Source organism: Bradyrhizobium sp. Rc2d, from assembly GCF_900099855.1.
Classification (GTDB): Bacteria; Pseudomonadota; Alphaproteobacteria; order Rhizobiales; family Xanthobacteraceae; genus Bradyrhizobium.
The window spans coordinates 118891-174580 of record NZ_FNCU01000002.1; the positions used below are offsets into that span (position 1 = coordinate 118891).

Annotated in this window: 57 protein-coding genes and 2 pseudogenes (1 of these 59 cut by a window edge); 32 read left to right on the top strand and 27 right to left on the bottom strand. The window is 58.2% G+C overall.

The annotated features are described in order from the left end of the window. The 8 genes and pseudogenes from tnpC (BLV07_RS05045) to BLV07_RS05075 form a co-directional block, all read right to left on the bottom strand. A pseudogene (gene tnpC, locus BLV07_RS05045) lies at window positions 1-158 on the bottom strand (IS66 family transposase) (it extends 1433 nt beyond the left edge of the window). Window positions 159-227: 69 nt separating this feature from the next. Then, on the bottom strand, window positions 228-581 hold the full coding sequence (tnpB, locus tag BLV07_RS05050; RefSeq protein WP_091880683.1) for an IS66 family insertion sequence element accessory protein TnpB: 354 nt from the start codon (window positions 579-581) through the stop codon (window positions 228-230). Then, complete coding sequence (gene tnpA, locus BLV07_RS05055; RefSeq protein WP_091880686.1) at window positions 578-1000, bottom strand: IS66-like element accessory protein TnpA; 423 nt, start codon at window positions 998-1000, stop codon at window positions 578-580. The genes tnpB (BLV07_RS05050) and tnpA (BLV07_RS05055) overlap by 4 nt, the downstream gene beginning before the upstream one ends. Window positions 1001-1199: 199 nt before the next feature. Continuing rightward, window positions 1200-1625, bottom strand: a complete 426-nt coding sequence (locus BLV07_RS05060; protein ID WP_143035350.1) for a hypothetical protein — start codon at window positions 1623-1625, stop codon at window positions 1200-1202. Window positions 1626-1720: 95 nt separating this feature from the next. Next, a complete protein-coding gene (locus BLV07_RS05065; RefSeq protein WP_091880690.1) occupies window positions 1721-2137 on the bottom strand; it encodes a hypothetical protein in 417 nt (138 codons plus the stop codon). Between the two features lie 76 nt (window positions 2138-2213). Next, complete coding sequence (locus BLV07_RS05070; RefSeq protein WP_091880693.1) at window positions 2214-3209, bottom strand: hypothetical protein; 996 nt, start codon at window positions 3207-3209, stop codon at window positions 2214-2216. Beyond that, entirely contained in the window at window positions 3199-3498 is a 300-nt protein-coding gene (locus BLV07_RS50055) for a hypothetical protein (protein ID WP_349524292.1), read from the bottom strand. Before BLV07_RS50055 ends, BLV07_RS05070 begins: the two co-directional genes overlap by 11 nt. Next, window positions 3498-4451, bottom strand: a complete 954-nt coding sequence (locus BLV07_RS05075; RefSeq protein ID WP_349524294.1) for an MBL fold metallo-hydrolase — start codon at window positions 4449-4451, stop codon at window positions 3498-3500. The genes BLV07_RS50055 and BLV07_RS05075 overlap by 1 nt, the downstream gene beginning before the upstream one ends. A gap of 161 nt (window positions 4452-4612) precedes the next feature. On the opposite strand from BLV07_RS05075, the gene BLV07_RS05080 reads away from it, so the two are divergent. The 7 genes and pseudogenes from BLV07_RS05080 to BLV07_RS05110 all read left to right on the top strand — a co-directional run. Further along, window positions 4613-5332 (top strand): metallophosphoesterase family protein, encoded by a 720-nt coding sequence (locus tag BLV07_RS05080; RefSeq protein WP_244550980.1) that lies wholly within the window; start codon window positions 4613-4615, stop codon window positions 5330-5332. Window positions 5333-5732: 400 nt separating this feature from the next. Continuing rightward, a complete protein-coding gene (locus tag BLV07_RS05085) occupies window positions 5733-7121 on the top strand; it encodes a hypothetical protein (protein ID WP_091880699.1) in 1389 nt (462 codons plus the stop codon). 517 nt (window positions 7122-7638) lie between these two features. After that, a complete protein-coding gene (gene tnpA, locus BLV07_RS05090; RefSeq protein WP_091880702.1) occupies window positions 7639-8061 on the top strand; it encodes an IS66-like element accessory protein TnpA in 423 nt (140 codons plus the stop codon). Then, window positions 8055-8408 carry an IS66 family insertion sequence element accessory protein TnpB gene (gene tnpB, locus BLV07_RS05095; protein ID WP_091880705.1) on the top strand — a complete coding sequence of 118 codons (354 nt, stop codon included), beginning with the start codon at window positions 8055-8057 and terminating at the stop codon, window positions 8406-8408. The genes tnpA (BLV07_RS05090) and tnpB (BLV07_RS05095) overlap by 7 nt, the downstream gene beginning before the upstream one ends. A 50-nt stretch (window positions 8409-8458) precedes the next feature. After that, the gene (tnpC, locus tag BLV07_RS05100) at window positions 8459-10024 is read left to right on the top strand and encodes an IS66 family transposase (protein ID WP_091880708.1); all 1566 of its coding nucleotides are present in this window, start codon (window positions 8459-8461) and stop codon (window positions 10022-10024) included. Beyond that, on the top strand, window positions 10021-10623 hold the full coding sequence (locus BLV07_RS05105) for a plasmid pRiA4b ORF-3 family protein (RefSeq protein WP_091880711.1): 603 nt from the start codon (window positions 10021-10023) through the stop codon (window positions 10621-10623). The genes tnpC (BLV07_RS05100) and BLV07_RS05105 overlap by 4 nt, the downstream gene beginning before the upstream one ends. A gap of 1736 nt (window positions 10624-12359) precedes the next feature. Next, window positions 12360-12557: pseudogene (locus BLV07_RS05110) on the top strand (transposase); the annotation flags it as partial. Between the two features lie 496 nt (window positions 12558-13053). On the opposite strand, the gene BLV07_RS05115 reads toward BLV07_RS05110, so the two are convergent. Both BLV07_RS05115 and BLV07_RS45920 read right to left on the bottom strand, forming a co-directional pair. After that, on the bottom strand, window positions 13054-13983 hold the full coding sequence (locus tag BLV07_RS05115; protein ID WP_091880714.1) for a hypothetical protein: 930 nt from the start codon (window positions 13981-13983) through the stop codon (window positions 13054-13056). A 151-nt stretch (window positions 13984-14134) separates the two neighbouring features. Further along, window positions 14135-14383 carry a hypothetical protein gene (locus BLV07_RS45920; RefSeq protein WP_143035352.1) on the bottom strand — a complete coding sequence of 83 codons (249 nt, stop codon included), beginning with the start codon at window positions 14381-14383 and terminating at the stop codon, window positions 14135-14137. A gap of 514 nt (window positions 14384-14897) precedes the next feature. Here BLV07_RS45920 and BLV07_RS05120 point away from each other — a divergent pair. Then, window positions 14898-15389 (top strand): dienelactone hydrolase family protein, encoded by a 492-nt coding sequence (locus BLV07_RS05120; protein ID WP_091880717.1) that lies wholly within the window; start codon window positions 14898-14900, stop codon window positions 15387-15389. Window positions 15390-15515: 126 nt separating this feature from the next. On the opposite strand, the gene BLV07_RS05125 is transcribed toward BLV07_RS05120, so the two are convergent. From BLV07_RS05125 to BLV07_RS45925, 3 genes are all read right to left on the bottom strand, one after another. After that, window positions 15516-15992: a hypothetical protein gene (locus tag BLV07_RS05125; RefSeq protein WP_091880720.1), complete on the bottom strand. Its 477-nt coding sequence runs from the start codon at window positions 15990-15992 to the stop codon at window positions 15516-15518. 97 nt (window positions 15993-16089) lie between these two features. Beyond that, the gene (locus BLV07_RS05130; RefSeq protein ID WP_143035353.1) at window positions 16090-17094 is read right to left on the bottom strand and encodes a hypothetical protein; all 1005 of its coding nucleotides are present in this window, start codon (window positions 17092-17094) and stop codon (window positions 16090-16092) included. 113 nt (window positions 17095-17207) lie between these two features. Continuing rightward, window positions 17208-19289 carry a lysozyme inhibitor LprI family protein gene (locus BLV07_RS45925; RefSeq protein WP_143035354.1) on the bottom strand — a complete coding sequence of 694 codons (2082 nt, stop codon included), beginning with the start codon at window positions 19287-19289 and terminating at the stop codon, window positions 17208-17210. A 563-nt stretch (window positions 19290-19852) separates the two neighbouring features. Here BLV07_RS45925 and BLV07_RS47350 point away from each other — a divergent pair. Beyond that, window positions 19853-20017, top strand: coding sequence for a hypothetical protein (locus tag BLV07_RS47350; protein WP_176945349.1), 165 nt, complete (start codon window positions 19853-19855; stop codon window positions 20015-20017). A gap of 656 nt (window positions 20018-20673) precedes the next feature. Beyond that, the gene (locus BLV07_RS05135) at window positions 20674-20991 is read left to right on the top strand and encodes a hypothetical protein (RefSeq protein WP_244550969.1); all 318 of its coding nucleotides are present in this window, start codon (window positions 20674-20676) and stop codon (window positions 20989-20991) included. Here the strand turns inward: BLV07_RS05135 and BLV07_RS05140 are convergent. Both BLV07_RS05140 and BLV07_RS47355 read right to left on the bottom strand, forming a co-directional pair. Continuing rightward, the gene (locus BLV07_RS05140) at window positions 20988-22319 is read right to left on the bottom strand and encodes a tyrosine-type recombinase/integrase (RefSeq protein WP_091880727.1); all 1332 of its coding nucleotides are present in this window, start codon (window positions 22317-22319) and stop codon (window positions 20988-20990) included. The two genes, BLV07_RS05135 and BLV07_RS05140, sit on opposite strands and share 4 nt — an antisense overlap. 617 nt (window positions 22320-22936) lie before the next feature. Beyond that, the gene (locus BLV07_RS47355) at window positions 22937-23080 is read right to left on the bottom strand and encodes a hypothetical protein (protein ID WP_176945350.1); all 144 of its coding nucleotides are present in this window, start codon (window positions 23078-23080) and stop codon (window positions 22937-22939) included. A 259-nt stretch (window positions 23081-23339) separates the two neighbouring features. On the opposite strand from BLV07_RS47355, the gene BLV07_RS05145 reads away from it, so the two are divergent. From BLV07_RS05145 to BLV07_RS05160, 4 genes are read left to right on the top strand one after another with little or no spacing between them, the layout of a single operon-like run. Continuing rightward, window positions 23340-23684, top strand: coding sequence for an ArsR/SmtB family transcription factor (locus BLV07_RS05145; RefSeq protein ID WP_091880730.1), 345 nt, complete (start codon window positions 23340-23342; stop codon window positions 23682-23684). An 11-nt stretch (window positions 23685-23695) separates the two neighbouring features. Further along, window positions 23696-24166, top strand: a complete 471-nt coding sequence (locus tag BLV07_RS05150; protein WP_091880733.1) for an ArsI/CadI family heavy metal resistance metalloenzyme — start codon at window positions 23696-23698, stop codon at window positions 24164-24166. Between the two features lie 47 nt (window positions 24167-24213). After that, window positions 24214-24741, top strand: a complete 528-nt coding sequence (locus tag BLV07_RS05155) for an arsenate reductase ArsC (protein ID WP_091880735.1) — start codon at window positions 24214-24216, stop codon at window positions 24739-24741. Further along, window positions 24741-25442, top strand: a complete 702-nt coding sequence (locus BLV07_RS05160) for an aquaporin (protein WP_091880737.1) — start codon at window positions 24741-24743, stop codon at window positions 25440-25442. Before BLV07_RS05155 ends, BLV07_RS05160 begins: the two co-directional genes overlap by 1 nt. Before the next feature lie 308 nt (window positions 25443-25750). Here the strand turns inward: BLV07_RS05160 and BLV07_RS05165 are convergent, their stop codons facing one another. From BLV07_RS05165 to madL, 6 genes are all read right to left on the bottom strand, one after another. Next, window positions 25751-26125 carry a TIR domain-containing protein gene (locus BLV07_RS05165; protein WP_091880739.1) on the bottom strand — a complete coding sequence of 125 codons (375 nt, stop codon included), beginning with the start codon at window positions 26123-26125 and terminating at the stop codon, window positions 25751-25753. A gap of 15 nt (window positions 26126-26140) precedes the next feature. Continuing rightward, window positions 26141-26638 carry a TIR domain-containing protein gene (locus tag BLV07_RS05170; RefSeq protein ID WP_091880743.1) on the bottom strand — a complete coding sequence of 166 codons (498 nt, stop codon included), beginning with the start codon at window positions 26636-26638 and terminating at the stop codon, window positions 26141-26143. A gap of 3 nt (window positions 26639-26641) precedes the next feature. Next, window positions 26642-28084, bottom strand: a complete 1443-nt coding sequence (locus BLV07_RS05175; RefSeq protein WP_091880745.1) for an SIR2 family protein — start codon at window positions 28082-28084, stop codon at window positions 26642-26644. A gap of 312 nt (window positions 28085-28396) precedes the next feature. Next, window positions 28397-29113 carry a GntR family transcriptional regulator gene (locus BLV07_RS05180; RefSeq protein WP_091880747.1) on the bottom strand — a complete coding sequence of 239 codons (717 nt, stop codon included), beginning with the start codon at window positions 29111-29113 and terminating at the stop codon, window positions 28397-28399. Continuing rightward, entirely contained in the window at window positions 29114-29878 is a 765-nt protein-coding gene (madM, locus tag BLV07_RS05185) for a malonate transporter subunit MadM (RefSeq protein WP_091880750.1), read from the bottom strand. It abuts the gene before it with no gap. After that, complete coding sequence (gene madL / locus BLV07_RS05190; protein ID WP_091880754.1) at window positions 29875-30309, bottom strand: malonate transporter subunit MadL; 435 nt, start codon at window positions 30307-30309, stop codon at window positions 29875-29877. Before madL ends, madM begins: the two co-directional genes overlap by 4 nt. A gap of 194 nt (window positions 30310-30503) precedes the next feature. On the opposite strand from madL, the gene mdcA reads away from it, so the two are divergent. Genes mdcA through BLV07_RS05225 form a run of 7 tightly spaced genes read left to right on the top strand, consistent with a single transcriptional unit; the run spans window position 30504 to window position 36515 of the window. Further along, entirely contained in the window at window positions 30504-32150 is a 1647-nt protein-coding gene (gene mdcA, locus BLV07_RS05195) for a malonate decarboxylase subunit alpha (RefSeq protein ID WP_091880756.1), read from the top strand. Between the two features lie 10 nt (window positions 32151-32160). After that, entirely contained in the window at window positions 32161-32478 is a 318-nt protein-coding gene (gene mdcC / locus BLV07_RS05200) for a malonate decarboxylase acyl carrier protein (RefSeq protein WP_091880759.1), read from the top strand. Further along, window positions 32475-33389: a biotin-independent malonate decarboxylase subunit beta gene (locus tag BLV07_RS05205; protein ID WP_091880762.1), complete on the top strand. Its 915-nt coding sequence runs from the start codon at window positions 32475-32477 to the stop codon at window positions 33387-33389. Before mdcC ends, BLV07_RS05205 begins: the two co-directional genes overlap by 4 nt. After that, a complete protein-coding gene (mdcE, locus tag BLV07_RS05210; protein ID WP_091880765.1) occupies window positions 33376-34104 on the top strand; it encodes a biotin-independent malonate decarboxylase subunit gamma in 729 nt (242 codons plus the stop codon). Before BLV07_RS05205 ends, mdcE begins: the two co-directional genes overlap by 14 nt. 1 nt (window position 34105) lies before the next feature. Beyond that, window positions 34106-34753 carry a malonate decarboxylase holo-[acyl-carrier-protein] synthase gene (gene mdcG / locus BLV07_RS05215; RefSeq protein ID WP_091880768.1) on the top strand — a complete coding sequence of 216 codons (648 nt, stop codon included), beginning with the start codon at window positions 34106-34108 and terminating at the stop codon, window positions 34751-34753. After that, window positions 34750-35598 (top strand): triphosphoribosyl-dephospho-CoA synthase MdcB, encoded by an 849-nt coding sequence (gene mdcB / locus BLV07_RS05220; protein WP_091880771.1) that lies wholly within the window; start codon window positions 34750-34752, stop codon window positions 35596-35598. The genes mdcG and mdcB overlap by 4 nt, the downstream gene beginning before the upstream one ends. Then, the gene (locus BLV07_RS05225) at window positions 35598-36515 is read left to right on the top strand and encodes an acyltransferase domain-containing protein (protein WP_091880774.1); all 918 of its coding nucleotides are present in this window, start codon (window positions 35598-35600) and stop codon (window positions 36513-36515) included. Before mdcB ends, BLV07_RS05225 begins: the two co-directional genes overlap by 1 nt. Before the next feature lie 459 nt (window positions 36516-36974). Here BLV07_RS05225 and BLV07_RS05230 read toward each other — a convergent pair whose 3' ends face one another. Beyond that, a complete protein-coding gene (locus BLV07_RS05230; RefSeq protein WP_176945351.1) occupies window positions 36975-37607 on the bottom strand; it encodes a helix-turn-helix domain-containing protein in 633 nt (210 codons plus the stop codon). Window positions 37608-37932: 325 nt separating this feature from the next. On the opposite strand from BLV07_RS05230, the gene BLV07_RS05235 reads away from it, so the two are divergent. The 6 genes from BLV07_RS05235 (at window position 37933) to BLV07_RS05260 (ending at window position 43230) form a co-directional block, all read left to right on the top strand. Further along, on the top strand, window positions 37933-38700 hold the full coding sequence (locus BLV07_RS05235; protein WP_091880780.1) for a transporter substrate-binding domain-containing protein: 768 nt from the start codon (window positions 37933-37935) through the stop codon (window positions 38698-38700). Window positions 38701-38764: 64 nt separating this feature from the next. Then, on the top strand, window positions 38765-39394 hold the full coding sequence (locus BLV07_RS05240; RefSeq protein ID WP_091880783.1) for a type 2 periplasmic-binding domain-containing protein: 630 nt from the start codon (window positions 38765-38767) through the stop codon (window positions 39392-39394). After that, window positions 39391-40065, top strand: coding sequence for an ABC transporter permease (locus BLV07_RS05245; protein WP_091880792.1), 675 nt, complete (start codon window positions 39391-39393; stop codon window positions 40063-40065). Before BLV07_RS05240 ends, BLV07_RS05245 begins: the two co-directional genes overlap by 4 nt. Before the next feature lie 7 nt (window positions 40066-40072). Further along, on the top strand, window positions 40073-40813 hold the full coding sequence (locus BLV07_RS05250) for an ABC transporter permease (protein WP_091880795.1): 741 nt from the start codon (window positions 40073-40075) through the stop codon (window positions 40811-40813). 77 nt (window positions 40814-40890) lie between these two features. Beyond that, complete coding sequence (locus BLV07_RS05255; RefSeq protein ID WP_244550981.1) at window positions 40891-41643, top strand: amino acid ABC transporter ATP-binding protein; 753 nt, start codon at window positions 40891-40893, stop codon at window positions 41641-41643. A gap of 339 nt (window positions 41644-41982) precedes the next feature. Next, window positions 41983-43230: a serine hydrolase domain-containing protein gene (locus BLV07_RS05260; RefSeq protein ID WP_091880800.1), complete on the top strand. Its 1248-nt coding sequence runs from the start codon at window positions 41983-41985 to the stop codon at window positions 43228-43230. A 937-nt stretch (window positions 43231-44167) separates the two neighbouring features. Here BLV07_RS05260 and pepD read toward each other — a convergent pair. From pepD to BLV07_RS05285, 5 genes are all read right to left on the bottom strand, one after another. Continuing rightward, the gene (gene pepD / locus BLV07_RS05265) at window positions 44168-45631 is read right to left on the bottom strand and encodes a beta-Ala-His dipeptidase (protein WP_091880803.1); all 1464 of its coding nucleotides are present in this window, start codon (window positions 45629-45631) and stop codon (window positions 44168-44170) included. A gap of 22 nt (window positions 45632-45653) precedes the next feature. Next, window positions 45654-46628, bottom strand: coding sequence for an ABC transporter permease (locus tag BLV07_RS05270; RefSeq protein ID WP_176945352.1), 975 nt, complete (start codon window positions 46626-46628; stop codon window positions 45654-45656). A 17-nt stretch (window positions 46629-46645) separates the two neighbouring features. Continuing rightward, the gene (locus BLV07_RS05275) at window positions 46646-48184 is read right to left on the bottom strand and encodes a sugar ABC transporter ATP-binding protein (RefSeq protein WP_091880809.1); all 1539 of its coding nucleotides are present in this window, start codon (window positions 48182-48184) and stop codon (window positions 46646-46648) included. An 11-nt stretch (window positions 48185-48195) separates the two neighbouring features. Further along, a complete protein-coding gene (locus tag BLV07_RS05280; protein WP_210187787.1) occupies window positions 48196-49146 on the bottom strand; it encodes an ABC transporter permease in 951 nt (316 codons plus the stop codon). Window positions 49147-49250: 104 nt separating this feature from the next. Next, window positions 49251-50363, bottom strand: coding sequence for a sugar ABC transporter substrate-binding protein (locus tag BLV07_RS05285; protein WP_091880816.1), 1113 nt, complete (start codon window positions 50361-50363; stop codon window positions 49251-49253). Window positions 50364-50544: 181 nt separating this feature from the next. On the opposite strand from BLV07_RS05285, the gene BLV07_RS05290 reads away from it, so the two are divergent. The 5 genes from BLV07_RS05290 (at window position 50545) to BLV07_RS05310 (ending at window position 55671) form a co-directional block, all read left to right on the top strand. Further along, complete coding sequence (locus BLV07_RS05290) at window positions 50545-51354, top strand: transketolase (protein WP_091880819.1); 810 nt, start codon at window positions 50545-50547, stop codon at window positions 51352-51354. Then, entirely contained in the window at window positions 51354-52322 is a 969-nt protein-coding gene (locus tag BLV07_RS05295; protein WP_091880822.1) for a transketolase family protein, read from the top strand. Before BLV07_RS05290 ends, BLV07_RS05295 begins: the two co-directional genes overlap by 1 nt. 80 nt (window positions 52323-52402) lie before the next feature. Further along, window positions 52403-53872, top strand: a complete 1470-nt coding sequence (locus BLV07_RS05300) for an FGGY family carbohydrate kinase (RefSeq protein ID WP_091880825.1) — start codon at window positions 52403-52405, stop codon at window positions 53870-53872. Between the two features lie 22 nt (window positions 53873-53894). Continuing rightward, on the top strand, window positions 53895-54845 hold the full coding sequence (locus BLV07_RS05305) for a sugar-binding transcriptional regulator (RefSeq protein WP_091880828.1): 951 nt from the start codon (window positions 53895-53897) through the stop codon (window positions 54843-54845). Window positions 54846-54885: 40 nt separating this feature from the next. Beyond that, complete coding sequence (locus BLV07_RS05310; protein ID WP_091881187.1) at window positions 54886-55671, top strand: SDR family oxidoreductase; 786 nt, start codon at window positions 54886-54888, stop codon at window positions 55669-55671. Window positions 55672-55690: the final 19 nt, after the last annotated feature.

Consider the following 55690-nt stretch of genomic DNA (forward strand, 5'->3'; position numbering starts at 1 on the left):
AACTTCTCGCGTCGCAATTCGCCGAGAATGATCTCCAGCCGACGCCGCGCTTCCTCCGACGCCGCCAGCGCCCCCTGATGCTCGCTCAAGGCCGCCTGCGTTTGCGCCAAAAGCGCCTTGAGGCGTTCGTTTTCGTCGCGCAGCGCCGCGATGCTCATGCGCTATTTCGAGCACATCGCCGCCGCGCGTGCCACGTTCAAAATAGCTGCCGAGTCATTCTGCCGCAGTTATCCCGCCGCCTGCGGGCGCCGTGCTTCTTCCGGGCGGACCAACCTCCAATCCAGCCCCTCGAACAAGGCCGCGAACATCGCCGGCGACATCCGCATCACGCCGTCCGCAATCTTTGGCCACACGAACTTGCAACCCTCGAGGCGTTTATGCACCAGCACCAGGCCCGTTCGATCCCACACCAGAATCTTGATCCGGTCCGCCCGTTTCGACCGGAACACGAAGGCTGCACCGCTGAACGGATCGAGACCAAGCATCTCCTGCACCTTCGCCGCAAGCCCATCGTGGCCACAGCGGAAGTCGATCGGCCGCGTTGCAACGTAAATCTTCAGATCAGCACCGGCCGCGATCATCGTGACGCTCGCACCGCACGGATCACCCGGGACAGCTGCTCGCCATCTATGGCCGTATCCGTCCGCAGCACGACATCACCGATCACGATCTCAAGCTTGATCGCCGGAACGTGACGCTCCTCCAACGCACCTTCTACGACCAGCGGCGCGAATCTGGGATGCGGCGCCTCGCACGGCGGCAACACGCCTCGTTGTCGAAGCCGCCGTCGCCAATCGTAGATCTGCCAGCGCGTTGCTCCGTGCTTGCGCGCTACCTCGGCCACCTGGGCACCGGGCAACAGACTCTCGGCGACGATCCGAGCTCTCTCAGCTTCCGAACGCACGCGGCGCCCCGACGGTCCTTCAAGAACTTCCAACCGGCTCACCGACCCCGCCGACGGGCCGTCTAAATGGATGTCCTTTTTGCTGTCCAATCCCATCTCAAACCTCCGTCCAACCCGGAGGCTTCTTCGCACAGCTATCCCGATCCCGAAGCAAGGGCTCCGGCTAAGCGCTTACTTTCAACAGGCTAACTCGATCACTTTTCAACGCGCGAGGTTTCCCTTGCGCGGCAGGGCCGTGGCCACCTCGTCAGCCGCCCACAAAGTGGCAAGGCAGGAAGCTCCACTCGCACACACGCTATTCCCCCAAGTCTAGGGTCCAGAAAGGGGTACCTATCGCCTCCTTGAGCAATGTATGGGTACCGGGCTTGGACTTGGCCTTTCCGTTTACGATGTCAACCGGACCGAAGGCGGTAAACCAGCGAGCGAGTTTGCGGTTGTCCACGAAGGCAGGGGTAGCGGCCATTAATTTATCGACCAGCCGAACATCGCCATGCTTCTCGATATGAGCCAGCACTGAGCAGGCGGCCTGATGCAACTCGCGACTGAGCTCCTCAGTTCGTGCACCGAACGATTCGAAATCCGGTTTTTGCCGTAACTCGGCTGGCGCTATCTGGTCCCCCGAGAGCTGCTGGGATGCCTTCGGTAGAAGAGCCTCCATTCGGCTGCGTTTAAGGTCGTCGATTAGACGCAGGATCGGTCGTGTATGGTCGATCTTACTCACTTGCGCCTCATTCCCTTCCACCAAAGATACAATGAGCAACCCTGGAACGACGCTTCAATTCGCGTAGGCCGCAGGCTTGTAAGCTGCAATGCGGCTCACTTGGTACGATAGTGCTGGTCTGACCGAATCACGTAAGGCTGATCGGTAAGTCCAAAAGCTTCGACAATCTTAGTTACGATATTGGGCTTCTGCAGTTTACGGTCGGCATAGATGACAAAGACTGCCCTATCCACGTCATAGACGATCCGACCTCGCGGCAAGTCTTCATACTCGCTCTCAACGACGAACTTGCGCAGGCCACGTCGAGCAGCGACCGAATTTCTTTGTGAGCGCCAAGATTCCCAGACCTCGTAGTGTCCGCCTGGGTGAGTTAGGAAGCCCCCGTATCGCTCAGCCTCATCAAGCGGTGTGAAGTCTTCCAGAATTGCTACGCTGCCGCGCTCACCGGGTATGCCCCAAAAAATACCTACGCGCGGCGGACCGTCGGCAGCGTGCTGATGCGAATAATCCATTCCTCCGCCTCAACCTCTCGTCACGAATGCATCTCCGGCCAAGCACTGCGGCGGCGGCGCATCACCGTCCATTCCTTCATTTCGTCCGCAATATGTCATCCGCCAATTGGAAGTCACCGGGTTTTCCCTTGGCAATGGTCCTTATTCCTGCCTTGTTCAGCTCCTGCCGCTTTTTCTTGATCCGGCCGTCCTTCTCGTCCTGGCCGAAATCGTAGATTAGGAGATAAACGTGCGGGTGGATCGATAGCGAGAGTTTCTCCTCTGCAACCTGCCGGACTAGGTCATCGACCTGCCTGGCCGAGCTTTGAGTGCTGAGCTCGACCAGATTCTTGCAGACGCTGACGTAGCCATCAATCAGGCTTTGCTGATTCTCGTTGGCCTGAATGAACTGCTCGTACTTCCTGATTTGAGCGATCACGGCCGTGGAACGCACGAGAGGACGAAGGTTCTTTTCTCCCTTGGGCAGCTTTTCCAAGCTCCACAACTCGGGATTGTCCGCGCATTTTGCTTCGCAGAAGACCAGCTCCGCTCCACCCGATTTTCCCGGCACCAATACGGCGATATCCATCCGCGGAGCGGACAGATCACCGTTCTCCCCAGCCTTCGTGAAGGCAATTTCGAGATCAACGACCTTCGGCTCCTTCCTGGCGATCTTGTGCACGCCGATTTTCTCGGCCACGGCAAATCGCTCAGCAGTCCTGATCAGTTGCGGCAAGGTAAGCTTTGACTTGTACTCCGTGTTCACGATGGCGTCCGGCTTGAGATCGAACGTCTTTCCATCGAACAACACATACGGATCCTTTTTCTCAAGGTCCGGCTTCACCAGATACTTGTAATGGATGGCAATGCGGGGCTGGCTGCCGCCGCTGCTGCCTTTCCCGAAAGCAATCTTGAAAACGCTCTGGCCCTTGACATAAGCGTTCAAATATCCGTTTCGGACTGCAAGCAGCAGCTTCTTGCTCTCCAGAACCTCCTTCCACCAATTATCATCCGGGCTGTCCGCGAGCCCTTTCAAACCTGCGATTTGCGAGCCGGACAGACCGCGCTTCAGGAAGTCCAGTTCAGACGCCAATCCATTCACCATCGTTTGCCAATTCCACGTTGCTAAAAAGTTCCGGAAAGCGAAGCCGTTCAAATATATGAATGGGGATCAGGCGCTTCGCTGCCACGGCAGCGGCAAGGCGCTTGAGGTCGGACGGACCGGCATGTCCCGAGGTATGTACCGTTTCGAACGGAATGCCGCGGCGATCACAATCGGCCCTCAAGGCCGCTCCGGCCTGGCCATCGGCCAAATAGCCATCCCATTGCGACCAGAACACCCGCGCACCCGCAAGCGCGTTGGCCTGCTCGAGATCGGACATCATCCACCCCCGAAACAGCATGACCGAGCGGGGGCGCTCCCGGCGAGCTGCCCGGGCCAGATTCGAAAGCTGCGATAGCCATCGACCAGGGCGGCAATCCCCTTGGACTTCAATTGAACGCGCTGTCTTTGCGGGATGTAGACTGCGAGATTTGACCATCCCGGCGCGGGCTGGGGAATGCTCTCGCGCTCCGCGGCCTTCAGCACCTCAGCAGCATAGGCATCGATGATGAGGCTGCGGCCCGTTCGCTTCGCCGCGCGATAGATCGTGACCACCCGGTCAATGTTTTGGGCTGAGCAAGCGACCAGGGCGATGCCTTCGGTCTGCTCGAAGCGCGTGACGAACGTCCCCTCAAGGTCTTCCTCTGACGGAAATGTCTCGTCGTCAGACAAACGGCCAAGGCTCGACCCTTCCATCAACATGAGATCGATGTTGCGAGGCGGATCGCTGATCAGCGCGTCGAACAACTTGTGTTTCCGGCCGTGAGCGCGAAGATCACCGGAATAGAATATGCGCTTACCGCCGGACGTTATTTCCATGGCGTAGGCATCAAAGCCCGAATGATCCACGAGGCGCGGAGTGACAGTGAAAGGGCCGATCTGAATTGGCTTGCGATGCTCAAGGTAGTGACTTGCATTCAAAGCGACAGTGTCGGGGACGAAATCGGCGGCCGCCCGGATAATGCTCTCGGTCGCTTTCCCCATGATAAGCGGAATCGTGGGGCTGACCTTCGGAACCAGGCCGCAATGGTCCCGATGACCATGAGATAGAACGATACCGAGAAGGCTGCCGCTGACCGTGGAAAGCCCATCCACGTTGGGCAGCGGTGTGGAAGCAAGATCGCTGGCGTTCAACGGAAGACCGAGATCGAGTAGAATTCGGGCCCCCTCGCTCTCCAGCTCGATACAGGTGCCACCAATCTCCCGCGTCCCCCGATGAATTCGCAATCTCACTACGCGACCTCGTCCCCAGTCATTCCAATCCACCTATATTCAATCAAGGCCCCGAGAAATTTACACATTATGGAACATTTGCAAAAAATATTTGCCTGGCGAAGCAGCGCTCCTGATGTCAACTAGATTGGTTGCAATGGGCGGTCAATATGAACGAACGCATGACCTTCGCGGTTGGAGACATCCACGGATGCTTCGAGGAGCTCAGGTCTCTGCTCGACGCCTGCCGAAAGAGCGCGGGCGACATCGAGCACGATTTCCTCTTTTTGGGCGACTATGTCGATAGAGGGCCCGCCTCCGACGAAGTGATTACCTGCTTGATGCGAGAACAGGCCAGCTCTTCGTCGCGATTCCGGTGCCTCCTGGGGAATCACGACCATATGCTCTGCCTCGCCGCAGATCGGAACCGCTCCGATTCCGACCTCATTCAGTGGTGGGCGAACGGCGGCGAGGAGACGCTGGATGCTTACGGCATAGATGACCCCTCCGATCTCCCGGCGGAGCACCTCGCGTGGATGAGAGCGCTGCCTCTTCAAGTTCGCGACGAGCACAGGTTGTTCGTTCATGCCGGAGTAAGACCCGGCATTCCCTTGGAGGCTCAGTCCAAGGACGACATGTTGTGGATACGGGAGCCGTTCCTGTCCTCAAGGCTGTGGCACGGGGCTCTCGTGGTACACGGCCACACGCCAACGGCAACGCGTGCTCCCGACGTTCAAGCTAATCGCGTCAACCTAGATACGGGAGCCTGCTTCGGGGGACCCCTTACGGCAGCGGCGTTTGGTTCGGTCCAGTCAGGCCCCCTGTTCTTTGTCAACAGCGACGGCCTGAAGTTTGAACTGCGGTCTGGGTCCGCAACAATGCGAACTCCCAGGAGCGCCTAGCACTGCAGACAACAAGCCGACCGGCATGTCAGCGAGCTTTCAGTTTTCTTGTTTAGCAAGCCTTGCGCTGAACCAGACGCGATACCTTCTCGCCAAGCCTTGTGCACGTGCGCAACTCGCTACAAATACACTATTGTGTTCACAGTGAGCCTGCCGCCGAAAAGGCCAGTTCCGCACAAGTCGAAATCAGACTATCGCGTTCTCATAAAAGAAGGGCTCCATTCCCTCTGCTTGTCCTTTCCAGGCGCTAAAGCGTGAAGGTGAGACAAGGCACCTTCAATCGACCTAAAAGCGGGGAGGTGGCGTGAATCGCAAAGATTTCTTTACAACTGGGCACACAATAGAAACAATATAACCACTCAACTGGCCGCTGTACCGATCCAAAGCCGGAGGGAAGGCGATGGCCAAGTCGCACATCGTTGTCCTAATTCATGGAATCCGCACTCAAGCTGAGTGGGCCGAAATGGTCGCGCAAACCCTGAGCGAGATCGGCGCGATTTGTCAGCCAATCAGATATGGTTTCTTCGACCTGTTTAGCTTCATTTTTCCCTTTTGGACACGACGCGGCCCGATAAAGAGAGTTCTTCGTGAACTTTATGACATTCAAGCTAATAATAGAGACGCGGATATATCAATCGTAGCGCATAGTTTTGGGACTTATGCGCTTATGAAATGTTTGGAGCAGCCGGGGCTCTCGCTACATCGGATCATTTTGTGCGGAAGTATCGTCTCGAACGACTTTCGCCGAGCACTTCTCCGCGCGAAGCTCTCTGACGACCCGATCTTGAATGATTGCGGCACAGCGGATGTTTATCCAATTCTTGCCAGCGCTGTGACTTGGGGTTACGGCCCTACTGGAACATTCGGGTTTGGTACAACCGGGGTCAAAGACCGCTTCAATAGATTCGGTCATTCCGAATTTTTTAGTGAACATTATGTCCGGGAGTTTTGGTTACCGTTCCTCGACAACGGCACAATTTTACCGAGCAAGATTCAAAGAACTCGATCAACGACGCCGTACTGGCAATCTGTTCTGTCTAAATTACCACTGCGGTGGGTGTTGGCCGCGCTGATGTTATTCGCGGCCCTCTCTCCCACTTATTACTTATACAGTCTGTGGCCTAGTACGGGCCTTTCATTCGCTGGGAACACCGCGATTATTTCTCATGTGGCTGGCTCACCGAATGTCATTCTCCCGTTCAAATTCTCACACTTTAAACTTGTCGCTCAAACTCTATCCGTCAACAAACTGGCGCTATTCGAACCAAACGGAAAAGAACATTATTTGGATGTCGAGGGAGCCTTTTTCAATAATCCGGCCGAGTTCTGCACAAAAGCTGGAGTTATTAGCACCGCCACTGCGGTGACGTCGGTTATGCCGGGTGAACAGTATTTTACTCTATCGTTCTTGGCGCTTAGCTCGGGACTTCGTGAGGTGATGACCCAAACGCAGGAAGAGCTTTTGAAAAAAGGAAAACAGCAACCATGCCGACCAACATTGGATGACAAGGATTGGTTGTCCGCGGAAACTCTCCGCATGTTCACGGCAAGGTCAACGCAAACGTGGATTTGGTACCCAGGAGACTGGCGCTTTGTACTTGACTATACAGTCAATGGGCAGCCTCAAACATTAAAGGGGCAGTTTCGGCTAACCACGGGCGACATCGATTGCATGAAGAGCGTCATTGAGCACTACTCTTCAGGTATAGGACTTTTCACGAACTGGCGTTTTGATGTGCCGCAAAACGTTTGTGGATTCGTTCTAAAGGTTTTTGAAGTTCAAAATTAGCCACTCGAAGCTCGGCGATTGCCCGATTGCCATTGGCGATAGACTGTACGCTCGATCTGCCATGCGCACTTGCTGGCAGCGGCCTGCCAACATAAGCACGAAAGAGCCACCTGGCTTTCTGTACATGCGGTCTTATAGATCGAACGATTCCAAGGTGACTGGATGCCAATCGTCTTAACGTTGTGTAGCGGTCAAATGCATTGCACCGATGGTCTGGTCAGGTTGATTGCTCATGATGGGTGGCCTTCCGTTGGGGTGCCCCGCCGCGTCAATCCCACCCGAAGCAATAAAGGACCGGCGCGGCGGCGCGGCGTGACTCGATCCGCGCGGGAGGAGCGCAACCGCTATGTACCGCCCTAATCTTCAAATTCATAGAATTGGTAGACTAAACACTTGCGCTTTCTTAGCTTCTACGGAGGTCGCTTTAGTGTAAGCGTAGCGCCGAGGCCCTTTGGATTGTTTGTGCGGAGTCTTGAGAGCACCGTTAGAAGAGTCATCTTCTGGAAGGGTGCTCACAATGGACGACCATTCTGACGACATAAGACGACCGTTGTCACCGCGTATTGAAGTGTTCGCTGGCGCAGGTCGAAAGCGCTGGCCGGATGATTTGAAGGCACAGATTGCCGCGGAAAGCCTCGAGCCGGGGGCGGTTGTCACAGACGTCGCCCGTCGCCATGGCTGCCGGCCCCAGCAGGTGCATGACTGGCGGCGCCGGGCGCGTTTGGGCCAGTTGGTGCTGCCAGCTTCGGCGGAGACGCTGTCGTTCGTGCCGGTGGTGTCGGAATCGGCGCTACCGGCGGCCGCAGAGCCTACCGGGTCGCCGGAAGCAGCCATTGTGACGGTTGAGCTCCAGGGAGCACGCGTGGAGGTGCGGGGGGCGCCTGGCCTTGCTGTGTTGAGTGATGTGTTCTTGGCGCTTCGACGGACACGTTCATGCTGACGCCGCCTGCGAACCTTACGATTTACGTGGCGACGCAACCTGTGGACTTCAGAAAAGGTGCGGAGGGCTTGGCGCTTTTGGCGAAGGAGACGCTGGGCCATGATCCGATGAAGGGCGTGGCGGTGGTGTTCCGCGCGAAGCGCGCCGATCGGGTGAAGATTGTCGTCTGGGATGGCAGCGGCCTTGTGATGTATTGGAAGCGGCTCGATAGCAACGGCTTCAAATGGCCTCCCATCGTGGCCGGCGTGATGCGGATGAATGCCGCGCAGTTGTCGGCGCTTCTGGCCGGCATGGATTGGACGCGGATGCACGCGCCTCGGATCCCGCAGCCGAAAGCGCTTGCGTAAAGATACAAATCTCGCTGCATCGGGGCGCGAAGCATGGCAGACTCGGGCCAATGAGTGATTTGCCTGATGAGCTGCCGAGTGATCCAGCTGAGTTGCGTGTCTTTGCCGCGGCTCTGCTGGATCGCTGCGCCAGGCTCGAGCGGTTGCTCAAGCTTGCAAAAGATGCGCAGTTCGGTCGGTCCTCGGAAAAGCTGGACGCTGATCAGCTGCAGCTTGTTCTGGAGGACATCGAAGAGGCCGTCGCGGCCCTCGAAGCAGCCGAGGATCGCGCCAATCCCAGAACCTGCGAGAAGAGGACGGCCGAGCGCAAAGCCAACCGTGGTCAGCTGCCGGAGCATTTGCCGCGCATCATCGAGACCCTGATGCCCGCTGCAACCTGCTGTCCGTCCTGCAAAGGCGATCTCTTTGAGATCGGTCACGATGAGAGCCAGAGGTTGGACGTCGTACCGGCGCAGTATCGCGTGATCGTCACCCGCCGGCCCAAACTGGCCTGCCGCGCCTGTCACGGTGTCATCCTCCAGCATGCTGCTCCCGAGCGACTGATCAGGGGAGGATTGCCCACCGAGCGGCTGGTCGCGCATGTGATCGACGCGAAGTATCATTGGCATTTGCCGCTTTATCGCCAGGCGCAGATGCTGGAGACCCACGGAATAGCGCTGGACCGTTCCACGCTCGCCTTCTGGGTCGGCTACGCCGCCCAGGAATTGAAGCCCTTGTGGCATCGTCTGCGCCAGCTTCTGCTGGCCTCCTCGAAGCTCTGTGTCGATGAGACCCCGGCGCCGGTGCTGGATCCGGGGCGCGGCAGGACAAAAACCGGCTACTTCTGGGCGCTGTCACGCGATGACAGGCCTTGGGCCGGACCTGATCCGCCAGGGGTGGTCTATGCCTATGCACCGGGCCGCGGCGCCGTTCATGGCTTGCGGCTGCTTGAGGGCTATCGCGGCATCATCCACTGCGACGGCTATCAGGCTTACAAGACCATGACCCGAGAGACGCGTGCGGACGCCCTGTCCGGGACGCTCGCCTTCTGCTGGTCGCATCTGCGGCGCCAGTTTGTGAAGATCGAGCGGGAGGCTGCGCCGGCGCCAGCTCCGGTCGCCCGCGAGGCGCTCGCGCGCATTGCCCAGCTCTACGCGGTCGAGAAGGCACTGCGCGGCCGCTCTGCTTCCGAGCGCTGCGCCGGCCGACAAGCGCATGCCCGGCCTCTGGCTACAGCCTTGAAGCAGTGGTTTGAGGCCAAGCTTGATCACCTTGCGGGGAAGAGCGACACGGCGAAGGCTTTGCGTTATGCGCTACGCCATTGGGACGGCCTGACGCTCTACCTTGATGACGGGCGCATCGAGATGGACACGAATGCGGTCGAGCGTGCGATGCGGCCGATCAAGCTCAACGCCAAGAACTCCCTTTTTGCCGGTTGCGACGAAGGTGCCGAGAATTGGGCATTGCTGGCTTCGCTCATTGAGACCTGTAAGCTCAATGGCGTCAGTGCCGAGCACTGGCTCGCTGACGTTCTCGCCAAGCTCGTCAATGGTTGGCCTGCGGCGCGACTGGACGAACTGCTTCCCTGGGCGTCGACCTATACGATGCATACACACGATCCGAGGCTGGCGGCATGAGCCTGAACACGACCGCGGTCCGGATCAAGGTGACCCTCAAGGATGTGAAGCCGGAGGTGATGCGTCGCCTTGTCGTACCCGTCACCCTGCGCCTTGATCGGTTGCATCTGACGCTTCAGGAGGCATTCGGCTGGACGAACAGTCACCTCTTCGAGTTCTTCGCTGGTGAGGTCCGTTGGGGGATTCCTGATCCCCACAACGATTACGGCCACCAGCCCTTGGATGCCCGCAAAGCGCGGCTTTGCGATATCGTTCGCGAGACCGGCGCCAAGACGATCCACTATCTCTATGACTTCGGCGACAGCTGGGACCATGTGATCAAGCTCGAAAAATGGTTCGGGAACACCACGACGGAGGGGCTTCCCTTCCTGCTCGAGGCCGCCGGCCGCTGTCCTCCGGAAGACGTCGGCGGTGCGCCAGGCTACGCCGAATACCTCGCCGCCATCAGCGACCCCGGCCATCCCGAGCACGAACACATGCGCCTCTGGGGCCCGGAGCGGTTCGATCCCAACGTCGTCGACCGGAAGGCGCTCGAAGCCGCCGTCAACGCGTTGTCCGACACATGGATACCGCGGCGACGCGCCACGCGAACAAAATAGGCGTCAAGCGTCATTCAAAAGGGCTGCAGAGCTACGCTTACGCTTTAGTGGGCGAAGCAGACCCTTCAGAGGTTCGCCGATCTCGTCGGACTGTGAACCCTGTTCCGTTTCGTCACCACGACCAGAGAGAACACAAGCGGGCAGCACAAGGGCATGCGCGGCAAGAGCCGGGAGCGTCAATCTGAGATCTTACGCCAAGTGTCGCCAATTTTTCGCCAAGTGCCGCCAATCGTGCACGGGTCGTTGGGCTTCGGTCTTATCTTGAGCTCAGTCACGCCAGGAGGAATTACTCCCGACCCCATATTTTCCGGAGTGAACGGCACTGGGTCTGGATCATCGCACTGAAGCGCGTTGTCCTTCTTTGCCGACGTGCTGCTCTTCGGTTCTGAGAGAATTGGTTTGTCTTGTAGAGTGTTGGAGACTTGTGCTTGCGCGTGACAAACCCAAAGAGGGGCCAAGCTACACGCAGCAGCGATGAGTCCACTTGCGAGCATGCGTTGCACCATATTCGGCACTCCATGCTATGAAGAACAAGGACAGTTTATCTGATTGCAATCTTCTGTAGCAATAGCCAAACGGGGCTTGAGCCATCGCCTGCTTCCACTTGCCCTGGTATCCAGGAAGAGGACGGCGCGAGCATCCGTCGCGTGGTCGATTGGCTTCGGCAACGCGCGCCCTCGACGTTCAAGCCAATCGCGTCAACCTCGATACGACCTCGATGCGGGAGCCTGCTTCGGCGAACCTCTCACAGCAGCGGCTTTTAATTCGGTCGAGTTAGGCCCCTGTTCTTTGTCAACAGCGACGGCTTGAAGTTTGAGCTGCGATCCGAGCCTACAAGTATGCGAAGCCGCGAGAGCCAGGTGCGCTGAAAAGGTCTCGCACTCGATACACTTCTCACCTTAAGTTTAAGGTCGCTGATCTATCTCCTCTACTGGCCGTGTTCTGCGGCTAATATCACCAGACTTGATCGAGGGCGTGCTTCTGCCAACTCAAGCAGATAAGTCGGCTGCAAACGATAAGCTTTTCATAGAAACCTTATCGATCTGCCGTGGTGTGTGCTCGGCACTTGTAGCACACACACGAGATTGGTACCTTGTCCCGTCTATGTGCCAAAGACGGCCCGCCATCTCTCCAGGACATAGGCGCGCACAAATGTTGGGGTGTCCTGTGCAGCGCACCAACACACCGCCTCCCTTAAAACGATCCAGAGCATCCCCATCATTGAGAAGCTCCGGCTTTATCATTTTCAAGGCATTGAGTGTGTCGGTGTCCCAGGACCAGGCGAGAAACACTTGCCGAAACCGCCTGCCCCAAGTTTGCGAAGAAGCTCGTATCTGCCTGAAACTACCGTCCGGGCAGACGTTTCGGCGAACGAACGCGTTGAAAGGTAGTGCTTTATGAGCGCAGAAAAATGACTGAAGTTGTAATCGTCCCGGAGCTCGTAGAGCATATCCACGACGCGAGTCCCGGAGTGGTCATCACGTTCGACTGCCCAACTCTGAAAGTTGGGAGATGCTATTGCGTAACGCCAATCGGGTTGTGCGTGGTCCAAACCTGAATAGAACTGCGACAATCGCCGCGCGCTACCTTGCTCGTGCGCGACGCGAACTAGCCATCCTCGGTGATCTTCCAACTCTTCTTCCCGACGTATGAGCGATGCTGCCTCTTATATAAAGTCGGGGCCTATGAATCGCCCCGGGTTTGCCGGAGGCTCCAACTCCTGAGAGGATGGAGCCATGACAAGCAAGACGACGAACGAATTTTCACCCGAGGTCCGGGCCCGTGCGGTTCGGATGGTTTTGGATCACGCCAACCAGCACTCCTCTCGCTGGGCGGCAGTGACCTCGATAGCGGCCAAGATCAGCTGCACGCCGCAGACGCTGCATGAGTGGGTCAAGAAGGCTGAGATCGACAGCGGGCAGCGGGCGGGCGTTCACCGACTTTGGCATCGAAAACCTGATCGAGCTCGTCAGGTTCTACAAAGAAAACCCCAACCTGCTCACGCGCTGGCAACGGGAATGATCAACCAGCCTGCGTCCTACGCCGGATGCGTATTCAGAGCCCCTTTTGGATGCCGAATCGTGATAGTAGCGATTTTGATTTCTACGATGGAGGTTATCCATGCTGAAAGCCTTGACTATCGCAATTGCTTCTCTGCTGAGTACAATGCCATGCGCAGCGGAGGCACAAACGCGGTTGTTTAGAGCTTACGGGGAACATACTTGCCAAAGTCGGCAAAGCCTAGGCCATAAGTGCGACGTTATGGGCACCAGCATTACCGACTGCAACAAGGCTTACTATGACCTCAAGCGAGACGACTGTTGTCGTCGAAGCAAGGACGGCGGGGTTTCCATCAATTTTAAGCTTACCAAGTGCACTCAATATTGAGTGAAGAACAATGTTTCGTCAGCGAAACAATTGAATACGAGTCTATTTCTTCTCTGTTCTTTGTTTGGTTTGAACCACCTCAACAGATTTCGACCGACTCATCAGCTTCTTGCCCTCAGAAACATCTATCAGCTGCAGCTGCGCTCCGTCCTGCTTGGCTAGTTCTGCTCTCGACTTGCAGAAGGACGTTGAAAGTGGCTCCTCATTTCTTTCAAGTGTCAGGGTCGTCAAATTTATTGTCGAAAGCGTGCCGGAGAACGGAAAGATTCTCTCCTTTTCGTCAGGCAGGGCAAGTTCAATGTTAGCGTTTTGGTCCCATATGTTGCCGATTCTGTAGTGGTAGATCCCAGTAACCAGCACGTTACCCGAAAACTTTAGTTTCTTTATCCCGCCTCCGGTCGTCGCTCTGTAGATAACTCTCGTCTTAGGTGGGGCTATGAATTCAAAAACCTCTTCCCTCGTTTTCTTCTCGACAGTTGTCCTTTTGTTTCGGTCGGTAAGACTGATCTCCTTACTAAGAGACGCGTTTCCTTCGGTTTTGATTCCTACGTCGAATATGCTGAACTCAGTGTTCAGTTTGCCGCTAAATGAAGTTGAAGTCTTCACTTCCTGCGTGAACTCGATTTCTTGCCCGCTCTCAGTTGAAAATGTGTCCGTGAATTTAAGTTTCTCAGTCCCTGTCCCACAGTTCGTATAGGTATAAAACTTCTCTTCGCCAGTGCGTTTTCCCACGTCGGCAAAAGCAACATTCTCAACCTTATCTAGGCTCTTAACCGACACGTTTAGCGTCACTATCCTATCAGCCTCTCGGCAGGACTGATGGTCGCCATGTGGGACGCAACCTAGTCTCCGATTCGTATTCAGCCGCTTTAGAATAGCCGTGTCCAAGTCCTCAGCGAGAGCGGCTGACCCTCCTGCACCAATGACGCTCCCAAGAGTAATGCTAGCAATCATTCCGAAAACTATTCTCATCTGAGAGCCCCATGAAAACTGAGATCATTTCCCAATTAAAAGCTTAACTCACGAATTCTCGTCTATTGCAGTCCTTTGAACATTCGAAGCATCTTTGCTTTCGCGGTCTTTGGCGATAGCTCCCCCGCAATGTTAGTCACTCCGCACTTACCTACTTGCATTCCACCGTCGGGCTCTTGCCTGCCTCATGACAAACGCAAGTTGGCTTCTTCGGCGCAGTGCATACAGGAGCTTCACTTGAATAGCTTTTTCCCGCGCAGGTGCATGTAATCTGTTCGATTTGTTTCAAATGGGGGATGCTCGGCTTGGCAGCTTGGCGCGAAAGATTTTCCGCGCTCAGATTTTCGGCATTGAAGATCAGGAAAAAAGGAGCAACGGTAAAGCCAGCGGACTTAATCATTTAAAACCTCTAGAGATTCGCCTCGCACTTCCAGCATAGGCCAGCCGAGCGCCGTTGCCATCGGGGCCAATCAGCGACACTCGCATATAGGTTGCCGGTTGCATGCACAATCGCACGCCTGATTGTCTTGACACACGGCAGAACCACTAGTTCGGCCGCAGTCCTTCGAACATAGACGAGACGCAAGTTGAGGAATTGGCGACGCATTATTCAAAGGGCTCCTCGCATAATACTCTGATGCTTGTGCGGCTAGGCCCGTGAACCGGAGTGGCCTCGAATCGTCTGCAAGCGATACTGAGATAAGGGATAAGGAGAATAAGAACACAAGTCCGCATCGAATGTACCGCATTGCCCGGCTCCGATCAGTGCTCAAGTGAGATGGTAGGAACTTGCTCAATAGAAGTCAATTATTGGTTGTGCGGTAATGCACCACGATCTCTTGCTTACTTAAACGCGTTCAAGGCTGAGCAGCTCAAGCATCCTGAGGAAGCCGCGCACAACCCGACACGCTCATATGCCACGTCCACTTCAGAAGGAGCTTAGTTTTATCATTGTTCTGAATCATCCGCACGACCTGGCAAAAGCCAACGAAGTCTACATCATGGGCTACAGTAACGGGGGCACGACGGCACTGGTATCGATGACGACACAAGAGTCTGATCATCCGCACCATTTTGCGGCGGCATTCGCAGTTGCTCCAGGCTGTAGTCCGTCTTTGCAGCATTCCGCCCTTTATACCGGCCCGATTATGATTTTTATGGACGATAAGGACGATGCAAATAATCCAGAGTGCTGTCGCGAACTGACAAAAAAGAAACGGTCAGTTCCGGTGCAGATGATCGAGTACCAAGATGCCAACCACGAGTTCGTTCTCGACGTACCATCGCATGTTGGCGATCATGGCTGGGCTCTGACCTACAATCCAGTGGCGGAGAAGGACATGATGCAGACAATCATCGCCGCGATCAAGACGAAGAAATTCGCCAAAGGCGTGGAGTCCAGATGACCAGTTGCCCTATCACGATTTCCTAATGGGCCAGACATCAGGACCGGCAACCTTTGGCCAACTCTGTGTCCGCTGCTTAACAAATCCGCAGCGCTCGCTGCTGCAGTTGCTCGTCCCAACCGCTCCTCAACGATGGGCAGCCACAATGGCCGCCCAACGCTCTACGACACTTTGATGTGACCAGATCCAGGCGCGAAGTTCGTCGGTTGCCTTCAGGCCCGCAAGTATATTCTCGCGCTGAGCGTCGAAACCAGTTTCTGGGGGCGTCCCGACTACGATCATCAGACCCGATCTGCGGTTAGTCCGCTTGTTGTTGGTTGGAACGGGGCGGTAGGGAGTTCGCGCCAAATCGGCTGCAACAGTCGCAGCTAGTGCATGGAAGTGATCCCCCCATGTGTAGAAGTTGACGTTTGCGTTGCCCTCGCGAAGCTGGTGGACGATGCGCACTTGCGGAAGGAACTCCCAGTCTGGCAATGTCCCAGGCGCAAAGATCATCGTCTTGCTCTCGCCGGGACGCCCCTCTTTCAGCATCGACGGGCCTGGCTTGAGCATCGGAAATGATTGAGCAGCGAGGGCGAAGTACTTGGCGTTGAAGCGCTGCATCTCATGGAGGCCCACGGGATGAGCAAACGGCGGGCGTCCATCGGCTGTTGCCGCATGACCATCAGATACCCGGCACCCCCCCGCCGCTCGCCCATTTTTAGAAGGGATTCAGTGATTCAACGAGGTCCGACGCTCGCTCTCCGACCCATTTACCGGCCTCATTCTTCCAGCGATCAAAGTCGCGCCCGGCCTTAGGCAAAGCCGCCTCACGTCCTCCTAGTGGGGTCTCGAAGCTAACATCCTTAAATTCAATGCCCGCGCTCGCCAGTGCCTTCACTACCTCATTGTTCGGGCCGGGGCCCTTAGTGATGTCTGAAATATAGTTATTGATAAACTTTACGATTGTGTTGTTCTTTCCAAAACATCCATCCCCTCCCACACCTTGTGAAAAGCACTTTTCAATCTCATTCACCGTCAGCCAACCAGCTGTGCAAGAGGCAGTCGTTGTCGGTTCACCGCCTGAAGAGACGGCACATTGAGCCGCGATCATCCACTCCGGGTTCATCTTTGGACCTGCCGCACATAGCGCAAAACCAGCGTAGCTCCCAGACTGAGTTGCGCACGTCAATAGTCGACCCTCTTCCTCTCCCAAAAATGGTGCTGCCATACAACCGAACATGGCGCCCTTGTCGTGCGTATCCTGAGCTGCGCAGGAAAGAACCTGACGCGTCTTGGAGTCCCTTATCAATCCCTCTGTACAACTCGCAATGATGTCATTGGGACGATTGCCGCTCGAAACACATCGAATCACGGCCACTGCGTCGCGAACTGCGGGGTTAACGTTTGCTACGCAGGTTAACAATTTTTCTCGATCCCAAGATCCTGAGTTAGCCTTCTCTATGCATTCCTTTGCAGGTCCAAGTGGAATTGCGGCTGCAGTGGCGCACTGAAGCAACTCTTGGGCCTGATTCCCCCTAATGCAGTTGGTCAATTCAAGCTTGTCGGCCATTGCAGGCCACATTTGCATGCACTGCAGGCTGCCATCCGAGTCGGCGCGGGCCTTCATTAAACAGTTCGCAAACTGTGTATCTAGCGCATCAAACTTGGCTTTCGCGCCGAGGCATTCCGCGGCGGCACGTAGGGGGTCTTGGTACTTAGCCAAGCACTCCCTCGACTCGACCCACTGCTTCTTGTCTTGCGAGCCCAAGCAGGAAGTCGGTTCTGTTTTATGGTTCTTAAAACATTCCAACTGCGAGGCGTCGAGACCGGTTTGCGTCAGGAGACAGTCCGCAAGGTCTTTTGGCTGCGAGACGTATCGCCACACTTAGATGCGGAGTTGCCCTTTAACAAGGCCCCTACAGCACACGCCTTGAAGCCTCGTTCGTCTTTGGAATGCGTTGCAAGACAATCATTCACAATCTTAAGATCAAGCGAGTCGCGGGTCACGACTAATGGCGAGCTCCACGTTAGCTTTTGACTTCTCAAAGTTTCATTAGCTCCAAGAGATGTCGCGTTCAGTTCGCACGTCCCGCCTTTGATGCACGTCAGCAGAATTCCAGGGGTTACTACGCTTCCGGAACATGAATACATCTGCATAATGGTCTGTGCGCCATCGACCAAACAGCGTAAGATTGTTCTATGAATATCCTGCGCTACCCAATTATCCGGAACGTTAAAGGACGCCGGTATCTTCCATACATACGCATCGCTGGCCATTCCGTTCTTTCGTGCTTCATCCACTATTTCCGTCGCACGATTGCTGTCGGTATACGATGCCAGAACTATCATCCACTGTTGCCCCATCGAATGCGGCGGAAATAGACTGAAACGTTGGAATGGAAATTTCGTCATTAGTTGATTCAGATATGTCTGGGCATCGGCGGACGACCCGAAAGCTTTCACCACCGCAAAATATGACGTATTCTCGGTAATGGCGGCTGGTCGGTCATCAAGACGATCTATTGAGCCAGATGAGCTATTTGCGGTTAATCGCGCGATTCGATCTTTATATTCTCTCACTAGGCAATTACGGGCATACAACGTTGCGTCAATGGAAGTGTCGTTGAAGGAAGAGTCACGGTTCAGGTCAACCCGGCAGCGTGCGCGAAGAGATCTGACCCACGAACTGTGGGCCGTTACAAATGATGGGTAGAACCGGTCCTCGCCGCGCCGGATCCCTTCGACGAAACGCCAGTGCAATGCGTTCAACTTGCCGTTCAACTCTTTCAGAGCGCTATCTCCACAGACTATACGGGCAAGTAGATAGTTTGGGTTGACGCATGATACAGACGGGGACGGAGCGTCTATAGCTGCATACAATGTTTGGATTCGCGAGGTGTAGATGTTGAGTAAGCAATGCCGAGCCCGCAAGCTATCCTCAACTGTAAGCTTTCCGTCGTCGGGAAGCCTGCACTGTTTCGTGCGCGAAACCAGCCATGCATCTTGCTCTTGAAGGACGGTCCCCCTCTGGCTCGAATTGGTAGGGATGCTTTTGACCCGCGCGAAATACGCGGTGGTCATCCTACTATCAAGCTCACGCAACTGGTCGTCACTACATACGATTCTTTCGATCAAAGCAGCCGGTTGCTTGCATTTGAATGCAGCAAACGTTGCCCTGGTGTATGTAGTATGGGGCGCCTCGATTATTGCTTGTGAAGTGGCGGCAGATTCACTGTCGCCAGTCATATGAATTCCAACTAAACCCGATCCATCCTTCGCGAAAATGAAACTCGCGTCCTTCATCGCGACATCGCAGTGATAGGAGAAGCGATATGGCTGGCTCCCGGACGCCATGTCGGCTTTACAGTCGTGAATTGGGGAGCCGAAACCTGTGATCAAACTTAATTCTTCTCCAACTCGGACAGGGCGGCTGGATACCGGAATTATCCCAAAGGTCGCTGCCGGATTTCCGTAAACCTCCAAGATTCCAAATTTGTGTTTTTCATTCTTCTCGACAACCGCGGTAACATTGACAGCAAACAGGTGCTCCTTCTTTTCCGAAACGGAAATTACTCCGCTTCGTATGCCAGGAGTCGGCCTCGTAAAAATTGAATAATCCTCGACACCGAGATGAAGTGTGGCGCTAACGGCTCGACCAAATGCATCCCCGTTCTCAATTATGGAGGCGCAGACGTAGTCCACGAGTATGTGCTGTTGTGATATCACAACCGCCGGACAGGTGCTAGTCATCTTCGGATTAATGTCGTAACTGAACTTGAGTGCCCCAAGAGCTCTGGTCGATGATCGAATTGGATCGGAGTTGGGCAGTTCGAAAACATACCCCGCTGCATTGCATAATCCGGTCCAGCATACAGCTAGCGCCGCGAAAGACATTTGCAGAACTCTGAAAAGCTTCATCGGTGCTCCTCGTGATGACTGCGCAAATTCGCAACTCGCTATCGTGGAGATTGGATTCGCATCCTCAAGCCGACTCCAGAATGTCAATCCGTTGGTCCGTAAGCCGGTTTACCGAAGCGATACGCCCCTCCAAGGCGACGCTCACCCAACTTACAATACCAGTTTTGTCACTCGTCGAAGCACATCGGTCGGATAATAAAAGAAGGCAGCCGAACCAAATATATTGTAAGCTAAATGGCTGCTTGGCTCCAGATTAGCGCCATACTGCTTGTGGATTCGCGTTGCTGCGGGCCAAAGGCCAAGTGCGGAACGAACTTTGGAAGACGCGGCAGGCATGGCATCAGTGTTTGAAAGGATCCGCGTTTCCCTTGGACGGTGTCGATTCAAGGAAGCGAGCTAATCGCCTCAGAGTTGCAATCGTGGATGTCCAACGATATCCAGCCTATTCGAGGGTCATGGTGACATATGAAAATTGGTTCACTCGGCGACGGTCGGCACATTTTCCATGACGACCGCCAAAGGCCGGAGAGCGAGAGCCAAGTTCGCAAACCAAGGCCGTGCTAATGGCCCCGTTGGGCGATCAGGACAACGCCAATCCGTCAAAGCCGTGCTTCGAGATGAAGAAGAAGAAGCGGTCGCTAGCGATCCAGTTGATCGAGTATCATGGTGCCAACCGCGGATACTTGCTCAACGCACCGTCGCATGTCGGCGACCATAGCTGGCACTGACCTACAATCCGGTCGCGGAGAAGGACATGATGCAGACCATCATCTCCTCGATAAGAACGAAGGAATTTGCCATGGCGTAGAGTTTCGAGGTGACTACTAAGGCTTATTGAACGACGACCTCACAACCGATGGCAAAACACAGAACCGGCAGGTTTCGACCAAATTGATGGTCGGCCTAGACCACGTTGGAAATCCGCGCGGCGCTCGATTCGCATTGCGAACGGCGGTCGGCTGGGGGCAGCACAGCCGCTAAGATCGAAAGTGTAGACCGCCGAGAGGTGATCAGAGTAAGCGCCGCGATGGGGCTTGCTTCGTCAATCGTAGGGGACACATCGGCTTCAGCGCGTGGCGACACGGTGGCGACACGGCTCAAAAACAAGAAAGCCGCCCCGAAAGGCGGCTCTCTGAAAACCTCATCAAATCAGAGGCTTGTGTTGGTTGCGGGGATAGGATTTGAACCTATGACCTTCAGGTTATGAGGCGAAAAGCCGGAATGAAGCGAAACGCCGCCAGGGCACGTCCCAGATCAATCGAAGCGGTTCGTCCTTTTCGTACGCCACAGCAACCCAGCAGCCATACCTGCGCACATGATTTCTTTCTTACTAGAGCAGGCTACGATCTCATCGCCTCAGACTGATCGTGGTTTGGGACCAGGCATGAGCGGCAAGGACGAGAAGACTCCGGTCGGGGCGTTAGGGTCGCCAATTGGTCGGAAAATGCCGTACGCCACGAAGCGCCATCGCAAGAACCGTGGCATGCCGCCGCCCGCGACGTTCGATATCGATACGCTGCCGGGCAGCTCTAATTTGACATCGCTAGAGGCGGCCGCGGTCATCCGGCGCACGCCCGGAGCGCTGGAGCAGTGGCGGCGCGATCCGAACCACCCGCTGAAATGGCGCTACGTCGATGGCCGGCCCCTCTATCGTGTCGATGCGGTGCGCGACTATCTGGCCCGAGTGCGACAAGACCACTAGGACGCCTCAGCCGCATAATGCTCACGGAGACGGCCGAGGAGCTCGGCCTTGATCGGGTCAAGCGGATTCGTCCGCTGCAGGCGCACGATTTTGCCGACCCGTTTCGCGCCGACCAACTCCGCAATGTAGTCGTGAGCCGCTTCGAACGCCATCTTGCGGATGATCCACTGTTCGTCGTGATTGTAGACCTGATCGATTCCGCTTGGCTTTTGCCCGACGCACAACCGCTGGATTTCGTTGTCGTAGCCACAGCGTGACATGATGGTACGCAAGCTGCGCCTTAAGTCATGCATGGTGAACTTGGCGACGCTCGCTTCCTTGACCAGGCGGTTGACCATCTTGGTGAAGCCGGACATCTGGCGACCGGTCTTTGGTGACGGGAAGACATAGTCGGAGGTTGCCCGCTGGAAATGTTTCGCGGCCGTGAGCACCTCGTCAGCTAGGTGAGTGCGCGGCACATCGTGATGCAACCCCATCTTGGTCCATGCCGCATCGAAGGTGATACGGTCATCCATGATGTGCTTTCGCCACTCGATCATGGTGGGCTCGCTGCGGCGTGGGCCACCGAGCAGGCACATGCGTGTCAGGAGACCGAAAGCTCCGAGCTTGCCGGATGCATCCCAGACCTTGATGATCTCCTCATCGGTCAGCGCGCGGCCCTTTGTTCGGCGCCCAACTCTCTGCGCTCGGGTTTCCTTGGGTGCGCGATAGCCGGCGAGCACGTTGTGCTCGACGTAACCTTCGCCGACGCACCATTCGAGGAAGGTATGCACGTGCTTGCGCAAGTCCTTGGCCGCGCCGCGCTTGCCGGTCTTGGCAATCTTGTCGACCGCAGCCATGATCTGCCGTCGCGTCAGGTCCCCCACGCCGCTCTCGGCGTGATCCTTGAGCCCGCGCCGGAGCGCCGACATTGCTGGCTTCCAGTTGACGACTTGACGTTCCGTCAAGGACGTCTGATAGGGACCATCTTCAACAATGAGCGTCGCGAGCGTGGTGCGCTGCTTCTCGGCTGCCTGTTGCCGCCTCGCCTCGCGCTTCGCATCGTTCGGGTCCAAGCCCTTGACGACCTCGCCTGCGGCGATGGTGGCAGCCTTGCGCGCGGCCTTTTCATTATATTTGGGCCATGCGCCGAGGGTCTTGCGCTGGGTCCCCCTCACCCCCGGCTTGGTGAAGAGGTAGACCCAGGTCCGGCCGCCGGTGGCGCGCATGCGCAAGGCGAGGCCGGGCAGCTTGTCGTCGTGGAGATAATGCTGCGCCTTGCCGGGCGGCAGCGTTGCGTTGCGGATCACCGTATCGGTGAGTGTCAGCTGGTTGGCCGGCCCCGTCATGATTCCTTCCCTCTCTCTGTGCCCGGCGTCCCCCCGCAAGAAGGGCGGTCAGCCCTCGAGCTGAACCGGGCCTCAGACTTTCTCCTTGCCGTGTGCCCGCGCAGGGAGGATCCACAGACCCAAACAGAACCGGGTCTTAGACCTCCCCCGTTTTTGTGCCCAAGGGAAAATCCACGGCGGGCACAACGGGGGCATACAAAATATAGCAAGGCCACCTATGGGCTCTTGTGGCCGCGCATGGCCATAACTCACATCAACTAAAGGAGTTTTTACATAAAACTATGGCCGGATTTGGTTGGCTCGGGTCTAGGGATTGTGGTTCACACGGGAGAGGTCCAAGGTTCGATCCCTTGTGCGCCCACCATTTCAATGACTTACCCCGTAGATTCCCCCCAATGTGCCCTAGAAAGTCTGTCGCTTGGGGAGCGCCTGGTTAGACCAGCGGGCAAAATCGTAGTGAGGGAAATCACCGACACAATGGAGCGCTGTTTCTCGCGATGAACATGCAACTCGCGGAGTGGTCGCACGCCGCGGATGCCGACTTTAGCTCGCTCATGATCGTGCCCGACGCTTGGGTTCAAACTGTTCGAGCGGAATCCGACCGCTTGGCCTCCTTTTCATGGTCCGTCCGGAGCTAGGTTGCCCGCATGCTGCGGCTCGTCCGACGTCACTTGGCAGAGGCACAGCGCCACGTTGCGCTGAGCGATATGCACATCACACGCCAGCTTGAGATCATTGACGAGTTGGAATGCGGTGGCCATCCAACATCGTTAGCTCTCGATCTACTTCATACCTAGCTCGTCTTCGATCGCGATCTAATCCGGCGGGAGTTGGCGCAGTAAGCCGATTGGTTGGCGCCCTTTCTCCTGATGGCTTATTTGAAACATCTCGTCCGCCCGACCACCGGGATTGCGCCAGTACGGGCAAGCGACCAGCCTCATGTCACTGCGGCTCTCGGCAGCGCCTAGCGGCGCAGAGACCCGATTGACTAAGATCCATTATTTCGATATTCGTTGAAATATGGAAAAAGGAGATGCCGTTACAGCACTCGCTGCGCTTGCCCAGGATAGTCGCCTGGATGTCTTCCGCCTACTGGTCCAGGCCGGCCCTGACGGGATGACCGCCGGCGCGATCGCAGATGCGCTGGATCTGGCACCTAACACACTGACTTTTCATTTCGACCGCCTCCGGATGGCGGGGCTTGCGACTGTCCGGCGCGAGGGGCGCTCGATGATCTACGCGGCGCAGTTCGAGACCATGAACGCGCTGCTCGGCTTCCTGACGAAGAACTGCTGTCATGGGACCGCATGCATTCCGGCGGTAGCTTGCAAACCCGCGCGAAAACGCTCGAAAGTGCCAGGGTGAAAGGAGATGCCATGAAGCGGCTGCACGTGCACGTATCCGTCGAGGATCTTTCGGATTCGATTCACTTCTACTCGGCGCTGTTCGCGGCCCAACCATCCGTGATCAAATCCGATTACGCAAAATGGATGCTGGATGACCCGCGCGTGAATTTCGCGATCTCGACGCGGGGGCGTGAGCCCGGCCTCGACCATCTCGGCATTCAAGTCGAGAGCAGCGGCGAGTTGCAGGAAGTGTATGCGCCTCTCCGCCAAGCCGGCGGCAATGTCGTCGAACAGGGTCAGACGACCTGCTGCTATGCAAAGTCCGAAAAATCCTGGATTGAGGATCCGGCCGGCATCGCTTGGGAGACCTTTCATACGACCGGCGAGAGCACCGTGTATGGCGACGGCACCGGAGAAAACGGGGCAAGGATTGCGCACGAGACGCAGTCTGCTTGCTGCGCACCATCTGCGGCATCCAAGCCGTCGGCGGCCTGCTGTTGACGTCTAGATCACGCCCTGCTGCCCTTTGAAATAAAAGGCGCGAAGCCGTGTCTGATCGCATCTACAACGTTCTCTTTCTCTGCACCGGCAACTCCGCACGCTCGGTTATCGCCGAATCCATCTTGCGCAAAGACGGCGCCGAGCGCTTCCGTTCCTTCTCGGCCGGCAGCACACCAAAGGGCGCGGTGCATCCACTGGCGCTGCGAGTACTCGAGGAAGCGGACTATCCGATCGATGGCATGCACTCGAAAAGCTGGCTTGAATTCGCAGGGCCCGACGCACCGGCGATGGATTTCGTATTCACTGTTTGCGACAACGCCGCCGGCGAAGCCTGCCCCGTGTGGCCAGGTCACCCGACGACGGCGCATTGGGGCATCGAGGATCCAGCAGCCGTCGAAGGCAGTGAAATTGAGAAGCTCGCCGCCTTCGCTACCGCCTTCCGCTATCTGAAGAACCGGATCGGCGCCTTCATCAACCTGTCGTTTGGCGGCATTGATAAAGTCTCACTCAGTACACGGCTTCGCGAGATTGGTCGCGCGGAAGGAGCGACAAACCCGACAGTGAAGGCCGGCTGATGGACGCGTTCGACCTTTCGCGGCGCCTTGTTGCCGAAGCGCTTGGCACTGCCATCCTCGTCGCGACCGTCGTCGGCTCCGGCATCATGGCGGAAGCGTTGACCAAGGACGTCGCTCTCGCTCTGTTGTGCAACACGCTCCCGACCGGCGCGATTCTAGTCGTGCTGATCACAATTCTCGGACCAATCTCGGGCGCTCATTTCAATCCTGCTGTCACACTGGTTTTCGCCGGCAGGCGAGAGCTGCCGGTGAACGAAGCGGCACTGTATATCATTGCACAGATCGCAGGCGGCATCGCCGGCACCATGGCGGCGCATCTGATGTTCGCACTTCCGCTAATCGAGTTTTCGTTGAAGGTGCGCACCGGCGGGGCGCAATGGTTGGCCGAAGCGGTTGCTGCATTCGGCCTGATCGCGACGATCCTCGCTGGCATCCGTTTCCAACGAACAGCCGTGCCCTGGCTCGTCGGCCTCTATATCACGGCGGCCTACTGGTTCACCGCCTCGACCTCGTTCGCCAATCCGGCCGTGGCGATTTCACGCTCGCTGACGAACACCTTCTCCGGCATTCGTTCGGTGGACTTGCCGGGCTTCATCCTGGCCGAACTTTGCGGCGCGATTGTCGGCATGATGCTGATGAATTGGCTACTCGGGCGCAGTCCGGCCCGCGCTCCCGTCGCTCTGTCGAAGACATCACGATAGCTGGCGCCGCCACTACAGCGGGGCAATATAGCGGCGCCGAGTTGGCTTTAAGCCGAAGCAGCCTGCCCGCGTTTCTCTAGTTTCTGGCAAAGTGCTTTAGCTGGTCGCTGCAGCGTAGACGCTCATTGGCGCGAGAGCAGATCGAATGAGCACCTACGAGCGCCGGACCAGCAGCCGAGTAAACGGTGGCATCAGCAGTGACCCGAGTAGTTCTCGGCGGATGCGACCACCATCACCCAGACTTCCTCCAGAGGGAGGCAGGAGCACTAACTGACATTCAGCCAGATGATGCCGAGCACATTCTAAGATCAAGAAAGCAGCTTCTTCAGGTTATCCCAGTTCCAACTATACAGCCGACCAGCGTTTGCAACAGCGGTGTAGTTTCCATCCTTGTACCCGATAACTTGGATAATCTTCTTATCTTCGTCACGTGCAATAGCGACCTCCGCCAAAACTCCAGGAGCCTTGTGCGTCTTTGGACCGACCATAACGATGACGACATCAGCGCGCTTGATGGCGCGGCGCGCCTTTTCTTTCCAGTCTTTCTCCGGCGCAGCTTCTTTCAGCGAATGGTCAATTACACTAAACGGCGAATCTCCGTGCTTCGACTGGCCGATGATAAAGTCCTTTAGAACCTTGTCGTTATCAAAATCAAAGCTCACAAAAACCGGCGCCTTCGCCATGCTGCCTCCTACAAACTAATGCTTACTGCGGATATCGACCGCTTCTTCGACCGCGTTTTCCACATGCTTAGAAATCCAGCCGTACTTGTCCTGGCTCGTCGCGCCTGTCGGATTGTAACACTTGACGATCGACGACAGCTTCTTCCCAGTATTGCCGAAGCCGATGTAATCAAATGGATTGTTTCCCTGCGTCGAGGTCTCTCCATTGAGATTCTTTAGTCCGTGAATATAAATTCCGACAACGCCCAATCCGTTGTCCCAAGCCTTTATAATCTCGTGATTGATCCATTTTCGATTAGCAGTGTCGCTACCGACCAGGACGATGCAGCACGTTCTGCCCTTCATCTGCTCGGCGATCCACTTCTTGATTGCATCATCGCCGCCTCTTGTAACCTTTTCCCAGTCATTATCCGGCGCGGGCCTATTACCTTCGATCACACCAATATTGCGTACCTGACTGGCGCGCCCGTTGTCCGGCGTATAGTGAAAGCTGTAAAAACATTTCCGGACCATCGTTCAACCTCTCGTTAGATGCTCAATCAGCTTGATTATCGGTGCGATCAAATCGTTGGGATTCTTGACCACCTTCCCGAGCGGCCGCATCAACGCGCTGATCTTCGATGCGTCCTTCGGAAAGTACGCCCCGATATTCCCAGTTACTTCTTTCCACAGCTCTTCCGCCACCCAAGCCGAGGAGCCAACGGGTATCAGATGAAGGCCGCGCGCCTTCGCCGCCTCGAATTCCAGGCGCACACCGTCCGCGCTCGCGATTTTCCCATCGACCGACTTATTGCCCATAACAAAAATGGCGATACCAGCTTGGGCGACGAGTTCATCCCGATAGCGCTTGTACGTCTGCGCCCGCACCGTCTCATCGCTTATGCCAATGGGAAAGGGCCGGAGAACCAGTTGCTCGTCGATGCTGCGGTGGCTTGTCGAATAGATTTGTTGGACCGCACCCTTCACGACAGCGCTGCCAATCCCGAGGCCGAATCCGCTCGTGATTCGCAAATTCTTGTTGATCAGTTCCGCCGCCAGCTTGGACATGAATTCCTCGGTCGCGGCCTGCCCCCAAACTCCATAGTCGGACGCGCTTCCCGATATGAAGACTGTCCTTCTCCTGAATCGGCGATCCATGTCCGCGAGCAGCCGTGTGACATCGCCGTAATCATCAATGAAGATCGTCTTGATGTTGAATCGCATCAAGTCTTGCGTAACAAGTTTTTGCTTTGTTTCGGCGTATTCGAACTCGGTTTTGCTTTCCCTTTTGTCTCGGGTCCGCCTCTTCATCACACAGAAATGCTGCCGCTGATGCTTTTCGAAGCGCGCTCTAATGCGCGAAAGAACGAAATCGAGATTGGGATCGGTGAAGCTAAAACCTAGGAAAAGGAAGGTCTTTTCCACGAGGTCGCCCGACAAGGCGGTTATGAAGGGACCGTGGGTCAACGAATATCGTTCATAGTCGTCCTTGCTCAAGATGGCTTCCGTGGGATGCTCAATGTCTCCGTGCATCTTGTAGACGACGGCGTCGCGTCCACGGCGCGTAGTGGCGAGCTGATTGACCGTATATTTGGAATCTACGCGCCGGCCGCCAGCTTCCAGCGCCTTCTCGATCAATCGGTCGTAATTTGTCGTCCAGTAGGTCTGAATGGGCAACCTTGCTAGCAGTGAATGATTTTCGGTAGGGTTCTTGAGGTCCGAAAATTCATCGATCAGCAGTTGGCTCAGCTTGTGCCGATTATTGTTGTTGGCGTTGAGATGATATTGGGCGAGCGCAACCAAGTCGGATTCCTTGGCGATATCTAGGCCGAGCCCCTTGGCAACGGGGGACATAAGCCCGGCCCAGTCGACATAACCTGCGGCTTTCGACATGCCAGCGCCAATGAACACCGCTGCATTGTTCTCGTTCAGCTCCTTTAGGTAGCTGGCTAAAAAATCCTCCGTATCTCTGTCCGCCATCGTGCAGCCCCGAAGTCCCCAACCGTCTTCTTGGTTGTTCTGCGTTCGCCAGCCTCAACCTTAGCTTGGCGTGAGGGCGCTAGAACAAGCCACGATTAGTAATTCACACTTTTTTGGAGAACTGCCTCAGTTTACTCGCGCATCCGACCGTCCCCCGGTGGGCATGCGAAGGGGCCGAAAATTGATCGCTGGCGCGGCGACCCGGTGGCTGCCGCCACGCGTTCAACCAGACCGCTTGTGCGAATTGCGGCTGGAGGTACCTTCAGGCGCGTCTGCCTTCGTTTACGTCAAGGGCGGTCCATGACCGCCTTGTCAGAGATTGTCGGGCTCAGGCCCGTCGACGGGCCTGACGCGATCTTCGATGTAACGCCGCAGCGCTGCGGCGGCGTTCAGCATATGCGCACGCATCCGGCGTGAGGCGGTCTCGCCGTCCCCTTCGGCGATCGCCTGCATGATGGCATCATGCTCGTCGCGGGACTTGCGAATGCGATCGCCCTGCCGCAATTGCGTCCGGCGGAAGGCGCTGAGCCGCGCGCGGACATCCTGCGCCTGCTCGGCCATGAACGAGTTGTGCGTCGCACCGTAGATGCATTCGTGGAACACCCGGTTGAAGGCATCATAGGCATCGACGTCGTTGGCCTCGACCATCGCCCGCGAGCCTTCGTGCAGCTCGATCAGGCGGCTGCGCTCGAGCGGCGTCATGCGATAAGTCGCGAGCCTGACGCACATGGCTTCCACCTCTGCGCTGGTCTCGAACATGTCCATGATCCGCTCCGGTGTCATCCGCGCCACGACGACCCCGCGACGCCCGCGCACCTCGACCAACCCACTGACGACGAGCTGCCGGAGAGCTTCCCGCACAGGCGTGCGGGAAGCCCCGAAGCGATCGGCAAGCTGCTGCTCTTCCAGGGCCGAGCCGGCAACGAGCGCGCCGGAGGCAATCTCGTCCGTGAGCGCATTGCGGATACGATCGGAGAGAAGCCCGCCATCTTCTTCGGCTTCGGTTGCGACTTTGAACAGGCCTGCCATTCAGCTTCCTATGATTGCGCGCACCGTAAAGTAGAGAATGGACGGTGCGACCAGGCATCCGAGCCCGGTATGAAACGTCGCGGTCAATGCGCCGTAAGGCACCAGGCGCCGATCGGTCGCGGCAAGTCCTCCGGAAACGCCGCTGACCGTTCCCATCAAGCCGCCGAACACCATCGCGCTGCGCGGATTGTTGAGGCCGATCATCCCGGCGACGAAGGGCGTGCCGATCATCACGATCACCGCCTTGAATACACCGGTCGCGATCGAGAGCGCAATGACCGGCGATGACGCGCCGATCGCTGCCCCCGTGACCGGACCGACAATGTAAGTGACCGCGCCGGCGCCGATCGTGGTGAGCGATTCGGCATCCGTGTAGCCAAACGCCGCGGCGACGAACACGCCCAGAATGAACGGAACGACCGTTCCTAGTCCGAGCGCGACCGCACCGATCAATCCGGCCTTGCGCGCATGGACGACATCGACCTCGAAGGCGGTCGCGACGATGGCGAAATCACGCAGCATCGCGCCGCCCATCAGGCCGATCCCGGTCAGCGCTGGCAAATCGGCGACGCCCTTTTCGCCGCCGGTGGCAAGCCCGCCGAAAAAGGCCAGCACGAGACCCAGCATGATCGCGATCGCCGAGCCGTGGATGCGCCCGAAGGTGAGGTATTTCGAGATCGCCCCCGAGATCCACATCAGGATCCCAACGGCGGCGAACGCGGTGATCAGCGAATTGGCTGCGAGAATGTGAGAGATCATGGTCATCCGACCCTCCCGGATTTGAAGTGGGGCACATTCGCCTCGATCGCCTCTCGGGCTTCGATCTCGTCCATGGTCTCGACGCGGCCACTAAGCCGGCCGATCAAGGCCACCATTGCGAAACACACGGAGACCGCGCCGGCGCCCGCGATGACGACGATCGGGCCGCCTTTCGCCGCGGCGACGACGTTCTGCTGCGCAGCCATGGCGACCACGATCGGAATGTAGAAGCTGCCCCAGAACTCGACGCCGGTATTGAGCCCGCGGCTGAGCAGGCCGTGCCGGACCAGCCACAGCCGGGCGGCGATCAAAAACATCATCGCAATGCCGACGCCGCCGACATTGGCTTTCACACCGAGGGCGACACCGAGCAGGTCGCCGAGCAGGCCTCCAAGCAGGGTGCAGATCGCGAGCAGAGCTACGCCGGAAATGGTCACGGGCGCCTCCCCTCTGCGAGCGGGGCGCGAGCACCCGAATACGGGGCTTCTGTATGCATTCGCATCATAAATTCCCTCCTGTGTATGCGAACATTCGTCGCTTATGAAGTTATGTATACGTTAATTGACATTGGAAGGCAATACGCATACACTTGACCCCATCGAAGACCAACTTCGCATGCCAAGGAGCCGAAATGAGCGATTGGGGTATGCAAAAGGCCGCCCTCGGCGAGCGCCTGGCTGCCGGCCGACAGCACGCCAAGGGAAAGGTCGTCCCGATCACGAACCTTCCGGCGTTTCTCAAGGCGGTGATCCGGTCAGGCGACCGGGTATGCCTGGAGGGCGATAATCAGAAGCAGGCCGATATCCTCGCCTCGGCGCTCGCGAACCTTGATCCCCAGGATGTCTATGACCTGCACATGGTGCAATCGGGCGTGGTCCTGCCCTCCCACCTCGACATCTTCGAGAAGGGCATCGCGCGGCGGCTCGACTTTTCCTATTCGGGCCCGCAATCGGCGCGCATCGCGCGCATGCTGTTCGGCGGCAAGATCGAGCTTGGCGCCGTCCATACCTATCTCGAGCTGTTCGCGCGCTACTTCATCGACCTCACGCCGAAGGTCGCGCTGATTGCGGCTGTGAGCGCCGATAAGGACGGCAATCTCTATACCGGGCCGAACACCGAGGACACACCGACCGTCGTCGAAGCGACCAGCTACAAGAACGGTCTCGTCGTGGCGCAGGTCACCGAGATCGTCGATAAGGTGCCGCGCGTCGACATTCCCGGCGACCTCGTACATTTCGTGGTCGAGGCTAACAGGCCCTTCTATGTCGAGCCGCTGTTCACCCGCGATCCCGCCGCCATCACCGAGACCCAGATCCTCACTGCGATGCTCGCCATCAAAGGCATCTACGCGCCTTACGGCGTGCGCCGGCTCAACCACGGCATCGGCTTCAATACCGCCGCGATCGAGCTGTTGCTGCCGACCTATGGCGAAAAGCTCGGCCTCAAGGGCAAGGTCTGCACCCATTTCGCACTCAACCCGCACCCCACCATGATTCCGGCGATCGAAGCCGGCTGGGTCGAGCAGATCCATTGTTTCGGATCGGAAGTCGGCATGGAGGACTACGTCGCGGCGCGCTCCGACGTGTTCTTCACCGGACCCGACGGGTCGCTGCGCTCGAACCGTGCGTTCTGCCAGACCGCCGGCCTCTATGCCTGCGATATGTTCATCGGATCGACGCTGCAGATCGATCTCGAAGGCCACAGTTCGACCGTGACGACCAGCCGCATCGCCGGCTTTGGCGGCGCGCCCAACATGGGCTCCGATCCCCGCGGCCGCCGTCACCCGAGCGAGCCCTGGCTCAAGGCCGGCGCCGAGGCCGATCCCGATTCCAATGCCGCGCTGCGCCGCGGCCGCAAGCTGGTGGTGCAGATCGGCGAGACTTTCGGCGAGCGCAACGCGCCTTTGTTCGTCGAGCGGCTCGATGCGCTCGATCTGGCGCAAGAGCTCGAGCTCGATCTCGCGCCGGTCATGGTCTACTCGGACGACGTCACTCACATCGTCACTGAAGAAGGCATCGCCAACCTCCTGATGTGCCGCAGCAAGGACGAGCGCGAGCAGGCCATCCGCGGCGTCGCCGGCTACACCGACATCGGCCGCGCGCGCGATGCGAGGCTGGTCGAGCAGCTCAGGCAGCGCGGCGTGATCCAGCGCCCCGAGGATCTCGGCATCGATCCGCTCGACGCCGACCGCAACCTGCTCGCGGCCCGCTCGATCAAGGACCTCACGCTGGCTTCCGGCAGCCTTTACCACCCGCCCAGCCGCTTCCGCAACTGGTGAGGAATTCTTCATGGAAAAGCTCAGTTTCAGACTGACCGCGCCCAGGTCTGCCGGCGGTACCTGCACCCAGGCCATCGTCGGCGTCGTTGCGTCAGGCAATCTCGAGGTGCTGCTGGAACGCAACCTCCCGGCCGACGTCTGCGCCATCGACATCGCCACGGCGGCCCACGGCTTCGGCATGGTGTGGGACGCCGTGATCCGCGACTTCGTCGCACGCCGCTCTGCCGGGGGCTTGCACATCTCCATCAATGACGGCGGCGCCCGGCCCGACACGGTCGCGCTGCGCCTTGCCCAGGGCGTCCGCAAGATCGAGGAGCCGAAACGATGACATCAGTCGCGGCCAACACCGTCTCGCAGAGCTGGTACGAGGCCAGTGCCCGGCAGCGCGTCGACGCACTCGTCGACGCCGGCAGTTTCTGCGAATTCATCGGCCCTGAATTGCGCGAGATCAGCCCGCATCTGTCGATCTTCGACCTGCCGGAGCAGTTCGATGACGGTATCGTCATCGGCGGCGGGCGCCTGGACGGCGTGCCGGTGCTTGTCGCCGCACAGGAAGGACGCTTCATGGGCGGCGCCTTCGGTGAGGTTCACGGCGCCAAGCTCACCGGCCTTCTGCGCGCGGCACGCGCGCTCAAGCAGGACGTGCTGATCCTGTTCGATACCGGCGGCGTGCGGCTGCAGGAAGCCAATGCCGGCGAGCTCGCGATCGCCGAGATCATGCGCGCGGTGATCGAGGCGCGCCGGGTCGGTGTCAACATCGTCGGTCTGATCGGCGGACGCGCCGGCTGCTATGGCGGCGGCAGCCTGATCGCGGGCACCTGCTCCCGCCTCGTCATCTCCGAACAGGGCCGGCTCAGCGTCAGCGGCCCCGAGGTGATCGAGACAAACAGGGGCATCGAGGAATTCGACTCGCGCGACCGCGCGCTGGTCTGGCGCACCATGGGCGGCAAGCATCGTTATTTGATCGGCGGCGCCGACACTTTCGTTGACGACGACGCGCTGGCGTTCCGCCAGGCCGCGATCGCCGCCCTCAAGGTCGGCAGAGGATGCGACGTGACGCCGCTCGAAGCCGAGCAGGCGCGGCTCCAGCGGCGATTGCAGCGTTTTGGCGATGCCGAGGATGCCGTGGAGATCTGGCAGGCGCTCGGCATCGACGATCCGGCCGATGTTCCCGCACTTCCGACCAGCGCGTTCCTTCGCGCGGCCAACAACAGGGAGAACGCCGATGACGCTCGATGACATCCTGGCCGGCCTGTTTCCGAACGGCAGCAAGATCGACGCCGCTGGCACGATAATCACCGGACGGGCGATCCTGACCGGCGGTGAGCCGATTCACGTGCTTGGCATCACGCAAGGCCAGCCCTTCGGCGTGGACGAAGCCATCGTGCTCGCAGGCCGCGCGATCGAGATCGTCAAATCAGGGGATCAGGCGCCGATTCTTGTCCTGGTGGATTCCTCAAGCCAGCGCATGAGCAAGCGCGACGAGTTGCTGGGCCTCAGCGAATATCTGTCGCATCTCGCCAAGGCCCTGCTGCTGGCGGAGGCCGAAGGACATCGCACTATCGGCCTGCTCTATGGCGGCAGCGCAGCCGGCGCGTTCATCGCAACGGCGCTTGCCACCGGTACGTTGGTCGCGCTGCCCGGCGCCCATCCGGCGGTGATGGATCTGCCCTCGATGGCACGCGTCACCAAGCTTCCGATCGACGTGCTCAAGGCCAAGGCGGAAGCGACGCCGGTGTTTGCGCCCGGGCTCGACAACATGGTGAAGACCGGCGGCGTCCACATCGTCTGGGACGACGCCGCGCCGCTGGCGCCGCAACTGGCCGCCCTGCTGCGACGGCCACACGGACCGGATGATCGCGGCCGGCTCGGCGCCGAGCGCGGCGGACGGCGGAAGGCCGCCGAGCTTGCCGAACGCGTTGCGCGCGCTGCGGCTTCTCACCAGGGGGCGTAAGATGCTCGAGCCTCTCGCGCGCCACAGCATGGTGAAGGCTTCGACCGCGGGATGGGCTGCGGTGATGAACCGCTATCCCGAACTTGCCAGCGAGCCGATCGTCGCGAGCTGGGCGCATGCGGGACGCCCGCTCGTCGTCCGCCGTCCCGTCTGCAGCGATACTGCAGGTCTCGTTCCGCTCGGACTGCCGCTGCCGCCAAGCCATGGCAAGCGGCGCATTGCAGTCTCGCTCGCCGCGATCGATATCGTCGCGTCCGCGCCGCCGCCTCTCTTGGCCGATGCCGCCGCCGCGGCGCCAGCTTCCTGGCACCCGACCATCGACAAGCTCATCACGCTTCTGCCGGAGACCCGCAGCTATGGCAGCCTGGCCTGGCAGCACCTCACCGGCCTGCCCTATCTCTCAGACAGTTCGGATCTCGATCTGCTGTGGCCGCTGTCGTCGGCGAAGCAGGCGGAAGCCGTATTGTCCGGCATTGCGGGAATCGCAAAGCAGGCACCGATGCGGTTGGATGGCGAGATAACGGGTCCAGCCGGCGGCGTTCAATGGCGCGAACTGACCGGCACTGACGAGGACGAAGTCCTCGTGAAGGGTCCTGCAGGCGTCACCGCGACGACACGCGCGGCCTTCCTCGCGGGTCTCGTGTCATGACACCAGCGCTCAGATGGCAATCACGGCCGGGACGCGCACTCGATGCGGAGGAACTCGGCCAACTTGCGTCGCTGTGCCTAACGCTCGAGGTAGAAACCCATCCGAAGCCCGGCCTCGTCAGCCATGTCGACAACGGCGCGCATCGCGACATGGACGCCGCGCTGTTGCGCCGGAGCGCCGCGACCCTGATGCCGTTTTTCAGCGAACTCGGCGCCGCGGGCGCCGAGGGCGCTTGCATGAACCGGCTGCGCGCGATCGGCGTTGCCGCCGAGCGCGCGATGCTTGCCGCAACAGATGGCGTGAACACCCATCGGGGCGCGATCTTCGGGCTGGGTCTGCTCTGCGCCGTGGCCGGCTATCGCAATGCCGTCGGCATCCGCAAGTCGCTCGGACGGCTGGTGAGGGAGCGCTGGGGCGACGACATCCTGTCGGGCCCGGTCTCGCTGCGCAGCCATGGCGCAGTGGCCGGACGGCGCTACGGCGCCGGCGGCGCCAGGGCAGAAGCCGCCGACGGCTTTCCGTCGGTGTATGATATCGCCCTGCCCGCGCTGCATGCCGCGCGCAAGCTTGCGCCGCAAGACGAAGAAGCCGCGCGCGTTGAGACTTGCATGCGGCTTATCGCCGAGGTCATCGACACCAACCTGCTGCATCGGGGCGGAGCGGACGGATTGCGCTTCGCGCAAGAGAGCGCCGCGAGCTTCCTCGCGGCCGGCGGCGTTGGGTCGCCGGATTGGCGCCGGCGTGCGGGCGACATTCACCATACGTTCGTTGACCGCAATCTCAGCCCCGGCGGCTCCGCGGACCTGCTGGCGATGGCGCTGTTTGTCGATCGGCTGGAGGTCTGATGCTGGCCCTGCTCTGCGGCGGACAAGGGACGCTCTCGGACAAGTTGTTTGATCTTGTCGCGGACCAGCCCGCTGCGGAGCCGGTTTTTACCGCAGCCACAGCTTTTCTCGGCGCGGACCCGCGACAGTTTATCAGAACGCGCAGCGCGGATGAACTCGCCGTCAATCATACCAGCCAGATCCTGACCATCGCATCGACACTGGCGATCCACGCCTGCATCGCCGATCTGCTGATCGATGAGGCCGCCGTCACGGGCTACAGCGTCGGGGAGATGGCGGCCTGGAGCATCGCTGGAATCTGGACTGCCGACGAAGCCTTGCGACTCACGGATATTCGCGCCCGGTTGATGGAAGATGCGGCAGGGCTCGATGGCCGCCTCGGCTATGTTCGCGGGCTCGACCGGGCCGCGCTCGAACCTCTGCTCACCAAACATCGCTGCGAGATCGCGATCCGCAATCCCGATCTTCTTGTCGTGATCGGAGGCGCGGAGCGGGATGTCATCGCGATCTGCGACGAGGCCGCCAAGGAAGGCGCGCGCACGGGCCTTCTCACCGTGAAGATCGCATCGCACACGACAAGAATCGTGCAGGCCTGCAAGCCCCTTCAGCATGCGCTCGATGCCAGCAGGCACGCGGCCGTCGCAAGCGGGCGCGTGCTGCTTGCCGGCGGCGATGGCGAACGTATCTTCGCCGCCCAAGATGCCACGACGAAATTGGCCAACCAGGTCGCGCATCCCATCGACTGGGCGGCAACGCTGGAGGCGCTCGCGGAGTTGGGCGTCACCCAGGTGCTGGACCTCGGCCCTGGCCATGCGCTCGCAGAGATGATGCGAGCCTCCCACCCATTCATGCGCTGCTACGCCGCCGACGGATTTCGCACTACAGCCGGCCTGCGCAAGTGGATCGCTGCGGCCTAGGCCTTCGATCGTCTTACCCCCGCGACAATGCCCTCGATCGCGGCGGCATTCACTCGCGGTTCATATGAATAGACGGCAGGTACAACTTCATCTCATGTCCGGGCGCGACCGCCCCGCAGCGTTCTCCATGAACTGCGGCACCACACGCCAGTCAATCCCACCACAAGCTTGATGTTGCAGACCCCGGGAAGCCGCTCTGACGGAAGCTCCTGTTCGTCCACGAAGAAGAGGTCGTAGTTGACCGCTGGCGCTCGCGATCGCGCTCAAATCCACGCTCGTCAAAAGGGCCCGCAGATAAACGGATGGATTCCAGAAGCTGCGACCCTCGATCGCAAATGGAGGAATTCCGACAACCCGATCCAGAAATCCTTCTCGGACACATACACCGTCGTCGGTTGGGTATTCGGCCGAAAATAGGCATTCGTCGCACGATCATGGTACTTCGCTGCATTGGCCTGCTCACGTACGCAAATTGAACACCACCGACAGAACACGGACGGTCGGCGTCAGCAATTTTTCATGGCCGTGCACAAAGTTGGCGTCGAATACAAGCGTATCTCCGTGATGAAGCTCCATCACTGCGTCGCCATAACGGTAGATCATCGACCCTTCCAGCACATACATGAATTCGATGCCGGTATGTTGAAATCCCGGGTTGTTTGAACAATCACTTGTCAGCGTCACGAGGTAGGGCTCGATATATTTCTCGCCAGACAACAGATGCCCGAGCAACTGATAGCTTAGGCCTGAACGATGAGCCTGTCGGCGCACGTTGATGCCCTTACCCGATCGGACGAGAGAATAGTCGGTGGGTTGATTGTGGGCCGCAAAGAGTCGCGATACCGGCACTCTAAGTGCGGCCGACAGCGAAGCCAGAGTCGTGAAGGATGGCGTGGCGGACCCGTGTTCTATCCTCGATAGCATGGCGTTCGATAGACCTGCGGCTTCGGCAAGTTGATTTGCCGCCATATTCAGGCTCAGTCTGAGGCTTTTAATCTCTTTGCCAACAGCCAGCGCCAGAGCATTCCTTTTCTCGGAGTCATACTGATGGGTGTCGACCGGCGCCTTTGTCTTCGCTGCCGGTCTGGTCATAACCGAGAGTGCGCCCCTGCGAACACGTTTGCCTTCTATTGGCTTCCTATCGTGCTTTCCCCCGGCCAAACGATACCCTCCGCTAGAATGACGAATAGAGGAAGCACCACAGTATGCGATATCGGCACCCAAACAAGAGGTTACTACCCCAGCACCGACTATGCCCAGCACCATACTATGACCTTACACCACGAGCGGCCTATCGCAGCAACCAGGCAGGCGATTTGCATCAGGTTAAAATATTCTCAGCGACGTTGACGGTTCAGGCCCCGGAGCGGACACTTACGCGAGTTGGCTGCGCTTGGACGTTTGACACGAGAGTAAAATGAAGTTTTCGAGTCGTAAGATTGCTGCTCTTGGCATTGCGCTTTCGACGCTCATTGCGTCAAGTGCGATTGCTCAGGACTTGCGCATCGCTACCGAGGGCACTTATCCGCCGTGGAGCTTTGTCGATGCCAAGGGCACTTTGACCGGTTGGGATGTCGATATTGCAAATGCGCTGTGCGAAGTCATGAAGGCCAAATGCAAGATCGTCGCCCAGGAATGGGATGGAATTATTCCTGGCCTGAATGCCAAGAAATACGACATGATTGTCGCAAGCATGGGCGTTACTGAAAAACGCAGGCGACAGGTCGCCTTTTCCAAGAAATACAAGAATACGTCCAGCCAGTTTGTTGCCAGGAAGGGTACTTTTGCAGACACGAGCCCCGCGGCTTTGAAGGGCCGTGTGATCGGCGTACAGCGCGGTAGCATTCAGGACGCCTATTTGTCGGCGACCTATCCCGATTCCCAGATTGTTCGCTATGACAAGACTACTGATGTCGAAATGGACCTAATTGCAGGTCGTGTCGACTTGCTTCTGGCCAATCGTGTGACCTCGTTGCTCGGATTCCTCAAGAGTCCGCAAGCGGCTGACTATGAACTGGTCGGTCCGGAATATACCGGCGGTCTTCTCGGTGAAGGAAACGCCATCGCTCTGCGCAAAGATGACGCCAAACTTTTGGAGCAGGTGAATTCTGCCATCGATACGATTTTGTCGAACGGGACTTACGACAAGATCGTGAAAAAATACTTTGACTTCCCACTCATGTAGCAATCAAGCGTTCGAGACGACTAAGACGGATAATGAACGCTTTTAGATGTGCAGGCGAAATTCGATGATCACCTTCGCAACTCTCGGGCCGGCCGGGACCAACCATGAGTTTGTAACCAAGGAATACATCAAGTTTCACGACATTCCGGAGGCAAACATTGTTCTCGTCCCAACTTTCAACGTAGCGATGCAGGGACTGATCAATGGCGACTACGACTTCCTCCTTCAGTGTGCTGTTCATCCCGATACGCCTCCGACACTCGGTACGCATTTCCAAAAGATGTTCGCCGTCGACAGCTTCATCTGTCGTAGCAAGGACCTAGCAGTTCTCACTCGTTCGGATGTCGAAACGCCGAAGTCTATCGGACTGCTGGCTCCGGCGACCGAGAGTTACATCGACACCAGTCAGTGGCAGATTCGGGTATCCGAGCCTTCGCTGCCCGTCATTTTTGAGAATCTTCTCAAGGAAAAATACGATTCCGCTCTCGTTTACCTCGAATATGCAGAACAATACCCGGATCGGGTGCGGGTGGACCAGGTGATCGGTTCTCCCGATGACGTCTGGATCGTCTATGCAAACGAGAGAACATCCAAAGGAAAGCTTCAGGCCTGGCATGAAGGGCCTATCCGTGAGCTGATCCGTCGGAAGGTTGAGAACAACACCTTGCGAAAAGTCAGCAGGTCGATGCTATGACGATGGAGTGGGTTTCGGGTTATGGCCTGCAGCTAATTTTTGGTGCGGTCACTACGCTCTCGGTAGCCCTCGTAGCACTTGTTGTCGGAACCGTACTCGGCATCTCATTGGGGACCGCAAAAATTTATGGTGCGAAGCCCCTTCGCTACAGCGCTGAAGCATACACCGCTGTAGTTCGGGGAGTGCCCGACCTCATCGTCATCTACCTGATTTATTTCGGCGGCACAGTAGCGCTGACCAAGCTCACCGGCGAATATGTGGACATCAACGGGTTCGCTGCAGGCGTAGCGGCCCTTGCCTTCATTTTTGCCGCCTATGCCGGCGATATCTTTCGAGGCGCCATAGGACAAGTGCCGCGCGGACAAACTGAAGCGGCGCATGCACTTGGACTATCGCGACGCGCTGCGTTTTTTCGGATCATCCTGCCTCAGGCATGGCGGCTGGCCCTACCAGGCTTCGGAAATCTTGCCATCATCCTGATCAAGCAGACGTCTTTAATTTCCGTGATCGGACTTGAGGAACTACTGCGAGCGTCGTCCGTGATTTCCGGCGCGACCAGGCAGCCGTTCCTCGTCTATTCCGTGGCAGCGATCCTGTACCTGATCATTACGAGTGTTGTGTCCTGGGGCTTTCGCAACGCCGGGGTTCGGTCCAATCGAGGCTTTGCGTGAGAGCGCCATGCTAGATTTCTCGATCATGGCCGACGCGCTTCCGAACCTGCTTGAGGGAGCGGGAATGACAGGACGCCTGTCCATACTCATCCTGCTTCTCGGCATGATGTTAGCTGTGCCTCTCGCTTATGCACGCAATGCACAATCGGTTTGGCTCCATGGCCCGGCAAGTATTTATATCCTTGTCATTCGCGGGATCCCTTCTCTGCTGCAAGTCTTCATCGTTTATTACGGACTTGGCCAGTTCGGCTTCGTCCGAAACTCGGTTTTATGGCCGATTTTTCGTGACCCCTTTTGGTGCGTCATCATCGCACTGGGTCTGAACTCAGCCGCCTATACGGCCGAAATCATCGCTGGTGCCCTGAGGCAGGTGCCAAAGGGGCTCGTGGAGGCCGCGCAAGCCCTCGGGCTCTCGTGGTTCCAGACTCAACGCAAGGTTACGATTCCGCTCGCTGTGCGCGCAGCACTGCCGGCCTATGAAAACGAAATCATCCTGACGATCAAAGCAACTTCACTCGCCAGCACAATCACCCTCCTCGATCTGACAGGCGCCGCACGCCTTGAGGTCTCGAATACCTTTGCGCCCTACGAGGTCTTTCTGACGGCAGGAGCAATCTACTTTTCTATCACCACCAGCTTGAGCTGGCTGTTGCGCAGGCTTGAGGTGCGGCTGTCAGCCGACCACCGGAATGAGGAGCGGAGCGTCAAGGAGCTTCAACCCGTTTTGCCGGGCATACCCGATCACTAGTAGTACCGGACTCTCAAGGTGTCATTGTCGTCAATCTCCAATACAAAGCCAGAGAGATGGAGTTGAGCGTGCGAGCGATGGAAAGCGGCTCAAGCGAGGGCGGCACGGTCGTCATGTCCGCAGTCACCAAGCGATTCGGCTCGTTCGCTGCGCTCAAGGGCATCGGCCTGAGTGTGGATCGCGGAGAGAAGATCGTGATCTGCGGCCCCTCAGGATCTGGAAAATCAACATTGATTCGATGCATCAACCGCATCGAGAAGCATGATGGCGGCTCGATCGTAGTAGAGGGATGCCTGCTCGACCATCGGCTGACGAATATAGACAAGGTCAGACGAGAAGTCGGCATGGTGTTTCAGAGCTTCAATCTCTTTCCTCACATGACCGTGCTTGCGAATTGTATGTTGGCGCCGATGCTTGTCAGGGGGTTGAAAGCGGCCGAGGCGGAGGAAGTCGCAATCAGCTATCTCAGAAGGGTAAGGATTGCCGATCAGGCTGCCAAATATCCCTCCCAACTCTCCGGTGGTCAGCAGCAACGTGTCGCCATCGCGAGGGCGATGTGCATGAAGCCGAAAATCATGCTCTTGGATGAGCCGACTTCGGCGCTCGACCCGGAAATGGTCAAGGAAGTGCTGAACACGATGATAGAACTCGCAGGCGATGGTATGACGATGATCTGCGTGACCCATGAAATGGGCTTCGCCAGACAGGTCGCCGACCGGGTAATCTTCATGGATGAAGGCACTATAGTCGAGGAAGGCACGCCGGAGCAGTTCTTTCGTCAGCCCAAGACGCAGAGAGCACGAGATTTTCTGTCGCAGGTTCTGCATTGATCAGCCAAAGCTTTCATGCAGCCGGTCAGCTGAGCTGCTCAGTTGCCGCATGCAGCGGCTTGGCTTTAGTCGAAGCCCTCAACGCCATCGGTTGTACCGTGGCGCCCGCCGGGGCTCTCGTGAGGTGATCGCTTTGCCAAGTGCTGACGCCGTACGTGACCGACTCTTGACCAGCAGCCACGCCCGCCTACAGCCGAGCTCCGCGCCAGTCGCTCAGATCCATACCGCTCGTGCTGAAAGGCCTAGCCGCCATCGTCATGGCGGCCCGACCTCTTTCATCTGCTCGCAACGGTTAAGCGCGAGCACAACGCGCAGCGATCCTCGGCTAGGAGAACGGAAATGAAAGCACGCTTGTCGAAACGAATTGCTGTCTCCCTGGTTCTAGCGTGCACGGGGGTGACGCTAGTCGGGCGCGCGGTGGCGGAGCAGGTGCTGAAACCACAAATCACTCAAGATCCAGTGTCGGATGTGCCAATTGGCATACAGAACCTTCGTTTCGGGATGCTCGATGCGGGCATCAACGCCCTTACTTTCCATAGCATGGATACACTGTTCACGACACGCACGGTCGCACGCTCCGGTCCAGTCTGGCAGCTTCCGCGAGAAGAGCACGCACTTGATTTCAACTATCAGTACGACGGCAAAACGTTCCAGGCTAATCAGTTCCTTGAACGATCGTACACAAACGCACTTATCGTCTTGAAAGATGGAAAGATAGTCTTCGAGAGGTATCTCAACAACACGAATGATCGAACTCGCTTCATCGGCTTCTCCATGACGAAGTCGATAACTTCAATGCTAGTTGGCTGTGCGCTGGCCGAAGGTCGGATCAAGTCGCTCGATGAGAAGATCGACTCCTATTTGCCGGAACTAAAGGGGGGCGGATACGAAAACGCGACGATCCGGCAGATTTTGCAAATGCGATCGGGCGTTGACTACGAAGAGCGGTACGATTTCCAAAACCCGGGGGTGGCGGCGAGCGGCTTCGTCGAAGCACTTGTCAAGAACGTCGCTCGCTTTGCGGATGCGGCACGCACGATCAGCCGAAAGTATTTGCCAGGCGAGGTTTTCCAATACAAAACGCTGGACACGGCGGTGCTTGGCCTCCTCTTGGAGCGCGTGAGCGGGGGCAGCAATTTGGCCGCTTATATGTCGAAGCACATCTGGGAACCGATTGGCGCGGAGGCCGATGGCTTCTTCATTATGGATGGAGCGCCGGGCGTAGGTCGAGAATTCAACGGTGCAGGCTTCAACGCGACCCTTCGCGATTTCGCCCGGTTGGGTCTCATGATGCTTAACATGGGAGTCGCCAACGGTCAGCGGATTCTGTCTTCAGAGTGGATCGCGGAGTCGATCCGTCCTACCGATCCGGCGCATTCGGAGCCACGGGGCTACGGATACCACTGGTGGACGATTGGCAACGGGGGGGCGTACATGGCAATTGGACTGCAAGGGCAGTACATCTTTGTCGACCCTGCGACGCGCACGGTGGTCGTCAAGCTCAGCTACTTTCCGCCAGGCGACAAGCTTGCCTCCGATGAGACCCTAGCCTTCCTTAAGGCGGCTTCGGGCTGGCAGCCGCATTGATGATGACAGGCCGCGGAAGCTAATGGTTCTGAGGGGAGACACCTACGGTGCAAAGGACGGCTGCGATTTTGCTAAATCGTCCTCGGTCAGGCGTCGACCGATTTGACTCAACACAAGACGGATTAGCGGGCCGGTCCGCGAAATATCCGACGGTGGCGCCACGAGATCGCGCCAGGCATCAAGGCGCCGACCGCCGGTGACGGTCCTCCGGTCGGCTATGCCTCCCTCCGGCTCCTCACCGGCGCAAACAACCTTCGACCAAGATCGTAGTTCCGATCCGGACAGTTCTTCGAAAGGGTGCAGATCCGGATGGCGTTTGCAGCAACCAAGGCAAGTGCGTCAAATTGTGCTGGCGGGTCCGAGCCGCGGCTTCTTGACTTTGCGGGCTAACGCGGGTCCTGAGAAGTTGCTTGCCTCACAATCGTCCAGCCCCATAGTTGGGGGGACCTGCACTTCATCGCGATTGCTTCTCGAACGAGATGCGGCTTCTCCTAGGATTACCCTCAGGACCTGCAGCGATCGCGTCCCTCAAACAAGGCGGCCTTATGGAGGATACCTTACTGCGACGGTTGGACAACAGCGTCGCATTGACTGGCCTGCCGCTTCATCGCTGCAGTCCTGTGCGCCGATTTCCAACCGCGGTGCCGCCAACGGCGGAACGGACCAACGTCAGAGGCGGGCACATCACCGTGTCGATGAAAGGAGAAAGATCGGCACATCTCGTCGCAGTCTGCGCAAGCTCGTCGAGCGACGAGTCCGTGCCGTTGATCGTCCAGTTACCAACCAGTTGCGGCCGGGGACAATGTTCCGCCTGAGCACCTCGTCAGATTTCGGGACCGGGAAATTACATACGAAACCCCGGTCACGGCACTGCTTCTCGTGTGAGTGATTTTCGAAAGAATGCATGATGTTGGCCGTCGCAGCCGAGTCTAGGATATCAGTCTTTGAGACGACCAACAAAGTCACGGACCACCTTCCACGAGCGAGCTACGGACCGATGGCTTACGCGTTCCTTCGTGGAGTGTAGATGCTGCAGCTCGGTGCCGATGCCGACTGTATCCAATCGAGGTATGCGGTTGACAAAAAAGCCGAGTTCCAGGCTGCAGGACGATACGAGGACCTCCGGTACGCGGCCGTGCACGGCCTCGAAAGCTGCGACGGCTGCCGGAACTGACCTCGAATTCGGGGTAGGTGGAAATTCGGGTGCATCCAGTCCGAACTGCTTGAATTCCGTACCGCCACCCGCCATTTCCGCCAAGTGCCGCATGCGTTCGAAAATGTCGTGTTTGCGTGAGGACACACCCGCCGTGATCGTGCAGGTGAAGGTCAGTCCGGCATCAGTGTCGCGGACTGTGCCAAGATTGCTGGAACTCTCGACGAGGCCGTCGATTGACCTGCTCATGCTGATGACCCCATTCGGCAGTAGTGCGACAATCCGGCCCACTCGATGGGTCGCACTCTTGGAGTAGACGCGCGACGGCAGTGCGGCCTCGGTCACGGTGACCCTAAGGTCGGGATCCGCAACCGAAAACTCCTTCGCAAGCGTCGTATTGAGTTCGATGATTTCTTTGACGACGGCTGCCCTGTCCGCCATCTGGACGACGAGCACGAGTTCGCCGTGTGCTGGAATGACGTTGTTCTGCGCACCACCCGCGAACCGGGCGACCCGGACGTCGTGTTTCTTCGCCAGTGAGTTGAGCATGCGTGCCAGGACCACAATGCCGTTGGCACGCTCGAGATGAATGTCGAATTCGCAATGCCCGCCGAGAAGACCACTGATGGCAAGCGTGAGTGCCTGGGTGTTTGGTGGTGTGCTTACCCACTCGGCGTTGACATCGATCGTGCAGGAGATGTCGCCCGCGCAGCCCGCAAGAATCTGCTCGTCGGTCACCCAGTTGAAGTCAACCATCCGGGTGCCCTCGAGCTGCGAGACGTCGAACTCAGACGCCCCAACCTTCCCCATTTCCTCCATGACTGTCATCACCGCTTCCAGGGGCGGATGGGCGATATCTTTGGAGTCCAGCAACGCCAGGATGAACGAGCATCCAATTCCATTGTCCGCGCCGAGAGACGTCCGATCCGCTCGGATGTAATCGCCGTCAACCACCAGCTTGATGCCGTCCTTCGTGAAGTCGTGCTCTACGCCGGGGTCCTTCTCGCAAACCATGTCCATGTGGCCATGAAGGATGAGAGCTGGCGCGTTCTCGTAGCCTGGCGTGCCGGGCTTTTTCACGAGCACGTTGTACATCTTGTCCTGGCGCGCTTCGAGACCGCGTTCCTTGGCGAACTTGACGATGTAGTCGCTGACCTGCTTCTCGTTTTGCGAACCCCGCGGGATCGACGAAAGAGCGGCGAAATGGCTGAACACTTCCTTGGGTTCAAGCTGTTCGATGTTAGTCACGGAATCCTCCCATCTATGCTCGCTATTTCACGAACTTCAGCTTGGTGCGGTCGATTGTCAGAATGACTGCGAAGATGATGACCATCCCGTATACGATCTGCTGATAACGCGGGTCGACCCCGACCACGGAGCTGCCAACGGGAATGAGAGCGATGATCATCGATCCGACGATCACGTTAAGCGCACTGCCCACCCCACCCGTCAGGGCCACGCCGCCGCAGATCGTTGCCGCTATTGACGGCAGAAGCAGACCCACGCCAAGACCGGACGCCGAAGCTGTTCCCTGCTGCGCAGTTAGAACGATGCCTGCCAGGGCCGCGAATGCCCCCGAGATGGTGAAGACCGTCACTGTTACGACCGCAGTCGGAACCCCGGACATGACCGCCGCCCGCTCGTTGAGACCCATAGCCTTCACGAAGGCGCCGAAGCGGGTCCAGCGCATGACGGCCCATGCCAGGAGGGCGAGCGCGAGCCCGAGAAACACGGCAGCGGAGTATCCGCAGATCTGAAAACTGTCCAGCCAGTCGATGAACTCGCGGTTCTCTGACACGTACACTGTGGTCTCGTTCGCGATCACAAGCGAAAGCGACTGCCAAACGCCGATCGCGCCAAGTGTGACGGCAAACGACGGCACCTGGAAATAGCTGATGACCATCCCGTTGGCGAATCCGGCCGCCGCGCCGATCAGGATGGTAACGACAGGGGCGAACACACCAAGAGGCTCAAGAAGCTGGGCAACCGACACGGAGGCGAGCACAGCGAGGGTCGCGCTCGACAAATCGATGCGACCGAGCTGGATCACGCCGAACTGACCGAGACCGAGCAGTAGAATCGGGATGGCCTGATACGCGAGGATTTCGAGACCGACGCCACTGACAAAGCTCGGCTGGAAAATCGAAATGATACCGAGAAGGATCAACAGCACGGCGAGCGGCGCGAACACCTTGAGATCTGCCGAGCCCAACCTGGCTGTCGACCTGTCGGCGGGCGAATTCACGTGAGTGGCCTCTATAGTCATATCATTTTTGCCACAAGTTCGGCATGGGTCGGGATCGCGCCGCAGTTGAGGTCGAACGTCGCTGTTATTTCTCCATCGCGCATGACAGTAATGGTGTCCGCCAGAGAGATCGCTTCTTCAAGAGTGTCCGCGATCAGCAAGACGGCGGCTCCCTCCTCGCAAGCAGCGAAGATCTGCGTGCTGACGTCCTCGCGGGCGCCCGGATCGATGCCTCGGGTCGGATGGTCGAGAATGAGCAGAGAAAGTTGACAATCCTCGAGCCATTTCGCGAGCACCACCTTCTGCTGATTGCCCCCGCTCAAGGAAGCGATGTCAGCATCCGGAATGGGCGGACGGATATCCAACTTCGAAATCCATTCCTTCGTCCTGTCGCGCCGCGCCGCCGGATTCACGAAAATTGAGGATGCGCGCTCACCGCGATGGGTGAGCTGAAGGTTCTCCGCAACGCTCATGCCCGCCACCATACTTTCGAGCTTTCGCTCGGAAGGAAGGTACGCGACTCCGCCGTAAACACTTCCCCGCAGGCTCGGGCGCGAAACGACTTTTCCGTTATAACGCACGGTACCTGAATCGAACTCTTCCGCGCCGAAGACGGCGCGACAGACCTCCTCCCGGCCAGAACGGTTCGTGCCGACGAGGGCATGGATCTCGCCGCTGCGAACCTTCAGGGAAATGTCAGAGAATTTTCCCTTCGCGCCGAGGCCCTCAAGATTAAGGACAACAGCGCTGTCGCGTAAGGACTTATTGCGCTCGCGCGACGTGGTCGCCGCTTGTCGTCCAGTCATCAAGCGGAAGAGTTCATCTGCGTTGACTTCACTGGTCAGATGCTCGCCGACGACTTCACTGTTGCGCATAACACAGATCCGATCACAAAACTTCATCACCTCGTCGAGGCGATGCGACACGAAGATCACGGAACCGATTTCCTTCAGCCGTCGGACTTCCTGCTCGAGCTGCTGAATATCGTTGTCCTCCAGCACCGAAGTCGGCTCGTCGAGGACGATGATCGGCTGCACTCCCGGTTGCCGGCTAATCTGTAGCGCCTTGGCGATTTCGACCATCTGCCGATCGGCGAAGGAAAGATCCTCGACCTTGGATTTCGGATTGATATTGGAGCCAATCCGCTTGAGGATCTCTGCCGCTTCCTCATTGATCTTACGCCAGTTGTAGATCCCGAAGCGAACCATACAGTCCTTATTGCCCGACTTCGTCGCACGCGTCGACATCAGAATGTTTTCCGCGACCGAGAGATTGACGACCAGGGACTGCTCTTGGTGGACGACTCCTACCCCAGCAGACGCAGCTGCAGCAGGGTTGCTGAAGGTCCTTTTTTGTCCGTAGACAAGAATGTCTCCGTTGTCAGGCTGGTATATCCCCGAGAGGACCTTGAGGAGGCTGGACTTGCCAGCGCCGTTCTCGCCGATTAGCCCGAGCACCTCATGGGTGCGAACACTGAGGCTGACGTTGTTGAGCGCCCTTACGGGGCCGAAGCTCTTCGACACGTTGCATAGAGAGAGAGGGATTGTCTCCTGCATGGCCGATCTCCCTACTTGACGATGCGCAGACGCGAGCGCTGGCTGAAAGCTGTCGCTACGACAGCAACCACGATGACGAGTCCCGAAACTGCACGTTGAAATACCGGGCTCACTCCCAAGAGGATCAGGCCGTTGTTGATGATGACCACGAGGAGAACGCCGCAGATCGAGTTGATAACACCCCCCCGGCCTCCGGAAAGCAATGTTCCTCCGATCACGGCGGCAGCAATCGTCTGGAAAAGTTGGCCACTGCCGAGGTCAACGACGCCGACACCGAGGCGACTGCTACCGATCACGCCGGCCAGCGCACTGCAGAAGCCTGCGAGAGCAAAGACGTAGACCTTGTGGCGGTTGACTGCTACGGCGTTTAGAGACGCGATGTTCTCGTCCGCGCCGATCGCATAGGTGAATCTGCCCATCAATGTATTGTCACTGACGAACTTGGCGACCATCACGAAGACGACAGAAACCACGAAGGCATTTGAGACGCCGAGCGGCGAGGCGCTCGCCCAGGTGCGCGTCAGGTGGCCGGAAAGCTGGGGGACGGAGTCACCGAAGAGAACGGTTGCTATGCCGAGGCCGATGAACCAAGTGCCCAGAGACACCATGAAAGACGGAACCCGGAAGACCGTGTGGATGACGCCAGTCAGCAGACCCATCAACGTTCCCGCGAGCAGCGCGATCAGGGGCGCTCCGATTCCGAGATCCACGGAGTTCACGCTGTTGGCGGAAAGAAGCACGAAGATCAGCGCAGCAGTCGCCATCACTCCCTCGATGGAGAGGTCGATGCATCCCATCAGGATGACGAACGATGCTCCCATGGCGAGAATGAACGGGATGGATGCCTGGTCGGTGATCGCCCTGAAGTTCTCCCATGTAAGGAAGGTCGACGGCCGCAGGACCGACAGGATCAGGACTACCACGACGAGAGCGGCGAGAGGGCCAAGCCATTCCTTCTTCAAGCCGGGCTTCGATCCGGCGGACACAAGAGCACGATGGCCGTTGGAAATTAGATTATCGGAATGCAACATAACTCTCTCGCTTCGCTTCTGTGCGGCGCCGAGAATTACTTTAGCTCAGGGCCAACAAAGCGCGCGAACAGGCCCTTTTTGACTTCGGCCATGATCTCGTCTCCGGTTGGCGGCTTAAGCTGCTGCTTGACGTTCGATTTATCGACCCCGAACTGCGAGTAGTTGCCAGCGCGCTGCTCGTGAGTCAGCTTGGAAACATCGAGCTTGCCGATGGCGGCGTCGTAGGCCATCGCTAGGCCGAGAGCGCCGTTGTAGTAGCCGTCGGAAGAATAAGTGTCGATGAAGTTGGGGCCGCTATCGATCAGCTTGAGGGCTTCTTCAGTGTTGTCGTTGCCGGAAAACTTAACTTCGCCGACGCGGCCAGCATCCTGGAATGCGGCATAGGCCCCGAGGGTCATGGAGTCGCTAGCTGCCCACACGCCCTTGATTTGGTCGCCATATTTGGTCAGCAGCGTCTTCGTGATGTCATAGGCCTTCTGGCGGTCCCAGCCAGCCGCCTGCGTGTCGAGGATCTTGACGTCGGGGAAGTCCTTGAGCGCCTCGTTCATGCCGTCGTAGCGCTGCTTGGATGGCGGGCTGTCGAGAACGCCCTTAAACGCGATAATGCCGCCCTTCCCACCCATTGCAGTAAAGAGTGACTTGCCCGTCCATTTGCCAGCCGAATAGCCGTCATAGGTGAGATGAGCGACGTAATTCGGCGAAACATCCCAGGGATTGTAGCCTTCCGGCTTGTTCCACTGCGTCGTGATGAAGCCGCCAGAGCGCGTGACCGCCTTAACGATAGCGGGGACGTCCGCGCTGTTGATTGGGTTGATGGTTACGACGACTTTCTTGCCCGCGGCGATTGTCGCCTGGATCTGCGCCAACTGCTGCTGCGAATCGCCGTTGGAAACGATCGTTTTTAGTGGAAGACCAACCGAGTCCGCGAATGCCTGCGAGCCTGCCGCCCACTGGAGCATATAGGGGTTGGTATTCGTTTGGATGACTGTGACGAGCTGTATGTCGCTCTTGTCGAGGCCGCCAGCCATCACAGCCGACTGCATCGTCATTGCCAGTACCGCAGTTCCCGCGAGTGCCAGCATCTTGCGTCGCGTGACCGCACCAGCGCCGATAGCAAAAATAAAATGCGTGTCGCCGAATTTTTCCATTTGAAACTCCTCCCGCTGCCCTTTGCAGACGCGGCGATCTAAACTAGCTTGAATATTGAGCTCAATAGGAATAATTATTCCCAAATCGCCAGCTCTCCCCACAAGCAGCGATCCGACTTGACAAATTCACCCTCATGCCCAATCATATCGATCTTGAATATTTATTCCCTACGAGGTTTACATGCACGAAGACGATCTCGACCGCATCGCTCAAGAGATACGCCTTCGCGATCTGAAAGCAGTATACGAAGCCGGCGCCGGCCATATTGGCGGGGAAATGTCGGCAATCGACATCCTGACCGCGCTCTATTTCCGCGTACTACGCGTCTGGCCGGATCAGCCGAAACACCCCCACCGCGATCGGTTCGTGCTCTCCAAGGGACATGTCGCCCTTGCGCTGTATGTCACGTTGGCAAAGCGGGGATTCATTCCGGAGGAGGAGATATCCGCGTTCCTGAAGCCGCTCTCGCGCCTCAATGGCCACCCGAACTGCAACAAGGTACCGGGCGTAGAAACAAACACTGGTCCTCTCGGGCATGGTCTTCCGGTTGCTGTCGGGATGGCGAAGGCGGCGAAGGTGACTGGAGCGAACTACCACACCTATGTCATGACCGGAGACGGCGAGATGCAGGAAGGCTCCAACTGGGAGGCCATCGCCTCCGCGGCACAATTCCGTCTAGACAATCTGACTTTGATCATTGACCACAATCGCTTCCAGCAGGGGGCCTCGCTCGGAGACACAAACAATCTCGCGCCTTTCCCGAACAAGCTAGAAGCCTTCGGATGGGATGTAACCGAAATCAACGGCAACGCGATGGGCGAGATTGTCCCGGCGCTGAAGAAACGTGGCAATCGCCCGCATTGCGTCGTAGCCCATACCAACAAGGGCCAGGGCATCTCCTTTATGCAGGACACGGTTGACTGGCACCACAAGGTGCCCAACGCCGAACAGTACAAAATTGCAGTGGCCGAGCTTTCGGGGACCCTTTGATGAATGCCGTGACAATTTCTTCCAAGCTTCATGACTGCCGCGACGCCTTTGTCGGCGTTCTGGAGCGCCTGGGCGCCGACAATCCGAAGATCGTTGCTGTCTGCAATGATTCCGTCGGCTCGTCCAAGCTCGGCGGCTTCAAGTCCAAGTGGCCCGAGCGTCTCGTCAACGTCGGGATCGCCGAGCAGAACATGGTTGGGGTGGGCGCTGGTCTCGCCAACGGCGGCCTGCTGCCGTTCGTCTGCGGCGCCGCTTGCTTCCTGACGGGCAGATCGCTGGAGCAGATCAAGGCGGACATCGCCTATTCCAATGCGAACGTGAAGCTGATTGGCATCTCGTCGGGCATGGCCTACGGCGAACTCGGCCCGACTCATCATTCCGTTGAGGACTTCGCTTGGACGAGAGTCCTGCCAAACTTGCCCGTCGTGGCACCTTGCGATTCGATCGAGACTGCTGCTGCCGTGGAGTGGGCCGCCAGCTATCAGGGTCCCGTATTCCTCCGTCTATCCCGTGTCGGCGTTCCGGATCTGCTTCCCGCCGACCACAAGTTCGAACTGGCCAAGGCCAATCTGCTGCGCAACGGCGACGCGATTACACTGATTGCCAACGGCACCCTGACCCATCGCATGATGAAGGCAGCCGCCATTCTCGCAGAACAGGGTATCGAGGCGCGTGTCCTCAACATGGCGACCGTGCGTCCGATCGACGTCGAGGCCGTCGTCGCTGCGTCGCGCGACACTGGTGCCATTCTGACCGCAGAGGAGCATTCGACCTTCGGCGGCCTGGGTTCGGCCATCGCCGAAGTCGTGGTCGCGGAGGCTCCCGTCTCGATGAAAATCTTGGGCGTTCCGGGCATATTCGCACCTACAGGCTCCGCGGAGTTCCTGCTCGACGAGTTTGGCATGTCTCCCCACGCCATAGCCGAAGTCGCGCTGTCGCTTATCGCACGAAAGTCTTCGAGCGCATGAACGTGCGCGTTTAGATTTCGTGTGGGGCGCCGCAAGTCTTTCCTTTCACGCGCCTCGATGTTGTGCTTTCCGGAGCCATCATGAATACCGCCATCCTTGCCATTGACCAAGGCACCACAAATTCTAAGGCCGTACTGGTCTCGACCGACGGACAGATCCTGTCGCGCGGCGCCTCTCCGGTTGGTATCGAGCACCCGCAGCCGGGCTGGGTTGAACAGAACCCTATTCGTCTTTGGGAGTCTGTTCTTGAAGCGGTTGCCGCCTGTTTGGAGGCAGGTCCCGATCTCGATATCGTCGGCATCGCCATTTCCAACCAGCGCGAATCCGTCACCATCTGGGACGCCGAAACCGGCGAGCCTCTTGGTCCCGTCCTGAGTTGGCAGTGCCGCCGAACCGCGTCCGCGTGTGCCGATTTGATTTCCTCCGGACATGCACCGCGTGTTCAGGAGCTCACTGGGTTGCCGATCGATCCGATGTTTCCCGGCCCGAAGATGAGTTGGCTGCTGGACCGCGCCCCCGCTGGGCGCGCCATCCGCCTCGGCACCATCGACAGCTGGCTGATCAATTGCATCACCGGCGGGGCAGTTCACGCCTGCGATTCAACCAATGCAGCCCGAAGCCAACTCTACGACCTGAACGGTCAGGTCTGGAGTGACGAGCTTTGCGACCTCTTCGGGGTTGCCAAGTCCGTGCTGCCTGAGGTTCGTGACAGTTCGTCCTTTTTCGGAGTCACCAAGGACGTTCCAGGTCTCAGGAACGGCATTCCGATAGCCTCAGCGATTGGTGACAGTCATGCCGCTCTCTTCGGTCACGGCGCATTCAATCCTGGCGACGGCAAGGTGACCTTCGGAACGGGTTCTTCGATCATGACCACTCTGCCCCGCTTCATTGCGCCCCAACGGGGCATCACCACGACGATTGCCTGGTCCATCGGCGGCCGGCCAACATACGCCTTCGAAGGGAACATTCTGGTTTCAGCCGCCGCCTTGCCGTGGATGGCGGATATCCTCGGCATCCCCGATGTTCAGTCATTGATCGAACTCGCCGCCACTGCCGAGCCCGGTGGCCCCGGCTTTGTTCCTGCGTTCCTCGGCCTCGGCTCGCCCTACTGGTATTCCGATGCCCGCGCACTGTTTTCCGGAATCACTTTCAACACGAGCCGTGCCCAGATGGCGCGTGCTGCGACTGATGCTATCGCCTTCCAGGCCTACGATGTGTTCAAGGAGATGTCTTCGCAGTCTCCAACGCGGCTCAGAACTCTCTATGCGGACGGAGGTCCGAGCAAGAGTCCCTTCCTCATGCAATGCGTCGCCGATACCTTGAACCACGCGATAGTCCAGTGCGACGCTCCGGAAGCTTCGGCTCTCGGCGCAGCCTATCTCGCAGGTCTCTCGCTTGGCGTCTGGCTGGACCTCGCCGCGATCGCGGCTCTTCCGCGCGGTGGGACGACGCTTGCGCCCCGTCGGTCGGATGTGGCCGATCGGCTGCTCGTATGGCAGGACGCGATCTACCGCTCGACCGTTCAGCGGGCTTCGACTATGAACGAATAAAAATTCATGGCTGGAGATCGCTATGGGACGCGTCAACGAACTGCGACTGATCGCGCGTATCGCGCAGATGTATCACGTCGAGGGCAAGCGTCAGGCCGAGATCGCGGAGACGATGCGCATGTCACAGACGACAGTCTCTCGCATGTTGAAGCGCGCAGAGCAGGAGGACATCGTCAGAACGACCGTCATCCCTCCGGCGGGTACCTTCGCAGAGCTCGAGGCAGCGCTGCGCGAGCGATATGGCCTGACGGAAGCGATTGTGGTCGACTGCTCCGAGGATCGAGACGGGGCGATCATGGCGCGTATTGGCGAGGCCGCGGCACATTTCTTGGAAATCACGTTCCAGCAGGACGAGATCGTGGGGGTGTCGAGCTGGAGTCAGACCATCCTGCGCATGGTGGACAACATTCATCCGCTCAAGAACGGCAAGGCGAAGTATGTTGCTCAGATCTTGGGTGGCATGGGCGATGCTTCGGTTCAGACCCATGCCACCCAGTTGACGGCCCGTCTCGCGCGGCTCACGGGCGGCGAACCGCGTCTTCTTCTGGTGCAGGGCATCACTTCGTCGCGAGAAGCCAAGCTCGTTATGCTCGCCGACCCTGTGGTGCGAGAGACGATGGACCTGTTCGGGCGCCTCACCTTGGCCATCGTCGGCATTGGTGCCGTAGAGCCGTCCGAACTCCTCGCCCGGTCCGGCAACGTCTTCTCACGCCAGGAAATGGCAATCCTGCAGGAGGCTGGCGCGGTGGGCGAGATCTCCTACCGCTTCTACGACAAAGACGGGAAGCCCGTGGAAACTCCGCTCAACGATCGTGTCATCGGCATCACGCTGGAGGATCTCCGCAAGACCGACCGGGTGATGGCCCTCGCGGGCGGCGAATCCAAGACACGTGCCATCGCTGGCGCCCTGAAACTTGGGGTGATCGACGTCCTTGTAACCGACAAATTCACTGCAGCACGACTCACGGCATAATCGGACCGTCGGCCCGCTGCGCACTGTGGAAGGAAAGACCATGCATCGTTTCGCAGGCCAGACCGTGTTCGTAACCGGAGGCAACAAAGGCATCGGCCGCGGCATAGCGAAGCGCTTTGCCGAAGAGGGAGCGAAAGTTGCCATCGCTGCCATCGAGAAAGACACTGTCGAGGCCGCCGCGGCGCTCGCTACAGAGACGGGCGCCCAAGTCATCGGGCTCGCGCTGGATGTAACCGACGGAAAGGCCGTCCAGGAAGCCTATGGCGAGACCGAAGCCAAGATCGGTGCAATTTCGATCTCGGTGCAGAATGCCGGTGTGATCACGATAGCCAAGGTCGAGAACCTCACGGAGCGAGAATGGGACCTCAACCTCGATGTGAACACGAAGGGCGTGTTTCTCTGCTGCCAGGAAGCAGTCCGCCGCTTCCGCGCCAGCGGCACTAAGGGTCGCCTGATCAACACCGCCTCCGGACAGGCTCGCCAAGGCTTCATCTACACTCCGCACTACGCCGCCTCGAAGTTCGGCGTCGTCGGGCTAACGCAGAGCCTCGCCAAAGAACTCGCCCGCGAAGGCATCACCGTCAACGCCATTTGCCCTGGTATCATCCACACCGAAATGTGGGACTACAACGACCGCGTTTGGGGTCAAATGCTTGGCGAATATGGTCCGGGCGAACTTATGGCCGAATGGATCAAAGGGATTCCGATGGGCAGAGCTGGTACTCCGGCTGAAGTGGGAGCGCTTGTCTCGTTCCTCGCTTCCGCCGACGCAGCCTACATCACGGGCCAGACGATCAATGTCGATGGTGGCCTGATCATGTCTTGATCGAGCGCCCTGCGTCGCT

What these genes read in the sequence shown, in the direction of transcription:
- BLV07_RS05180 (WP_091880747.1), bottom strand. Translation starts at nt 29,113, where the DNA reads ATGGCAGGCCTGTTCAAAGTCGCAACCGAAGCCGAAGAAGATGGCGGG.
- BLV07_RS05145 (WP_091880730.1), top strand. Translation starts at nt 23,340, where the DNA reads ATGGAAAAAGGAGATGCCGTTACAGCACTCGCTGCGCTTGCCCAGGAT.
- tnpC (WP_091880708.1), top strand. Translation starts at nt 8,459, where the DNA reads ATGAGTGATTTGCCTGATGAGCTGCCGAGTGATCCAGCTGAGTTGCGT.
- BLV07_RS05105 (WP_091880711.1), top strand. Translation starts at nt 10,021, where the DNA reads ATGAGCCTGAACACGACCGCGGTCCGGATCAAGGTGACCCTCAAGGAT.
- BLV07_RS05255 (WP_244550981.1), top strand. Translation starts at nt 40,891, where the DNA reads ATGGAAAGCGGCTCAAGCGAGGGCGGCACGGTCGTCATGTCCGCAGTC.
- tnpB (WP_091880683.1), bottom strand. Translation starts at nt 581, where the DNA reads ATGATCGCGGCCGGTGCTGATCTGAAGATTTACGTTGCAACGCGGCCG.
- mdcE (WP_091880765.1), top strand. Translation starts at nt 33,376, where the DNA reads ATGACGCTCGATGACATCCTGGCCGGCCTGTTTCCGAACGGCAGCAAG.
- BLV07_RS05225 (WP_091880774.1), top strand. Translation starts at nt 35,598, where the DNA reads ATGCTGGCCCTGCTCTGCGGCGGACAAGGGACGCTCTCGGACAAGTTG.
- BLV07_RS05065 (WP_091880690.1), bottom strand. Translation starts at nt 2,137, where the DNA reads ATGGATTATTCGCATCAGCACGCTGCCGACGGTCCGCCGCGCGTAGGT.
- BLV07_RS47355 (WP_176945350.1), bottom strand. Translation starts at nt 23,080, where the DNA reads ATGGCCACCGCATTCCAACTCGTCAATGATCTCAAGCTGGCGTGTGAT.
- BLV07_RS05085 (WP_091880699.1), top strand. Translation starts at nt 5,733, where the DNA reads ATGGCCAAGTCGCACATCGTTGTCCTAATTCATGGAATCCGCACTCAA.
- BLV07_RS05275 (WP_091880809.1), bottom strand. Translation starts at nt 48,184, where the DNA reads ATGCAGGAGACAATCCCTCTCTCTCTATGCAACGTGTCGAAGAGCTTC.
- tnpA (WP_091880686.1), bottom strand. Translation starts at nt 1,000, where the DNA reads ATGGGATTGGACAGCAAAAAGGACATCCATTTAGACGGCCCGTCGGCG.
- mdcA (WP_091880756.1), top strand. Translation starts at nt 30,504, where the DNA reads ATGAGCGATTGGGGTATGCAAAAGGCCGCCCTCGGCGAGCGCCTGGCT.
- BLV07_RS05165 (WP_091880739.1), bottom strand. Translation starts at nt 26,125, where the DNA reads ATGGCGAAGGCGCCGGTTTTTGTGAGCTTTGATTTTGATAACGACAAG.
- mdcG (WP_091880768.1), top strand. Translation starts at nt 34,106, where the DNA reads ATGCTCGAGCCTCTCGCGCGCCACAGCATGGTGAAGGCTTCGACCGCG.
- BLV07_RS05080 (WP_244550980.1), top strand. Translation starts at nt 4,613, where the DNA reads ATGACCTTCGCGGTTGGAGACATCCACGGATGCTTCGAGGAGCTCAGG.
- BLV07_RS05285 (WP_091880816.1), bottom strand. Translation starts at nt 50,363, where the DNA reads ATGGAAAAATTCGGCGACACGCATTTTATTTTTGCTATCGGCGCTGGT.
- BLV07_RS05305 (WP_091880828.1), top strand. Translation starts at nt 53,895, where the DNA reads ATGGGACGCGTCAACGAACTGCGACTGATCGCGCGTATCGCGCAGATG.
- mdcB (WP_091880771.1), top strand. Translation starts at nt 34,750, where the DNA reads ATGACACCAGCGCTCAGATGGCAATCACGGCCGGGACGCGCACTCGAT.
- BLV07_RS05295 (WP_091880822.1), top strand. Translation starts at nt 51,354, where the DNA reads ATGAATGCCGTGACAATTTCTTCCAAGCTTCATGACTGCCGCGACGCC.
- BLV07_RS05245 (WP_091880792.1), top strand. Translation starts at nt 39,391, where the DNA reads ATGACGATGGAGTGGGTTTCGGGTTATGGCCTGCAGCTAATTTTTGGT.
- BLV07_RS05125 (WP_091880720.1), bottom strand. Translation starts at nt 15,992, where the DNA reads ATGCAGCGCTTCAACGCCAAGTACTTCGCCCTCGCTGCTCAATCATTT.
- BLV07_RS05230 (WP_176945351.1), bottom strand. Translation starts at nt 37,607, where the DNA reads ATGACCAGACCGGCAGCGAAGACAAAGGCGCCGGTCGACACCCATCAG.
- BLV07_RS05260 (WP_091880800.1), top strand. Translation starts at nt 41,983, where the DNA reads ATGAAAGCACGCTTGTCGAAACGAATTGCTGTCTCCCTGGTTCTAGCG.
- BLV07_RS05290 (WP_091880819.1), top strand. Translation starts at nt 50,545, where the DNA reads ATGCACGAAGACGATCTCGACCGCATCGCTCAAGAGATACGCCTTCGC.
- tnpB (WP_091880705.1), top strand. Translation starts at nt 8,055, where the DNA reads ATGCTGACGCCGCCTGCGAACCTTACGATTTACGTGGCGACGCAACCT.
- BLV07_RS05235 (WP_091880780.1), top strand. Translation starts at nt 37,933, where the DNA reads ATGAAGTTTTCGAGTCGTAAGATTGCTGCTCTTGGCATTGCGCTTTCG.
- BLV07_RS05250 (WP_091880795.1), top strand. Translation starts at nt 40,073, where the DNA reads ATGCTAGATTTCTCGATCATGGCCGACGCGCTTCCGAACCTGCTTGAG.
- mdcC (WP_091880759.1), top strand. Translation starts at nt 32,161, where the DNA reads ATGGAAAAGCTCAGTTTCAGACTGACCGCGCCCAGGTCTGCCGGCGGT.
- madM (WP_091880750.1), bottom strand. Translation starts at nt 29,878, where the DNA reads ATGACCATGATCTCTCACATTCTCGCAGCCAATTCGCTGATCACCGCG.
- BLV07_RS05205 (WP_091880762.1), top strand. Translation starts at nt 32,475, where the DNA reads ATGACATCAGTCGCGGCCAACACCGTCTCGCAGAGCTGGTACGAGGCC.
- BLV07_RS05240 (WP_091880783.1), top strand. Translation starts at nt 38,765, where the DNA reads ATGATCACCTTCGCAACTCTCGGGCCGGCCGGGACCAACCATGAGTTT.
- BLV07_RS50055 (WP_349524292.1), bottom strand. Translation starts at nt 3,498, where the DNA reads ATGTCCGATCTCGAGCAGGCCAACGCGCTTGCGGGTGCGCGGGTGTTC.
- BLV07_RS05115 (WP_091880714.1), bottom strand. Translation starts at nt 13,983, where the DNA reads ATGAGAATAGTTTTCGGAATGATTGCTAGCATTACTCTTGGGAGCGTC.
- BLV07_RS05170 (WP_091880743.1), bottom strand. Translation starts at nt 26,638, where the DNA reads ATGGTCCGGAAATGTTTTTACAGCTTTCACTATACGCCGGACAACGGG.
- BLV07_RS05135 (WP_244550969.1), top strand. Translation starts at nt 20,674, where the DNA reads ATGAGCGGCAAGGACGAGAAGACTCCGGTCGGGGCGTTAGGGTCGCCA.
- BLV07_RS05175 (WP_091880745.1), bottom strand. Translation starts at nt 28,084, where the DNA reads ATGGCGGACAGAGATACGGAGGATTTTTTAGCCAGCTACCTAAAGGAG.
- BLV07_RS05150 (WP_091880733.1), top strand. Translation starts at nt 23,696, where the DNA reads ATGAAGCGGCTGCACGTGCACGTATCCGTCGAGGATCTTTCGGATTCG.
- tnpA (WP_091880702.1), top strand. Translation starts at nt 7,639, where the DNA reads ATGGACGACCATTCTGACGACATAAGACGACCGTTGTCACCGCGTATT.
- BLV07_RS47350 (WP_176945349.1), top strand. Translation starts at nt 19,853, where the DNA reads ATGGCCCCGTTGGGCGATCAGGACAACGCCAATCCGTCAAAGCCGTGC.
- BLV07_RS05310 (WP_091881187.1), top strand. Translation starts at nt 54,886, where the DNA reads ATGCATCGTTTCGCAGGCCAGACCGTGTTCGTAACCGGAGGCAACAAA.
- BLV07_RS05160 (WP_091880737.1), top strand. Translation starts at nt 24,741, where the DNA reads ATGGACGCGTTCGACCTTTCGCGGCGCCTTGTTGCCGAAGCGCTTGGC.
- BLV07_RS45920 (WP_143035352.1), bottom strand. Translation starts at nt 14,383, where the DNA reads ATGATTAAGTCCGCTGGCTTTACCGTTGCTCCTTTTTTCCTGATCTTC.
- BLV07_RS45925 (WP_143035354.1), bottom strand. Translation starts at nt 19,289, where the DNA reads ATGAAGCTTTTCAGAGTTCTGCAAATGTCTTTCGCGGCGCTAGCTGTA.
- BLV07_RS05120 (WP_091880717.1), top strand. Translation starts at nt 14,898, where the DNA reads ATGCCACGTCCACTTCAGAAGGAGCTTAGTTTTATCATTGTTCTGAAT.
- BLV07_RS05300 (WP_091880825.1), top strand. Translation starts at nt 52,403, where the DNA reads ATGAATACCGCCATCCTTGCCATTGACCAAGGCACCACAAATTCTAAG.
- BLV07_RS05140 (WP_091880727.1), bottom strand. Translation starts at nt 22,319, where the DNA reads ATGACGGGGCCGGCCAACCAGCTGACACTCACCGATACGGTGATCCGC.